The following is a 57,671-nucleotide window of genomic DNA, read 5'->3' on the forward strand; positions in this document are numbered from 1 at the left end:
CCAGACGGCTGTGCTCTAACTCTATAATTTCTCCTTGTCAAGTACAATTTATACCAAATTAGATGAGCTTACCCTGTCAGATAGAGTTGCCCAAGAAATGCGAAATCGGGCCTTAATTGCGGAACAACAACTCAATCAAGGCCCAAATAGGTCTCGTCAATAAATTATTTGTTTGGTGAAAAAATTAAAAAACAATGGAAGAATCCAAAATATTCTGAAGTAAATAGAATCGCGAACAAATTAAAATAGCAGCTAAAATTTGCCAACATCAAGCTAACGCTTGCTCAAGGCGAAGTAGACAAGAAAAAACATGAAAATTTTTGAGTGCCAGAGCAAAGCTCATAAAGAATTTACCTCGTTCTTTAGCTATGTGAGCGTATTCAACCAGACCCGTTGCATCGCAAACCATTACTATGCGGCGAAAGTCTTTAAATCGCCGAATGGAACCGCAATATTCCCCGAAGACTGGAAAGAATCAAGGAAATGGGCTGAAGCAGGAATCCGACAAATAGGCTGGAAAATAGGCGATTTTATTCTGCCGCTCAGGATAAACAACAAGGGATATAAAATCGATGATTTTGGGGTGCAGTGGTATATCCTATTGTGGTACAAGCATCTGCGAGAAAATCCTAAAAAACTAGAATACCTTCAGCAGTTTGACAAATTTAATGACCAATACAAAAACAAAAGTTTTCCGTTCGGGCAATCGGACATCATGCTAAAAGTTAAGCAAGATGGCCTGAATAGTTTACGGTCAATGGCTAGTGAACTGTGGAACTTGCTGAGTTATAAGTCACTAACCATTGACTATAATTTGCTGAATATTCGATATGGATTCATTTGCCACGAGGTTAGTCCCAATGGAGTGATAACTGAACTATCTCAGCAAATATGTGAACGTTATCCTATCGTGTGCGAGTCCTATCAAGATAGTTTACTATCGTGCTGCTTAGGAGATATTCGTGTTATTCCTATCTCCAATAGCCTATCGGTAGTCAAATTATTCACTCAGGTTGATGACCAAACGGACGTAACAGCTTTGAGGCAATCTGTAGTCAAACTGGCTGATTTGCAAGAAACCTCTTGTCCTGCGCCGATTTATTTGCCTCAAACTATCTTGGACGGAATTTCGGATAATGAGGCTTCTCAAGTGTTGTCTTTGATTGAGAACCATTTAATACCCGTAGCAATTTGTAGTTAACAGTTAGTGGGGATGATGCTGAATTTTAGTATCTTCCTCGTTTTTTTACCCATTCAACGATCCAAACTCGTTAAACGCCATATCCGCGCGGTTTTGTCCCAGGAAGCACTGACGATGTTCTCTCCATCTGGGCTGAAACTAGCGGTAAAAACCATACCTTTATGGCCAGTGAGTTCTGCCACAAGCTGACCACTGCGGTCCCATACCCGGGCGGTGTTGTCATCTGCAGCTGTGACAAGGTGGTCCCCATCCGGGCTGAAATTAGCGGTGTAGACCCGACCCTGATGGCCGGTGAGTTCACTAACAACCTGCCCACGAAGGTCCCAGACCCGGGCAGTGCTATCCGATGAGGCGGTAGCGATGTAGTTCCCATCCGGGCTAAAACTGGCGCTGATTATCGTACCCTGATGGCCGGTAAGGTTGGCAATGATCTGACCACGGCGGTCCCATACCCGAACAGTCTTGTCCATCGAGGCCGTGAGGATATGCTCCCCGTCCGGGCTGAAACTAGCACTGATGACCCAACCTTCATGGCCTTTGAGTCCGACAATAAGTTGACCCTGGCGGTCCCAAACTCTTGCAGTTTTGTCGAAGGAGGCGGTGAGGATGCTTTCCCCATCTGGGCTGAAACTGGCGCTGATGACGGAACCCTTGTGCCCAGTGAGTTCGGCAATCTGATTGCCACGGCGGTCCCATACCCGGGCGGTGTCATCACCGGCAGCGGTGAGGATGTTTTCCCCGTCCGGGCTGAAACTGGCACTAAGGACTGTACCTTGGTGGCCAGTGAGTTCAGCGAGCAACTGACCCTGGCGGTCCCAGACCCGGGCGATGTCACCGGCGGCGGTGAGGAAGCTCTCCCCGTCCGGGCTGAAACTGGCGCTGATAACGTTATCTTGATGGCCGGTGAGTTCGGTGAGCAATTCACCACGGCGGTCCCAGACCCGGGCGATTTCCCCAGAGGCGGTGAGGATTTGTTCCCCATCTGGGCTGAAACTGGCGATGATGACCGGATCTGGATGCTGAAGTTTATAGGATTCGGAGACCGGGATGGCGTTTTGAGTGAGATAATTCGCTAGAAGATTCTTGTCTTTGTCCAACGTTGTTAAGGGATTTCTAATCGGCAGAGCGAATACTCCGGTAACTGTGGAGGCGATTAAGGAGGCTATAAAAATCCCTGTCCCCAAGTAAAATCGCTGTTTTGTCACGAATTTAATACCACCTAATAAACAATATAAAGTGTGTGTGAGCTTTTCATCTAATCCGCCTTGACTCTTCATTACATTTTTTGACATGACTTGTAATTTTCCTGACATTTTTGAATTGGTGTGCTACCTGAGTTGCAGTTGATTGGCAAACTAAGCCTGGGCAGTTTCGGGGACAAAACAGACGTTCTCGTCAACTGCACAAGAATCGGCCAACTTTCCAAATCCGAGAACACTACCTCCATTTAGCCCATAATTTCTGGGAAGCGATCGCCTACTTATCTAGTCCACAGTCCGATTGCTCGTGAATCGGTCCGACTAAAGCTGTCTCAGAGCAAGAGTTGGCAAGGGTATGGTTTCAAATCGTACCCTTTGGAAGCGATCGTCAAGTAGCCCAAACCAATCGCATACCACCGCCATCCATGACATATTGTCTGGGTGGGTCTTGCATCCGTGGTGATTGCACCAGCCGACCGCAGAATTAGCAGCAGATGCATGGCGATCGCATCTCCACCCCTCAACCCCATTACCTACGGCATAGCTGATGCTTACCGCTGCCATCCCATCAACTGCGAACCCTAAAGAAAAGACCTTGGCTAGTTTAGCGGATATCAGTCATCTTTTATTTTTGTAGCAAATTACTTAAATTAATTGGGCGCGGATGCGCCATTGTTATGAACACAATTAAATAAAGAGTTGACCTTATGAATAGCGCTCATATTGTCGGACGAGTCGGCCAAAACCCCGAAATTCGCTATTTCGAGTCCGGGCGAGTTCTTGCCAAATTTTCGATAGCTGTCAACCGAAACTCTCGTTCAGACCAACCGAATTGGTTTGCCGTCGAACTCTGGGGCAAAACTGCCGAAGTAGCTGCTAACTATTTGCGTAAAGGCTCGACAGTCGGCATTTCTGGCTCTCTCAATCTGGATGAATGGACCGACCCGAATACGGGAGAAATCCGCTCTAAATCTATCATCAAAGGCCGCCGTTTAGAACTCTTCGGCAACAAACCTGTTGATTCGCTCTCGAACACCTCCGCTGCCAATTCTAACGATTTTTAAATTGGCTTTGCATCTTGATTAGCGCGGTCGGGCCTGTTGGCGCGGTCGCGCTTTTTTTATGAACAATTGAATTTGGAAGTTTTTGACATGAATATCTTTTCTTTAAAATTGCGACTCGATTCCATCCAAGTTGGTCATACATCTGATGGCAACATTCAGGTGATGGGATTTAGTTCATTTCAATTCTTTGACGGCAAACAAACACAAGTCAGTCCGCTGGCATTCACCGCTTATGGTCCAACCGCACAAACCATTGCCCAAGCAGGCATTAACGGAGTTGTTGTCGCCCTCGGAGAAATTAATTTATTTTCCGTAGAGCGCCAAAACCGCAAAGATAAAGTCGCGAACTTCTACGTCGAAGAAGCCCAAACCATCCGCCCAGGAAACCCCGTAGAAGTTCCTCTGGGTCCCAATCAAACTACTACTCAATCTCCTAATCAACCGACCACTCAACCTCCTGTTACCCCTGGCCCAATAGCTTCTCCTGAAAAGCGAGAACCTGTAGGTGTGGGAACTGCTTCATCTAATGGTCATTGCCCCGTTGATATCGATGAAGAAATTCCATTCTAAACCCTGCTCACTCTAAAATAAAGTACACTGAACTACTACTTTAGTTCAGTGTACTTTATTTTTTTAATATTTTTTCAATACCCCCAATAAATTAAAGTTTTTTTTAAGGCTTAAAGATTTTCCTGGAAATATAAAATTAGCAGTGTTGAAATCAAACCAAAAATCTCCAACAACTCAACGGTAATCACTTTTAAATATGAGGAGCAAGTCCGGCGATCGGTTCAGTCACGATTAACCGATCGCCACCAACGAAAAAACCAATTTTTTCCATCGCAAATCGCAACACTGGATTTTTGGCCCTAACCTACACCCGATTCCATCGGCTCACCCCAAAAGGTCGTTAAGGCTGGGGCAAAGCAACTGTTATCCTCAATGGAGGCGGGTTCAGCGATACCCCGAACGCTATTTTCCATTGCCAAGATGCGATCGCAATCCCGGACATACAAAGGAGTCAGTTGACGGCGTTGGGCCAGCAAATCTTCGAGTTGCAACTCAATAGGTGCATCGGAGTCCGACTCAACCAAAGCAGCCGCACGGGCGATCGCAGCTTGTTGGACGATATGAGTAATTTCAGCGCCCGTACAGTTCAGGGTCTCATCAACCCATCGCTGTTTTTCTTCCATTGTCAACGGGTCATGTTCCCCGACATAGCGCGAGTCGAACCGGGCGGCATGGAGTTTACAGATGTGCCAACGTTCCATCGCGGTGGGAAAGCCGACATAAAAGATGCGGTCAAATCGACCAGCCCGGGTCAACTCTGGGGGCAATACTCGTAAACGATTGAGGGTGGCAATGGTGAAAACATCGGATTGCTTATCCTGCAACCAGGTCAACAGAACGCCCAAAATCTCAGCATTTTCTAAGCTGCTCCCCGGCTGAGACCCGGCAAATAGCTTGTCAAATTCATCAAAATAGAGGACGACTGAACCACAGGCATCCACCCGCCGCAGCAGGCGTTGCAAATAAGAAACCCCAGCGGCGACCAACGAGCCGGTATCCACCAACGCCAACTCAAACCCAAGACGATGGGCACAAACTGCCGCTGCATGAGTTTTGCCGGTCCCCGGGGGACCCACCAACAACCACCCCTTGGGTTTGGCTAATCCATATCGTTGTGCTGCACTAGAAAAACCGAATTTGACTTGCTCGGTGGCTCGTTTAAGGTTGTCGAGTCCGCCAAAATCGTTCAAATGCCGAGGTGGTTGCAACACAATCCCAGATTCGCTCAACTTCTGACGGCGATACTGTTGCATCGCTTCACCTAACGTAAAATTGCCGAAAACCCGTCCTTGCCACAACCGTAAACCTTCCTTGATTTCTTCCAAACTCAAGGACCGGCTATTTTGAGCGATCGCCTCTACATCAATCCGGCCCAACTCTACCTCGGATAACTGGGTTGGCAAAAATTCATGGAGAAATTGACCAATTTTAGTTAGGTCCGGCAGAGTAAATTGCAGTTGGGGGATAGCCCGGGCCAAATCCGTCGGCAATTTTTTTTCGAGGGAAGATAATAAAATGAGGTAACGTTTTCCGGGTAGTGCGGCAAAGCGATCGCGCACTGTCAATATCCGAGAAATTAATGCCCAGGTGCGTTCGCGGCTATGCCAATCCGCTGCTGCATCTAGGATAAGCGATTGAAAATTATCTATCACATAAATTCCATCGGGAGCATCAAACAAAAAATCGAACACCCGTAAAGGACAATCAAACGTCCCCGAATTTACGTTTACGTTTGCTCCCCAACTACCATCGGGATTTACCAGCCGAAATTGCATTCCTTCTAAACTGTAGGTGGGCAACGATTTATGTTGACCGGAACGGGCGATCGCACCCAAGGCAGTATTCCGTTCGCTTAAGGGGACTAGCAACCCGAGCACTGCTGTCCCCGCCTCCAACCATTTTTGTAGCTGTTGTTGTAGTTCCATTTTTTATCGCTCTAGATTAGCGCCAGATTTGCGGGTAGCTGTTGCAGCACTTTTTTGAGTTAATGCAGGCACCATCTGCTCGAAATAGCGCAAATCTGCCTCATTCAACCGAGATTGAAGACGCCCTTGGGACTTAACCAGCAAAGTACCGTCACCATTGGCCCGATCAATTCGCACTTGCCCTTGGGCGGATGCCATCCATCGGTAGTGAAACCGCCCGGCAATTTCAACCTTCCCGCCATTGGCCTGAGCATAACGAACCAAGGTTTGGACCACCCGGTCCACCCGGGCTAAATAGCGGGCATCGGAGGACCCATCGGGAGCAAAATCACCGCTAGGGGTTTTGCCTTCGAGCAGTTGCGATCGCATTTTTTCAATAGCCTGATGAACGGACTCCGAGAGTTGGGACTGACCCACCTGGATACCGAGGGGAGTTTCTTGCCACCTAGCTAAAAGCTGGTCTTGGGAGTCAGTTAAGCTATAAAATGTACCCTGCTTAGAAATTTGATACTGACTGCCACGGTACATTTCCCCATCAGAGTAACGATGGAACAATTCATGTAAACTGCGGGCAGATTGCTGAGACTGAGAGTAAAATTGCCAGCGTTCCCGAATCTCCTGTACCACTTGATAACTGCGCTGCCACCACCCGAGGTCCTGGGGAGATTGAGTGCGTTCCTCAATCCACAAAGAAAAATCATCGGATGTTTGTTTTTGATTGAGTTGCTGTACTTGTTCAGAAAGTGTAGTAATTTGGCGACTTTGGAGTAGCAGCATTTTTTTTAGAGCACCAAATTCATCCGGGAGTTGATTGATTTGTTGATGAATTTGCGCTACACCGATTTCTTCCGTCGGACTTTCCATCGGCTCCAACGGTTCCAAAATAGTTGCGAAGCCATCATCCGGGGGAGGCCCTTCGGCTATGGCTTTCTCTAGCCCTTCCGGGTTACCCAACACCTCATTTCGGTCTTCTAAGGTATAATGTGTCGGATTTGGATGTGAGGCAACCGATTCTAAATCCAGATAATCCCAGGAGTCCTCAAACTCTGGCGGTCCAGCTTCTACCGCTCTTAAAAAGTTTTCATCCTCATAAAACACAACTGCTGGCTCAAATTCATCAAAATCAGTCAATTCAGGCTCTTTGGCGGGGATTGAATTGCTACTGCGATCGGCTTGAGATACCCCAGGAGTTTCGGCAACCACCTCGGACTGTGGCGATTCTACCGCTTCTAAAAAGTTTTCATCCTCATCATCAAACGCAACTTCTGGCTCAAATCCATCAAAATCAGTCAATTCAGGCTCTTTGGCGGGGATTGAATTGCTCCGGCGATCGGCTTGAGATACCCCAGAAGTTTCGGCAACCACCTCCGACTGATGGGCTTCTTCCAAATTTGGATTCCAATGGTTCATCAAAACTCGCCCCGTCTCGTCAGATTTAAGCACGACTTGTTCATTCAAAACAACCAAAATGTTGGGAGATTCTGGTACAACTTCGCCCACGGGGGTGGCTCTGAGTTGGCGTAGACGGTCTACTCGCTCCGGATCCAGTATCCGCCCGACTAAACCGGACAGTTCATCGCGAAATACTCCCTCCTCATCCCGACCATAAATTAAATGAGAATTTTCATAGATTTTCAGATTGTCATTCGGTCGTGATGGAGCAGACTTTAAAATTCTTTGCCCAATCAGTTCGGTCATCAACTTAAGCATTTCTTGATAATTATTCTGGAAAGCTAAAGCTTCACTGGAAGAAATGGGAATTTGATTCATAATTTTAGGTTTGGGTATTTAAGTTGTGCGGCGGTGGGTGAACTAAGCGACCCTTATAAATTTTAAAATGGGTCGCCCAATTACAAATTCAAAATTAATTCAATTGGGTCAGAATAGCAGATTGAGAATGTGCAATTTATTAATTTTTCTTACCTTAACAAACTGGTCGAACAGATTGAAGATTTTTGTCAGCAAAAGATGTTAACATTTGCTGACCCCGAACTCGATTTACTAAAATTTGTCCATTGCTGATAAAAACCACCAGTTCTCCATCAACCACCCAAGCTACAAAATCGGCAATTTGGTGAGGCATTCGGCTTTGTTGATAAGGGACACCAAAAATTGAACCCGCGAATAATCCATGTTGGTCAAATATTTCAACTACTTGAGCCGAATAATCCAAAGGCAAAGGAGGAGATTGACGCGCTTGACGAATTCTTTCTTGCCATTCCGGATAATTTTTTAAGGGGTTTAAATTCACGATTTTATCCTCCTAAAATTCAACTTTAATTTCTTCATCACTTTTTGGTTCCGGTAGCGGAAACAATTCTTCTACTAAAGCGCGTCGTTCTTCAAATTGGCTACGACGGTCTGAGGCTGACACCGCACAAGCATTGGTCGCTAACCGTTGAGCCAACCAAGGCCATTTTGATTCAGCCCAGCTCATTTCAGCAATATCTGCTGCCGGAACTTTTATTTTTTCTCGCCAAGGGATATAGGCTTCACCGCGCCCTTGAGAGGCGGGAGAAATGACGATTGCTTCCCCAGTCTGCAATTTTAAAAATTGGGCGGGTTCAAACAGATAGCGTTTTTGAAAATTTTGGTTCCAACTCCGGGAATTTCCTCCTTTAGAACGGCTGCGAGATTTGGAGGTGATTTCAATCTCTTCTTCCCCCAAGTAATCCGCAAAAAACTTGGCTGATTCTCCATCTTGAGGGTTGAAAATAAACTTTGTTCCAGTTGCTCCTATGATAGCACGAGATAATTCTCGCCCATAACTTTTTTGGAGTTGCGCTAAATTTTGAAATCCTAACAACCCAACAAATCCATCTTCCCGGTTTTCATTCAACCAGTTGACAATATTGGGCAAATACAAAGTGGGCAATTCATCCAAGGCAACCACTAAAGGGTCAATCCGAGGGGTCGTGCGAGCCACATTGCGCGATACAATTAAATGTAACATAGCCGCAAGTAAAGGACCGACAATATCTCGGTTGTTACGGTCTAACCCAAACACAACTAACTGTTTGCCTTCCAAATCCAAGGGTAACGAAGTTTTTCCACAAAACGCGCCAATAAAATCTCGCTTCAGAAACCGTTGAAACATCCGTTGGGCGGTCCCTACAATTCCAGCGACCGTTTTTTCCGAATCCTTCACACTAATAACTTGAGATAAAGGTCGAGAAGTCCAGACTTTTAATTTGGATTGAGAGGCCAGTTCCAAACGAGCAGGCAGGTTGCTCAAACTCAAGAGGGCTTGAGCGGTCATCAAATCACAATATTCAGCTTTACCCGTCAACTCTCCCACGGCTTTTGTAACTAACAAAATCCCTTCGACTAAAGAATCTCCGGCTTCTTCAAAAAATTTATCAGAACTAGCTTGACCCCCACTCCGGTCGAAATTGCGACTGACGACTTGGGCAAATTGACCCGCTACCACCGCGTCCTCAGAATCCGATAAAAAATCTAACGGATTGCAGGTTTCTGATTCAGGGAAACCCGGGGCAAACACCCGCAGGTTATATCCCCGTTTAATCGCATAAGCAGCCGCCCGAGAAGTCTGTGCCGGATATTTAAAGTCGTACAAAACTACAGGAAACCCTTGGTCTAAGGCCGAACGAATAACCGGGTCGATCGCACTGAAGGTTTTGCCGCTCCCTGGGGCACCACTAATGGCAACCCCACGCTGAACATCGGGAAGATACAGAGTTTTGTTAGCAGAACCCCTCAACCCCGATTTTTTAGGGGTTTTTTCAGCAATTCCTTGAGAGTGCCAAATTTTCTGCCATTGCGATCGCATCGCCGGAGGCGTTCCAATATATAAAGCCGCTTGGTTGCGCCGGGGGGATTTAATTTGGGTTTGGGCTTTTTTACGAGCGCTTGCTCTCTCGCGAGCGCCACCCCAATACCCGCTGGCAATTCGACCCGCCTTTTTGCCGTTGCTCATCCATTGGACCAAGACAATCGCCGCTGCACAACCGAGCAGCACTAACCCGGTGGTCCCTTGAAAGTTTTGTGTTAGTGCCTGAACAGTGTGAGAAATCGGACTGACAGAACTACCTTGACTGGTTGAAGTTGACATCATTTCACCTCATTTATTCAGAATGGTTGCGGGCCATCAAAGAATGGTTGATGCGAACTAACCGCGCCCCTTGATAGCAATACAAATTACTGATCTGTACCCTCTGGTTTTGGGGCTGATTGATCCTTAAACAGGGAAACCCTTCCTGGGAATAGCGCCGGACCCGCTCAAATGCGGATTTCTCAGATAAAGGCGCATCTAGCAATCCACTGAAAACTCTCTGTTGCTTAGGGGTGTAAATCGCATACAAACATCCGATTTCCCCGCATAACCCATCGGTGCGAAAATCGAAAACGTACAATGGATGGAGCCGATCGCGCCCGGGAATGACCCGCACCCACAAAGAATTTTCGTCAAGGGCCAATTCTCCTTCCCCCGGTTGATAATTGGCATGAATCACTGCGGAAATAAATTGCCGGTCCAGCACAGTTGTTGCTCGTTGCCAACTTGCATTTACCGATGGATGACCAAATTGAAAGAAGAAGGCAAGGGCAATCGCCAACAGGACAGCAATACCCGCCAGTAATTTCCAAGAGTGTTTAAATTGGGTAAAATATTTCACAACAGTTGTCCTCAACCACGACAATTCATTTGCTGATAGGCCGAGCGATATTTAGCAGCGACCCGGGTACTATGATCCGCAACGGTGTTGCCAAAACTGTCAACCGCCAAGGAATCGATAGGAATGGCCGAACCGGCAAAGTAGAGTTGAGCGACCCTTTCTACGAGCCGATCGCCAGTGAAGGGTTTTCCGGTCAACGGGTCAATTTGAGCAGCACTTCGCTCAATCAACCCCATCGCTATTTCGCCATAAGCGGCATCAAAAACAGCCGTAGACAACCAACCGTCCGGATTACGAGAATCTGATCCACCGGCCTGAGAAGCGATCGCCGGCTTTAAGGAAGGATGGTTAGCAGGCATCCGGTAGGGTCCCACCCGTTCAACGCATTCCCCCGACCGGCAAGAGTGGGATTCGAGCGCAGCAGAAGTTTGTGTGAGTTGGCTGAATGCAGTCCCCAAGGCATCCAGTACCACCCCTTGATAAGTGCGATCGCAACGGTTGGCGGGAGTGGGGAGCCAAGATTGAACCGATGGATCTGCCAAAATCTCGTTCATGGGCGCAGAGAACTCCCCCGGCGTCCCGAGGGAACCCGAACCCCCACCTGAACTTACTGAACCGGCAGGCAACAGTTGACCAAGCAAGACTGAATCGCGTTCATTGACCGTCATTAGGGGGACCGGACCCATAAAATAAGGGGTGCAACCGAGTTCGGCCATACAAGCCCGGAAAAATAAACTCATTTCAGCCGTCCCGTCCTTCTCCGAAACATCCCAAACCACCACCTTAAAGGGCCATTCGCCGGTTTCTCCAAACAAAAACCGTCCCGTGGGTTCCATTCCCCCATTCACCACAGCCAAGGGGCCATGCCCTCCCCGCACCTGCTGATATTTTCCACTGATCCACTGTTTGCCATGAATAGATGGATTGCCCGCCAACTCGATATGGGCGCATTCCTTCTCACAAGGTACATTAAACCCTTCCACATCAGAGCCACTAATCGTATTGGTGCGGTTTTGCTCTTGAGGACCCAAAGCGATATCTACGGTAGCAATCATTGTTCCAGTTGCTTGAATCCCATTCGGACTCAATTCATTGAGAGGGATAGAGGATAACCCAGGCACCTCGGCGATCGTCATTGCTTCCCAGTTATTTAAGTCGCCCAAAGTCGTCAAGGCTAAATTAGGAACATCTTGAATGCTATAGTTTTCTAAGGGCAAATTGCTCAGGGATAAAGATTCTAAATGGGGAGATTCAGATAAAAAATCCCCCAAGGTTTGCTCAGGGTCAAACCCTATCTGCCAATTAACCAAAGTCGGAGTATAACTTACCATTTTCCCCCGATACCTTGAATTTGGATGAATGTTAATATTGGCCTCACCTCCGCTTAGTTCGGAAACCAGTAAGTCATATACCGGAGGAATTTGAACCAAAGGAAATTCAGCCAATCCTGGCACTGCACGGAGTAAACTGCCTAATGTTTGAAAACGGATAACACCAAATTGAGCCAGAGAAATTTCTTTTAAACTGAGGTTAGTCCTTTCAGCAATTTCTGCTAAATTTTTTTCTTGAAATCGGAAAGATTGGCGAAAATCACCCAAAGTTAACACCTGCGCGATTGGGGTTCCTGCTTGCCATCGGCGAAAGGGTTGAGTTTTATAGTGCTTTAACCCTTCGGAATTTACGGTAACCTCTCCAGCTTGACCTATCGGCGGTAAAGAATCAAACGTAATCTCTTCCCAGTTAGGAATTTTTGTTTGATTCCAAAGTAGGGTAGGAACGTTGTTAGTTTTTGCATTAACTGGAGGCAAAAGCATTCCACTGAGGAATAAGAACAAAGCCAGTCCTGTTAGAACCCAGTAACTGAATCGCAGGGGTTTATTTATCTTGTTCATGGCAATCCTAGAAATCGTCAATTCAAAAATTGTTGTTCAATAATTTGCTCCCAAGATTGAACTATTATTGTGATTCAATCTTGGGAGATTAAATCAGTCAAAATTTTTATCTCAAGATTAGAGAATAGATTGAGCTTTAACTAGAGCAGACTCTTCCCATTCAATCACCGGGCTGTTAAAAGCACCAAACTGTAAGATTCGATTGATTAAAGCATCAGAAAGTCCCACAGCCCGTGCGGCATTGGACGGTATTTGACCCATCTCAACTCGGTTGATAAAATCATTTAACCTTTGGGCTAAAGCTCCCTGTGGGTCTAACAATTGTTGATTTAAAGCCCGGTTTACGCCTAACTGAAACTGTGACAAATCAAAATGTTCAAAAGAAGAAGTTAATTGAAGACGGGAAGAGGGTGACCCATCCAAAGCCCCGTCAGTGATGGGTAAATCTTCTATAGATTCGGGAGATTCTGGGGAAGATGAATCTAACTCAATCTTCACAACTGGGTGAGAATGAGTCTGACTCGGATACAACCGGAACACATATACATTGGCACTCCCCTCTGGTGTTTGAGTGACTAAAGTCAGCAGAGAATCCTGGGCTGGAGGCAACCCCGGAAAATCAATCGGCTCAATTTGTCTTAAATGGACGACTCGCGCACCGGGCCGATCGCAACTTTGATTATTCAATCCCTCCAAACAGCCATCCACATCAACCGTTGCGAAGGAGGGATTGTCGAGCCAGACTCTTTTGATAACCTCCCCGGTGGGAATGACACTGATATTTACCCCTTGGCCTGGGATTAAGCCAATTGAAACTGGCGCATCCATTTCGCCTCGGGCGGATGAAGCTGGCACGCGCAAAATCCCTGATGCAATCGCTTCACCGGAGAGTCCAACCAGCAACCCAGCAAATAAAACATTTCCTACAATTTGATGCCAATGCTTTTTCATGATTTAAATTCAAAAGTACCGTGGACAAAAAGAGTAACGGGGGTACCCGCTTCAACCACCCATAGGGGGGATTGCTCCTCCAATTGTTGTAATGCCAAGCGTTCCCGTTCCTCCAAGCGTTGGGAAAGAGCCCCGAACCCACCGGATAAAGCAGCGCCGGTGATAGATTGCCATCCTCCCCGCCCCTGGGAACGAGAATACTGAGTAGAGGAAAAACTGCCCGAGGACGAAAACTGCTCAATGATGTCCGGTTGGCTCAGGACATCCCCCACTCGGGCTAAAGCACCCACTGCAAAGGCTCGGGCATCCCGATTGGCCATCCCTTCTGAGGAAGCTGACCGTTGTCTAGCAATCAAGGGTTGTCCATCCTTCCCTTGAATAGATAATATGGATGGAGGTAGCCGATATTCTTGATGCCCATCCACCAAGGCGACTGCTGTGGCCTCCACTACCCCATTGGAGGCGATCGCCATTGTTTCAAAGATGACCCGAGTCCCGACTGGGAATAACACTTTTCCATCTGTCGAAGTCAAGGGTTCAGTCAGTTTGACGACAAACAAATCTGATGACCCCTCAGAAGGATTCGCCCATAAAGAGGTCAGCAACTCTCCCCCAAGCGATCGGCCAATCTGTAACTGATTCTGAGCAAGCGTCCCATTCAGCGATTGAGTGGCCAGTCTACTCGCAGAAGATGACTTTACTCCGGCCTGGGTTTGGAGTGGGTTGGCCTCGAATGTTGTTCCCATGTCATCGGGAACGTTAGCAAGCTGAACAGTATTTTGTATTACTGGTTTTGCTGCTAAAATATTTTGTTCTTCGGGTAAGGGTTGTACTCTGGGATCTGCTGCTAAAATATTTTGTTCTTCGGGTAAGGGTTGTACTCCCTCAGACGAGGGTTGTACCAACTCAGCCACAGGGATAGTATCCACAGAAGCCACTTCAAACGGCTGTTCTAAGTGAGATATTTCCGGAACCGGCATTTGACCATAAGAACCCAACTCCCCAAGCAAAGCATACTGCTGCATTGGATCGATCTCTTCTGGAACCGGACCCGTTTCCAGTTCCCCGATGGGTTCAGGTTCCCGGATAGGTTCAGGTTCCCGGATAGGTTCAGGTTCCCGGATGGGTTCAGGTTCCCGGATGGGTTCAGGTTCTCGGATGGGTTCAGGTTCTCGGATGGGTTCAGGTTCCCGAATAGGTTCGAGCCGAGAAGTTTGGGGCCGAATAGGTTGAACGGGTCTAGGTGCCGGTGGTGGAGAGGGTCGAGGCGGTGAAGATGGCGCAGGCGGTGTTGATGTCATCTCCGGTTCAGGCAAATCTGGCTGTTCAAGAGCGTCCTCTTCCTCACCTGGTAAAGTTTCTGGAGATTCTACACCCGTCGGAACTGTCTGGCGACGACGCTGGGACCAATCCTCAAGTTGCTGGGATTGTCGCCCAAGCGCCAACTGAGTTTTCAATTCCCCAATTTCATTTTCGGAAGTATCAGAATTAGACTGGCTGGCGATCGGTTCATCCGTTGACTCTTCTGTAGAAGAGGGCGCTCGCCCAATGGGAGTATTCATCACCCCATTTAAAAAAATTGCCCCGATTGTAAACAAGACAGCCATCATCAATCCAACCGCACCAAATTTAGCAAAAGGATTCCTTGAAAAAGTGGGTTGGGTTTGATTTTCATGAGGATTATCTTCACTTTCTATTAAGTCTTGCGCCGTAATCTTTAACTCTCCTGATTCTTCTTCATCCGTTACATTAACGGAGGGCGAAGATCGGTCAACCACATCTTCATTTTTGATTTGAGGCTCCGTCTTAGGGGTCTCATCAGGATTAAGCTCAAAGAGTTTGGCAATTTCTTCTTCACTCCATAAGGGTCCAGCCCGGTCAAACATTTCCTCTATCGGCTCAGACTGATTGTTAAAAGTCATCTTGGAATTCCTCCTTACATATCTCGGATTGCATAAATTTCTAAACCCCTCTTGCGGATAGTTGAAATAACCGCTTCCATGCCAGTGGCGGATAAAGGGGTTGTGGGTGGTTCAACTGCCCTGACGAAAATTTCCTTATTAAAAGGGGTATATTCTCCTAAAGCATTATTGTTGTCAAAAAAGGCTAAATTAGCCACCAATGTCAATTTCCACTGACCGTCTTGAATTTGTTGAGGCGCACTCAACTCCAAAATTTCCAAAACTACAGAAGAACGGTTGCGCCAAACCCCTGGGGGAGTCAAATCAGCAATTTGAGTTAATAATTCATTCCGAAAATCATGGGATAAGGCGAAAGAAGCGTGCCAAGCTGGGGTAGCTACCAATCGACGCGGACCGCCACTGCTCGTAATATTTATACCCGCATCAGGTTGGGAAGAGTCGGCATTTTCACCGGGCAACCGAGGGAGTTCTCCCGTCCAGGTAAACAACAAACTCATCGTTTCCCGGACAAAGGATTGGATCACTTCTGGGGTTCGTTCCCTTGAATCGATCGCCGCGACTTGAATCGCTTCCCCGGTTTGCAATTGCACCAAAGACGGAGGGGGGCGATCGGCTAAACGAGAGTAGGCTCCATATAACACCGCTAAAATTCCTAAAGTAACGACTTGAAAACCCAAGGTGATCAGGCATAAAATTCCTAAAGCGTCTTTTTGTGAAATTGAGTCACGGTCTCGGGATAAAAATCTTAAAGGAGATTGAGATGCTTTATTTTCCATTGTTAGGGTCGTTTATGATTTTTTAAGGGGCAAGAAGTATTCCAATCCAAACTTAGCCAATGAAGATAAGCTATTGAAAACAGCTAACCCGGCTCCCGATGCTAGAACCACAGCTAAAATTGGAGAAAGTAGCCCGACCGCAAAAGCAAAAATTAACGGGTCATTTTGCTCGGCTTTAACAATTAAGGTGGCCACCAATCCACTGATGATATTAAAACTTAACTTGACCATTGCCACCGAAAAGAAACCCGCAAGCCATGCCCAAATTGCTTTTTGTCCCACCGGGAGCAAAGAGCCTCCTACAGCCAGAGGACCCAGAAGTGCCGTCAATAACCACGAAATTTCTACAATCCATTGAAAGGCGATCGATAAACTAATCAGTAGCCCTTTCACGGAAATCTGAAAAATGTTGGTGTTCATAAACGCTACAGCATCCGATCCAAAGGTGCTATCAATTATTCGGTCTAAGAGTCCCGTGGGTTGTTCAACTTGGGACGCAACTTCTTCGGCTTGTTCAACTTTTTGTTGAAAGCATTGTTGTTGCTGTTGAGGGTCAGCTAATCCAGAACATTGACTCAAGATTGCTCGAACGGCATCTTCAGCAGCAGATTCTTCCATGACTTGCTGGTAGGCTTCGGACAGGCGAATTGAAGCAAATGTTTGCTCTAACAAGGATTGATTAACTCCATTGAGAATTGAGCGCAATTGCAAGGTACTTGTGGCTAAAACTGCCGCTTGATTGGACAGTAAAATCACAATAACAATCGGCCAAATAATTTGGTCAAACCCTCGCCAATCCTCTTGATAGAGCAATGCCCCAAAGGTCTGCACCACCCAAATTATTAAAGTACCAACCGCAAATAAAATTCCTAGGTTGGCAATGCTAACATAGAGTCCACCGCCAATGACGTCCACCCAAAGCTGATCCATCGCTGCTGAAATGAATTCTGCACCTTGGGCGCTTTGTTCAACAATGGAAGCAGAGGATTCACCCAGATTAGCAATCCAGTAGAAGTTAGCAGTCAAGCTAAACATGGTTTTCAAAGACTCATAGACCGATAAAATTGGCTTTAAAACAATCGTCCGAAACCCGCCGTTCGCATCACCTGAAAGCTGGCTCCCAGGGTTTGAGCAGTTTGGGTACGATTTTGAGTATCTAAGGTGCGAGAAATGTTAGAAAGTTGCAAATTTTGTAAATCTCCAGAACGATGAATTCGCTCTTGATCCGCATACATACTGCCGAGTAAAGCACCGAGTTCAGTATTTTGTGCGGCAATCCGTTTCATGACATCTTGTGTGGCCCGGTCTTGTTGCGCTTCCGTACCCAGTTGTTGAGTTTGTTCCACAGAGACTTGAATTCTTTCCAATCGTTCTTCCTGCAAAATCTGCCCTTGTTTAGAAAAAGTTTCTGCCGCTTGTGCTCGGGCTAATTGGCGTTCCACTTCCGTGGCTGCCCACTCCACATCGTAGGTCGGATTTTCGTTAGCGACTAACTCTTCTAATCGTAACCGAATTTCCCCGGGATCTGGAATCCCTAACCGTCCTTTTGCATCCTCGACCAGGGTGAAGATATCAGTTTGCACCTGTTCGGATAAAGAATTAAGCCTCTCTCCTAAGATATCATCTACATAAAATTCTAAGGAGGATAACCTTTGCTTAAATTCTTGAACTATTTGTTGCAAGGGAGATTTAAGTAAACTTTGGGGAATTTGAGGTAGACTCAAGGCATAGGCCGGAGAAGTTTCTACTAAAATAGCGGCCAAAATGATGCTTGTAGTTGCGATTGAATTCGATATGTATTTCATACAATCCTCTACTTTTTTAAAAAATTAAGAAGCAATTTGTTGAGAAAACTTTGTTAGACCCACCAAAGAGTTACCGGACCGTTCTAAAATTTCTCGACGGGCTTTTTGTTCTTCGGGGTTATTCGCTAAAGCTGCCAAAAGTTGCCAACTAGGATAGTAACGGCAAGGCGTATAAGTTCCTTGAGATTCTAAAAGCCATTGAGAATAACCCTCTGTTGGGTTTGGAAAGAAGTTGGGCGAAGCATTTTTTTCGATAAGAGAAGTGGGATAACGAAAAATTTTCACAAAACTTTCCACCGCTGAAGGCTGAATTCTTCCCACCAACCGGGTCGTTAAATTCTGGAGAATTTTAGCTCCGGCTGAAGAAGAAGCAATCGTATCGGGGTCTTGGGCCGATAATAAGACCCGAATTCCACTTTTGGCCCCATTTGCACAGAGTTTTCCCAGCAAGTTGGCGATACTGTCAAACTGGAACAAAATTGGTGCTTCATCTACAAAGAAAATTGAAGCAGAAGCGGCTAAAGCTCGACGGAGTGCAGCAGAGTAGGCCGCTAAACTGATAATGGCTGCATCTTCATCATTAGATAGATTCCGTAAGGCAAATACTAACAGTTGGGAATCACTCCGGAAGGTTGAAGGAGAAGAAATCGCCTGCCCGACACGAGAGGTTAACCAAAATCGCAACCGGAGTTTAATCCGCTCAATTGCCGTTTGAGTATCCCCCGGAATTAATTCTAATTGTAACCGTTCTCCGGAACAATAGGAGATAAAATCAACTAAAGTTGGCATATTCTGCCAAGCTGTAGACCCAATCCCTTCTACATAAGCCCTTGCATAACGATTGCGAATTTGATTGTCTGTGAAAAAGGCAGTTAATGCTAAACCCAACACCGACCGAATCGTATCGGTCAAAACGGGATCGGCAACCGCCCCCAGTTTTGACCCGACGACCATTGCCATTAGGGCCGATAACAAAAAGTCTTGATAGTCTTGAAACCTTTCGGTTTGCAATTTTCCTTCCAGTCCTTTGAGGTCAGGGATTTCAAAGAGATTACTAGATTCTGAGCCAATATCAAAATAGGCTCCTATATCTTTCAAAAACCGGGTTAAGTCATCAAATGTACTACTACCATCTGGTTTTGGATAATCCATAATGACCACGGGCATCTGATGAGCTAACGCCTGAATAATAACTCCTCCCACCAAAGTTGATTTACCTCCTCGACTTGTACTGAAAAACCCTATATTTTGATGTTGGTTGTATAAGTCAAGGTAAACCGGATTACCTCCTTCTTGGGAAATCAACTCTAATCCCATTTTGTCTGTCGGTTTAGTGCGGACTAAAGGCATTAATCCCGGCACTTCTGAGGATAAATAAAGTTGCCGACGATTAAACGGCGTACTCAATAATTTATCCCACACCAACGGCAAACACTGCAACCAGATTTTCCAAGGGTATTCCGTTTCCCGCAATACCCATGCTGGAGGCAAAAATAATGATTCCAAATATCGACAGGCTTCATCTAACTCTTGGCGCGTTTTTCGATAGACTAAAAAAACTACCCCAACATGAACAGGAATTGAACCTTCAAAAATTTCTTCTTGGGCCGCTATCGATTTTTTGAGGTTAAGTTGCGCGTTCACGTCAACCGAATTGGATTGCAACGATCGCTCTTGAGCCGTCATCGATTGTTTAACCAATCGCTGCATATTGGTTTTGACCAGGGTATCGCTACCTCGGGTCAGTTGGCAGACTATCTCCGTATCCTGGATGCGATCGCGGGAAATGACCGACCACAGATAACATAGCTGCCGTCGCGCATCCGGCCATCCTCCCGGTTTTTCTACAAATGTTAGAGGAGCAATATAGCGCTGATTGAGATAAATCCAGCGGCGGTCAGGAATCGGCACCGAACTCTCCGACTGCATCAAGATGGTCACGGGATGATACTTAGAATAAATTTCTTCTCTGACTCCTGTTTCATCAAGCACCAACAACTGAGGAATCGACACCGGAGGCGTCTGGTTAAACCGCTTCCATAAGTGACTCCATAATTCTGGGTCGCTTAAAGGTCGAACAGACAATCCCATCCCATTGGTTAAAAGTTGATGCCAAATTTGATATCCATCGTGGTAAGCTGATAGCAACACTTGTTCTACTCGTCGGTATTGGCGTTCTTCTAGCTGTCCGGTAAATGAATGCCACCACCGTTCCCCTCGGGATAATAGCTTCTCAATCCAGTCCGTTTTTTGATGAGCAAATGCCTCAACGGTATAAGTAACATACAACCGTAAAAATACCGGCTTCCGTTGGCCCCGTTCCGTGAGTTCTCGCAACCGGATCCGCTCCGCATAAAGTAAATATCGCAATTCCGTATTAGAACAACCTTCAAATAAATCTTGAAGTTCTTGTTCACGCTGAATGCTATCTGCGAAAGAGCCTAAATTTACGGTCAATGTCTCACCAGACGGTAAATCTTTCAATCCTGCTTCAATTGCTTGAAGGGTAGGTTCTACTTCTTCATCAATGAGGGTAGAATGAATTCCTTGACAATCAAATCCAAAAATTAGTTTGAATTGGTGTTCTCCTTTTCTTAGTAAATACGCTCCAATAGGAGAAGATGCTAAATCAACCCGAACTAAAGATGCTAAATTGACAACATCTTCTAACGGAGTAAACCGTTGTTTTCCCCAACCCCTATCAATAAATTTTTTTCCAACTTTAGTCATGGACTTCTCCTTTTTTTCTGAGGTAAACTGGGCGAACTGACTAAAAGGGGAGTAAATTTGGCAAAGCCTCGCGACCACTTGGGAACCGGAATAAACTTCCTTAAGTACCACCACCCTCCTTTAGCGGTGAGAATCCACCAGGTGGAGATTCCCCAGAGAGCCACCGACCCCGTCACCACCCAATTCTGACCTAACCCCACTTTAATTAAGTAATAAGATGCTCCAGCAATGGCCACCCAGGGCAACAACTGATCCGCAGGAAAAGGGCCAATATTGGGTTGTTTTCCTAAAGCTTGGTTGACTTTTTTGAATGACGGAGTTGATGGCATAATCATCCTCTTTGATGAAATTGAGTTAATGCGTGCGGGTAGCGATTAAGCGCCACCACCCCCTCCTACAATTAAATTAGTCAGCACATCGCCTAATGTTACGGCAATCAAAATAATTAGAGGTTGGCGGGCTAAAGTTTGCCAATCCTCATCCTGCCGAACTGCATTAATAACTCGCACCAAAGCAATGGCTAAATAAATCAAGAAAATTCCACGCAGAACATTGAACACTAAAGGAACAACTTCTCCCGCTTCAGGGAATTGCTGAGACATCCAGTCCTCTCCTCCTTGGAAAAACTGAGCCATTGCTGCTCCAGAAAAAATGTCTAACCACCACACCAAAAAAACTGCAATAAAGATTAAAATTTGACTGGGGATAACTGGAGACTTCCATCTGAACCTTGGTTTTTGAGCCTTTTTCCGGTTTATTTCACCTTCTAACGTCAAAGCTGCCGAGAATACCAACAAAATTTTTAGGAAAACAAACAAACTCAAGTGGGTAATTGCCGACATCACTAAAAGAAAAGAAGCTATCCAAGATAACTGCTTGACCGATGGACTACGGTCGATCCGATCCAATCTTTTTTTGTGAGAAGTAATAGAGAGTTTCATTCGTTGTATCTAATCAACTCGATTACTTTTAGTCTTAGCAGTCCTAAGTAGCTTGGGTACTCTGTCTCAGGAAATAGGATAAACCTAGCAAAAATTTATAGTTTTTATCAGGTATAGCTCCAAGGAGGGATTTTAGGGTGACGATCGGGTCCAATTTGAGGCGTTTCTCTATCTCTACTCTAACTTTTTAGTTAGGCTTGTATAAATGGCTGACTCCTGTAACCCTTAATATTTCAAGGATGCGTGATTTCTGCTCATCTCCCTCTCCCTCTCCAGATAGAGAGGGAATAAAAAATCATGACGTGAGACAACGGAGTAGCACGGGTCGCTTAAAATAAAATAAATTTCACCAGATGCCTGCACTGCAATGTTTTTTTTCATCCAAAAAACATTGCAGTGGCTCCGTTAGCAACTCCTCTGAGTCACCCCCGTCTTCAACTGTTCCGTCAACAACCCTCCGTTAACCCTGTCAACTTTAAGGGGAGTCCCCTTGCCGTATTTGAGATGGAAAGGGGTCCAGACTAATCAGCTTATTTACCTAAAAGCGATTAGAATCATCTTCCCAAGTAGCAGTAGCAAACGCCTCTGGATAAAGCCGGGAGACCTCAATTTCTTCTACCGGAGTTACCCGTGAACCAGCTTTGACGTCATAGTATTGGTCTGATTCGATTGCGTAGGGAAGCTCACTTAAGCCTTCCCCTTCTTTAATCGCCTGCCGATTGACGGCCCATTTTACCTGTTCGGGGGGGTCATCTACCCCTAAATCCTCGACAGGATAAGGGTATTCATAATTACGCTCGTAGGCTTCCCTACGGGTCGTCAATGCCTGTAATTCTTGATATGTTTCTGACTCAAAGTCATTAATTTGTTGGGCGCTGTATCCCAAGGCTAAATACTGTCTCTTAAATTCTTCTTTCATCGAGCCGTCCACATTGTAGTGGGCCTGGATATCCCTCGGGGCGATCGCATATCCCGCCTTCTGGGGTTCTCTAGCTTCAAGGCTTTTTTGAGTGTTTGAGGCATCCCGGGCTTGATTATATAAAGCTCTAAAATTTGTTAGATCCATCGCTTAACTCTTTTGTGCTTTTCTAATGAATTTTATTAAATTATACGTTTTTTTGTGAGGCTCACCCACTGGAGCAAGTCATGATAAACTTTCAACACTTCGATAACAAGCTCAACGACTGGATTTATATCAATGCCGAGGGAGAATCTCCTGAAATTTTGACGGAATCTCTGGAGAACACCATGCTAGAGGCTATTTTCCCGGAGGCTCCTGAAGGTACATTCAGTATCGGGGAAATCCAAAACTCGACCACTCCGGAGGATTTAGAGAAGCACCCTAACAAACATAAACTGCTCCTCGCCTCCGGAAAACGGCTGATTTATGGTCCCCAAGATTATAAGCAAGCACTCGATCGCATCTTGCCCGACGAAAAAGATAAAGCGGCTTATGCGTCACTATTCATCGGCAGTTGCTTGGACACTTTAAACAGCCGACAGGTCCGAATCTTAATCGTCGAAGATGATAGGGAATCTCCACAGGCCGGGGAAAATGGCGGAATTTTACCCAACTCGGTGGCTTTAGCCCAAGTCGGTGACTCCCACGGCAAGATTTCTCCGGCCCTCGCTCGTTCGTGGGAGGCCCTCGACGCTAAACTTCAAAACGGCCCCCGAATTGATGGACAGCCGGATGAAATTATCCGCCATGTCGTGCAACATCGAGCCTTTTTTCCTGACTTTCCCGGGGAAGCCAAAATTGCCAAAGGAACGCTCGCGCCCAAATCTTTAGATGAGCTCGACCCCAGTCAACAGCAACCTCTAGACTTAATTTTGCCACGTTCCAGTTTCAAAGGAGGAACCACAAAACCAGCCGTGGGACTCTACGAAGTTTCGATGTGGATGGGAGTCAAAGCCATTTCGGAGTGGACTCTAACTTCGACAGCGGAAGCAGGGCTGGAACGAGATACCCTACGAACCCTAGAAAAAAAGGCCGCTTTTCTGAGTGTCGAATCGAGCGATCCCCGGAAGGTGGCACAGCTTTACTGCGAAACTTACGAAAAAGCCCAAGCAGCCCGTTTAGTAAATGCCATCACCGAGGACAAGCAAAATATCTCTTCACAAGATTCTGAACCCGCCTCAACAGAACAGACTTTTTACAAAATTCTGAAAGCTGAGTTAGCCGGGGGCCATTCCCAACTCCTCGAATCCAAGTATGTGCGGGATAAGCTTGATGAGTTCCTCCGGTCTTCCCGCCTGGAGATAGCCACCGGCGGAGCAATTAAGTGGGATAGGGCCAGCATCATCATCCCCTCCAAACAGTTGAATGATGACCAAGTTTGCGTTCCCAAATTTGATTATGGGAATGAAATCCTGGGATTCCGTTCTCCACTGCTCTATGAAGATGCGATCGCCATCCAAACCAATACCTTTACGACGGACCTCCTCGACCCAGAGGGGCGTCCGCTCATAGGAGTCGCCGTGGTCAGTGACGAGTCCTATCCTGAATATTTAGCTCGTAAAATTGAAGAAATAACGAGTTGCTCGGTCATTTCTTCTGAAACTTTACGCGATCGCCCCACTATTGCCCCAGACGAAAATATTCGGGATTATGCGCTGCGGCTTTTCGCCGAAGAATTTATCAAAATTGAAGCCCAAACTCAATTTCAAAAAGACCCAGCAGCTTTGCAGGCGTCGGAGCTTACCCGCCTGGAAACTCAGTTGCAGCAACATTTGCATAAGCTGGAAAACACCCTAAAACATCAAACCTACTCTCAGGCAGCGGGGGAAGATTACGACGGCGACTCTAAATCCTTTGCCCTTGCCGCTTCCTATCTAAAAACGACCGCCTACCTAAAACAACAACAACATCCACAGCAGGCTCACCCACCGACCCCCAAACTCAAAAAGGCTTCCTTTGTTGAATCCGATGGATCCCCCTCCCCGCTTACCAAAATAGCACTGCATATGGCTAACCATTGGGTCGGGATTGCTAATAATCAAGTTAAAGCAGCCCGCTGTGTGGAAGAAGAAGTCGAAGTTTTAAGGGACTATGGATCCATTTTAGAGCAGCAAGGCTACCTACGTCAAATTAGCTCCCATTACCAAAATCTGCTGCAAGTCGATCGCCAGGCTGTGCAGGCAAGCGAGCGGCTCCCGGATGACGTTCGATCTGACGTGGAATCTTTCGCGGCCCTACCGCTGATTGTCCCACCTGAGCAAGTTAAGGAAGAGTTAGAGGGATATCGGCAATTTATTCGGTTTAAAGTCGTACCCCCGCTACTCATTCAAAACCAGATTGCCGTGGATAGTAAAAAAAGTGCGACCCCGATGGACGAGAATATTGTCCGCCAATATGGCAACCTCATCCATCGCATTCCCAGTTATCTGCGGGAAAAAAAACATCCAGACATTTACAAAAATGGTCGAGTCATCAAGACCAATGGCTACTCGCTAAAAGAACTCAACATTCAAAATGTCAACAGCCATTTTCAAAGAACCGAGCTAGAAGCTCGTCCAATTGAGCAGTTCCGAGATTTATTCCCCAGTAAAACCCCCACGGGCGAACCTACATTTTCACCCAGCCAAAAGTTGCGGGCATTGCAGGCGAAGACCGAATTCGATCGCCTGTTCAACTACGCCAAAGAACAGGATATGAAACGCCGAAGTGAGTTGGGGCCAGTGTTGCGCTGTCAAACCGGCGGAGGAAAAGAACTGGACATTACCAATATTATTGAGGCTAATCATCCCTTAGCATTTCAAGCTAATGAATTTGAGGTTCTTTTCGTTACCAATAAGCAGCGGCATACTTATCCGCACCATCAAGTTTTGGCCCTTGCGAAAACTGGCGAAACTTTGGCGGATGGAAAACCTAAATGGGCCGTATTGGGGACCCTCAGTGAAAGTGACCGGAAGGCTTACCAGATGGGGCCTGAAACGGTAGAAGCCAGACTAAAAGTTTTAGAAAGAAAACCGGGAATCAGCGAACGTCAATGCCAACTCTTATTTGAACGAGCCACCACAATGGCGTCAGCCTGGAGGGAGCAAGCCCAAGAACGGGGTGAACTGTTCGCAATGGCGGCGGCTACCTGGCATTTATGTACAACTCCAGATAATCGTTCGGCATCCGAGAAAGAGCCTGATGAGTACAAAATCCAACATTTTGTGTTTGCTGCATTTCCCGACGAAATTGCCGAGCAATGCAAATCCTTCCAATTTCGCCAACTGATGGTGACGGGAATCCAAGGGGTCGAAGCCATTCCCACCGGCGAGCTTTCTCTGAAGATTGATTGCGATCGCCAATTACCCCCGGATGACCCCTATTCAGGGCAACGAATTCTTTTCGCAGCAAATGAAACCGGCCACTATGAACGAGTGGGAGCTTTGAATGTCAAAGAGGCCCAACTCCCGGTCGGAACTGAAGCCCGAGGAGTCTGCACCCCAGGAGGCTGCTACAGCGCCACCCTACACATTCAAGGGTTAGCCGAACCTATTTCCCTTGGGAAAATCAACGAAAATGATTTTGCCCATGTCCCCTTGACCGGGCAAACGCTCCCCCTTCAACTGCAATCTCGCCCCTCCAGCTCCTATCTCGTTAAAACCGAACAAGGACAACTCATTGGAGAACTCGACCACGATTCTGTCGCCTGCCTAAATGAAGCAGGAGTTTTGAGTCGGCGGTTTGCGTTCTCGGCATCCTTGCAGACCCTCGGCAAACAACAAGGCACTTACAGTTTAGCTACAACCACGAAGGGTAATACCATTGCCATCCGGAAGCAAAATACGATACGTGGAGGAGCATTCAAAAATCATCGTTTCTCCGGCCAAACCTTACGGTTGGTCATCGAAGAACAGCGGACTCAACAAATCGCGGCGGTTGTCCCTGATGCTAACGGGTCAAGGGTTTTGGGAATTTTCACCCCCAACACTAAAACTTCTAAAATTGCTCTGCAGAAAGCGTTTGGTGTAAATCCCCCAGGAGCCTCGGATGCCCAACTCAAACAAGCTTTTGAACGCGGAGCTTTAGAAAACTTAACATTTGAAGCTGAAGTTTGGGGTAAAATCTCAACCCTTTGCGTCACGATTGACCCCACCTCCATCCGCTATCCAGATATTTGGATGAGTCCGCAAACGCCAGAATCAAAAAACTCAACTCACCCACGCGATCGCCTAGAAGAGAATTTGCTAAATACTCTAACGACTCCGGTCATTCCTCACTATCTCGAATCCGACTCTTCCCCAAATCAACAACTTTATGGCCTGACTGTCGATGCTCACAAAATTGAACAAGTCCGGAATTTTTTAGACCAACAGCAGATTCCTTATTATCAAGTTGACCCCTCTTCGCCTGAAATCTTTTTAGAAACAGAGCGGGGATATGCAGTCTTACGCGCTTTCGAGGGTGATGTTCCTGAATCTATTAAACAAAAAATCTCCCAAAAGTATGGAGACCCTTTAAATGCCAATTTGACTGATTTAGCTACGATCAGCCCTTATCATCAGTATCTGGAATCTACTTCCCCATTAGAATCCAAAGAAGGTTTGCAGGTCCGCTCCATCCTGGAAAAATCGGCTACATCCCAGCCTTCTCGGGCGGCTGAATTTCCCCATCATGAGGCGATCGCCTCCGGCATAGCTCCGCTTACCGCAGCTAACTCAAACCCAACTCCGCAAACTGGCCTTTCTCCCCAACAGGCGATCGCCTCCGACATAGCTCCGCTTACCGCAACTAACCCCAACCCAGAGCCTCAAAAAAGTAACCCTTCTCCACAGGAGGCAACAGTAGAAGAAGTCCGTAATTGGTATCGAGCCGCCCACCAACTGGGCAAACCGGAACCCTACCTCAAACGGATTGCTGAAATCGGTCAATCGGTGAAACAGGGCCATCCCCTTTCCGAAGCGGCAGCCACGGCGATGCACCAGGACATCCACAAATTTGTGGAACAATCCTGGCGCTCATCAAGCTCTAGAGAATCAACCCGGTGATTCTTCTTCCACTAAGGCTTGTAAATCCTTGAGCAACTTACGGAGTTTCTTTTGTTTCGTCGGGTCCTTCCAAACTTCCGATTTTTTAACCTGAGAATAAGCCTCATCGAATTCTTGTTTTAAGGAGCGTGTTTTGACGGATTGATTCTCCAACCGATAGGCGGCAATTTTTTCTTTGATTTGGGACAAGGACAATCCCTGAGAAATGGCTTCCTCTAATAATTCAGTCCGAACATCTGGCTGCTTCACCGTGGCGATCGCACGAGCTTTGGTGTACTCCAACTGCCCCTGCCTTAAACTCGCCTTAACATCCTCGGGCATATTGAGTAAAGGTAAGCGGTTGGTTCGGAAACTTTCTGGGGTAAATTTACCCAAGGTCTCAAAAATGCCTACAAGTTGTTGCCACTTCTCCCCGTGGATAACATTATCCGCAGACTCCCGTTCGGGATGGGCTGACTGGTTAAACCATTTCAAAATAGTGGATTGTGGCTCAGTTAAGCGCAACTCCAGCAGTCGTAAAATTCCTTCGGTTTCTTCAATTGGATTGAGGTCTTCTCGTTGTAAATTTTCCAGAAGCGCTACTTCCAAAACTTCTACATCGGAAAGGGAGCGCACCAACACCGGAATTTGCTTCAACCCAGCAGCTTTTGCCGCACGATATCGGCGTTCGCCAGCTACCAATTCATAACGGCCCTCACCTTGAGGACGTACCAGAATGGGTTGCAAGATGCCGTATTGCTTAACGGATTGAATTAAATCTTGCTCTTTCTCGGGTGCAAAATAACGCCTGGGCTGTTCGGATACTTGGATCCGAACTAGCTCGACTTGCACAGGTTCAGTTTGACTAGCATCACCATTAGCTGATTCCGCTGATCCTCCAAACAGAGCATCAACACCTTTAAGTTGATAAGTTGAACGTTTGTTCATTATTTTTTATCTAGGAGTTTAGCGATTTCTTTCAAAACTTGAATGGCTCCATGAGTCCGCTGATACAGGGCTAGAGGAAGTTGTTGGGAAGAAGCATCCACAAATGCCACTGCACGGGGGACCGTTGGAAAAATAGGAGCAATTTTCGAGAGAGATTGACGGATTGATTCAACACAAGCTGACGCCTGTGCCGTTCGCGCATCGTACATTGTCGGGACAAACCCGGCAATTTGCAGTTGGCGGTTGGCTCGGCTTTTAACCCGGGAAATCGTCTGCAAAAGCAATTCAGTCCCTTTGAGGGCCTTGAATTCGGTTTGGATCGGTACCAAAACATGAGAAGCCGCTACCAGACTGATGTAACTGAGGATGCCTAAAGAGGGTGGACAGTCAATCAAAATAAAATCGTAGTTTTCTCGGACCGATTCGAGCGCATCGACCAACCGCAATTCTCGCATATCCGCCACCACTAATTCGAGTTCGGCTCCACTTAAATTGATGTTGGCGGGAACTAAATCTAAGGTCTGTTGATACAGTCCGCTATGAATAGGCAATGGCTCGGCTGCCATCAAGGATTGATAAATTGTCTCCTCCAAATCCGATGGCTCCAGCCCCAAAAATACCGTCAACGATGCTTGTGGGTCCATGTCCACTAACAAAACTTTTCGTTTCCTCAATGCCAGGTGGTATCCCAGATTATGGGTGAGAGAGGTTTTGCCCACTCCCCCGGATTGGTTAAAAATGGCAATAATCTTGGCTTGTCCCATTTATATTTTTTAGGGGTGATGGCTTATTCGAGAAAAAAGGTTACAAGAAACTAGACCGGGCAAGGGCGCGAGTGCGCTACTGCGATGATGTCTATCCAATTTTAATTACCATGAATGCTGTCATTTTAAACCCACACATCGTCAAACTAGATTCGTTTGACCCTAACTTACTGACCGCCCTTGCCCAAAAGGTTCGCTATCTGGGTGGAACATTTCGCACCAGTCTCTTACCTAAGAAACGGGTGGCTACCTTGATTTTTTATCAATTACCCTCTGTGGAATTGCCAGAGATTTTGAACGAAGTGGTAAACGCTGAAGCAAATTCTACACGAACCAACATCTCTGAGCAATCACTCCCGAGCAACAGTTCTTCTAAATCTGCGGAGGCGATGGCATCTGCATCCCTCAACCCAATCTCCACCACCCAATTAACCACTACCCCGGCTCCCTCGAATCAGGCGATCGCCTACGACATAGCTCCGCTTACCTCCGCAACCCAATCAACCACTACTCAGGCTCCCTCGAATCAGGCGATTGCACCCGAACCCGAAACGCTTGACCCGATTGATAAAGCTAAACCATCTACAGCAAACCCTGAAGAAAATACCTGGGCTAGTTTAGTGGACCTTTTGAGCCAGCGAAAAACCAAACTCAAGAAACTAGCCCAACACCACAAAATCCCAGGGCGCTCCTCAATGACCCACGAACAAAAAGCGGAAGCGTTGGTAGGATTCGTCTTAGCCAGTGACCTTTAATTTGTTAAGAATTACGAAAATTTGAACTTAAAGCTAAATGTAGCGACATTCTGTACGAATGCCTCTACATTTATTTTTTTTGGTTAACGATGGCGGAAGTCGTCCTTTATCTTTCGTCGCAAATTCCATTACTTGGTTGGGGCGCATCCGCGCCATTGCCTTGAACACAATTAAATCAGGAATTAACCTTATGAATAGCGCCAATATTGTCGGACGAGTCGGCCAAAACCCCGAACTTCGCTATTTTGAGTCCGGACGAGTTCTTGCCAAATTTTCTGTTGCCGTAAATCGAAACTCTCGCTCAGACCAACCCAATTGGTTTGCTGTCGAACTTTGGGGTAAAACAGCGGAAGTAGCTGCCAACTATGTACAAAAAGGTTCTACAGTCGGTGTTTCTGGCTCTTTTAAGTTAGATGAATGGATCGACCCCAACACCGGAGAAATTCGTTCTCGACCTGTCATAAAAGGCCGTCGCTTAGAACTTCTTGGAAGCAAACCTGCTGATTCAGATTCCGACACTTCTTCTACTTCCAGCCCTAACGATTTCTAAATTTACGTTGCATCTTGATGAGCGCGGTCGGGCCTATGGGTTCGGTCGCGCTTTTTTTGTGAACAATTGAATTAAAACTTTTTTGACATGAATATTTTTTCCTTCAAACTGCGACTTGATTCCATCTCAGTTGCTCATACATCTGATGGAAATATCCAAGTGATGGGATTTAATTCTCAGGCGATAAATCTCGGTGGCACTTGAATGATTGCCCCGAACACCAGGGGCAGTTTTTCAGAAAATTCAGAGCTTCAATTTTCCTCGCTATAACCGAAATTTTTCGAGGGGCGACTGTCCTTTTCCAGTTACATTCCCCCTTAAAAATATTTGGCGATTTTTTTAATTTCCTCCGCTTGGAATTGGGCCAGCAATGCCAAAAGTGCAGTGAATGGGCAAGGAGTATTTGCAAAAGTTAACCCGGGACCCCATTTATCGATGCGCGACTCTAAAATAGGTTGGCCCGTGAACTTAGTCAAAACAGCCGACAGAAACCGGAGACAACGGGAACGACGGCCAGAGCGAGCGTTGAGTTTGTCACTGGGATGACGCAACGGCAAAAATCGGTCACAAAATTCTTCCGGGCTCATCGTTATTATGGCTTGGGTTGCCTGCTGAGTAGATTGATTGCTCGGGTTGGATACTGCGTACATAAAAAAATCTCCTGATTTGATGAGAATAATTAGCGGATATTTTTTGGGTAGCTTAGGATTGATGAACACTTCCATCCCTTACCCGCAAACCTTTTGTATGGCTTGGGTGTAAGGCAATTATTATCTGAGTTTTATCTCAGCTAATAAAATGTCGAAAGTCAAAGCTGTTTTTACGAGCGTTGCATTTGACCCAACGGTGACAATTCCCAACCCATTTTTTCTTTGAGTTCTTGATTTTCTTGCTGAAGTTGCGTTAGCTGTTTTTTCGTGTCATAAAGCTTGGTGTTGAGTTCGGTGACCTGCTCCTGCCACTGCAACACCTGCGGATTTTTTTGCGGGTCTTTATAGCGGGCAATTGTCTCGGTGGCTTGCGCCAACCAAGATTGCAACTCCTCAATCTGCAACTGTTTTTCTTCAGCGACCGAACGGACTTGCTGTTGGGCTTCTTCTACGGGGACAAAAGTATCCGCCGGTGGCAAAAAGACTTCCACTCGCTCCATCTGTTCGCCGTAACAAATAATTCTCGTTTTTTCACCCGAAAGCTGCACCTGGAAGCGGTTTAAGGTATCGCTTTCCTCTGGCAATTGGACGACTTGACCCAGGCGATCGCAATATTTACGGTTGTCATGCTTGACAATCCGAACGTAAGAACCCACAGTGAGGGGTTGAGGGGCAGGTTTCTGTTGTACAAGAGCACGATGGGCCTCAGCCAACTGAATCTCCAGGGCCATGACTTTGGCAGTCAACTGCGAATTATCGGCATATTTCATGCTGGATTCTTTGACAGCCATTTCTGAAACTAATGCTTCATAGCGCTGTTGCATTTCCTCCAGTTGAATCAATAACTGCTGATTCTGCTCTTTCAACTGTTCCAAGACCTCATCCGACCGGGTGGTTTCGAGGTGTTCAATCTGTTGTTGGAGCAAATGAATCTCTAAATCTTTCTGCGCGTTCTCCTGGATGAACCCTTGCAGTTGTTGGTTTTCTCGTTCGAGGCGATCGCGCTGGGCTTGGAGGGCGTGAATCAGGGCCGCTGCCTTATCTGCCTCCTTGAGTTGGGCGCTCAGGTCCTTGACTTGCCGTTCCAGTTCGACAAGGCGATCGGACTGCTGAGGTTGAGGAACCACCGGCGCGAGTTTTTGCAGTTGTAGGGCCTGCTGGACATGGCGATGCCGAGGAGTAATGTCGCCACTTTCCCCAGCTTCTTGCCGCGCTAGGTTACGAACACAGGAGCGAAATTGGTCCGAGCCTGCTTCGTCTAGCCCCAACCCACGTTCTATCCAGTTGAGTTGAGCCTCCTCGATGACTTCATCCGGTTCCCCAGCGTTGGCGATGAACGAAGCGATGGCAGGAGTAGCCTTGTTAGTCCTGGAGGCAGATTGCATCAACTTGGCAATGTCCCACTCAGTTAAAGTCTGGATGGCTTCAATCAGATGGTCCGTCAATACCGGTGAGTTGGTGACCTGGGCCAACCGCTGGGCTTCAGCTTGCAAGGTGGCGACTGCATCCTCATCGGCTTGGAATTTGTCCGCCACCAGTTCCCAATCGGCTTCACTGACGGGTTGCCCTAACGTGATGCTGCTGTGACGAGCTTTGCGGATGCTGGTGACCGTCTGCTTGCCCGCTTTGAGCAGTTTGACGAGTAGATGCTCATCGCTGACTTTCGTGAGTTCCTTCAGGGCGCTGATGCTCCAGGACTGGACCGACTTAAGAATGAGCCGTTGGATGCGTTTACGTTGGCTGTCGAACCATTCCGAAACTTGAATCAGGGCGCGGGCCATCCAAGTTGAACCGCCAAAGTCGGACGAACTCAGCCAGTCTTCAAACCGTTGCTCTCCCTGGCTGAGTCCATGTTCGAGGCAGAGTTCATGCAACAGACGCCGGAAACTGCGACCGATTTTTAGGCCGCTAACAAAGGTGTGTTGGACGAATCCGAAGAACTGGGACAGGGTTGCTTTGGCTTGACGCTGCAAGGCTTCGGAACCGAGGGTGCTGTAATCATACTCGAACGGCAGGTCAAGGGGCAGTTGGCTAAAAGGACTAGCCGTGGCAAGTTGTTGGGCGCTCATGATAAGTTGAAGGTAGTTTTTTATTTGTTCGAGCGGGGTGGTACCCGCTTTTTTTGTTTGTGGGCTGGTGACCCGAGACAAGCACTGACTAGGAGCCATCGCCGCGCTTCCTGAGTCGGACTGATGCCCGAGGGTTGCGAAATGATGCTGGCTCCCTTGCAGTTGATACAGTTAATATTAACTGTATCAACTAACAAATCCAAGTGTCAAGCAAGTTAAGGAGTTGATGAAAGTTAAGATTTAACTGGCGCGTTTGTGCAGGTAGTCCGTTGTCGCAAGTCAATCCCCAACGAATCAAAATTTTGGTCTTCCAGATGAGGCAGTTATTGCCAGAGCAGTCTAATGTGGCTCTAGCTCGGGTTTTGGGCTTGACTCCTGCTGCTATCAGCAAATGGACTAAGGGCAAAACCAACACGCTCAAGGAAGAAACGAAAGCCCGAATTGTCTCGTTGCTCGGATGTCCGCGAGAGTCGTTGGACGAGTTTTTGAGCGGGGCGCTATCCTGGGATGAGTTTAAAGCGACCTGCTCTGAAGAATCCATCCACGAACTCGGTCAAGAGGAAGCGCCAGCCTCGAAGGAGAGCTTTTTTAAACGGATTGACCAACTCACTTGGCTAGAAGCCGTCGAAGCCTTGCAAGCCATTCTTAAACGGTTAACCACACTCCAAACCGAAATGAGTCGGCATGGACCTTGGGATATCGTGGAGGTGGTCGAGGCCCTCGCGTCATTGCTAGACCTAGACTCAGTGATGCAAGTGGCTGAACGGGTGAAAATCTTGCTAGGCGATCGCATCACGACTTTGGAACACCGAATGCAGGAGTTGGGGTTGCTCGAATCGCGTCCGTTCCAGCATAATCCGCTGTTTCGTAAGCTCGAAGAATACCGGCTAGATGCGGGATTGTCCCGGGAGCAACTGAGCGAACAACTCTACCTCAAGTCCGGTGGGCGATTCGACAAACAGACGGCTGCTGCGATCGCCTCGGGGAAGCTGCTACCCGATAACGGCGAGGTCTTGTGGGTGGGTTGTTTGCTCAGAAATGCTCAAGGCGAGTTTTATAGTCATGATGAGTTGTTGGCCCTAAGAGCGGGCAATGTGGATTTCTTCAGTGCCAGTCGCCCACAGGAGGAACCAGACGAGCCAATCGAAGATGTGGGGGCGAAGGGGGGCAATGGAATCAAGTCGCTGGATTGAGGCTTTACGGACAACGGCTAGTCAAACTTGGCTGCTGACTTGGGCATTCCGCAGCCGGTTAGTGGAGCTAGTTTTTTGCGAGTTGCTGGTGCGCTTGGGGTTGCTGGACCAAGCGGCAGACGTTTCCATTCGCTCTGGGTTTGGGTTGTCCATCGACTGTGCTTCGGTCGCCGTTGCGGATAACTTGCTTGTCAATGTAGAGCGGCTGTGTGTTTGTGTGGTGATGCTGTCGGATTGCTTATCCCTGCGTCCGGTCCCCCACGTTGGCATCTGCCATAACCTGCAACCCGTCGCCCCGATTTTCGACCCCCTCAAATTGCTGACATTTAATCGTTGTTTTTCCCCGAACGAGTTTGAACCCGTTGCGACCCATTTGCTCGACATTTTGAAAACTCAAGGATGGTATTTTATGCAAAACGATAATCAAAATAACTCAGCCCTAGCTGATGCCAACTACTTGCGCGTTATCGACTTCATGCGGACCAAACGTGCCGATGGTTATGCGGTGATGGCAGCCAGCATGGTCGATGACCGGGTAATCTACACCAACGATTTGTATTCGAGCGCTAGGGTGATTGTCCCAGCCCACCAGATGACCGACCCGCGCTCGTTCGACAATCGCGCTCTGTGGCGAGATTCGTGGGACTATCACGAGCAACTTTATAGCTTACTCCACCGGGACAAGTTCATCGGCGAGTTCTACCACAAAATCCGGCGCGTGAACGGTTCTTTTATTGGTGTGTGGGCTGACTTTTATTTCGTCGAAGACCACCTGGGAATTCCCATGCGAATTGTCGTGTCTCGCCCCGATAACTGGGAACTGCTGCCCGAACCTAACCCGACTCGCTCTGCTGCATAACTAATGATAAATCTTGCCCACAAAACGGCCATCATCACCGGCGCTTCCTCGGGCATCGGACGGGCCACCGCACTGCTACTGGCTGAGGCGGGCGTCCAAGTCACGCTGGTCTCAAGGAATGGCGATCGCCTCCAACAACTTGCCGACCAGATTCTCAGCAGCAGCGGCACAACAGTCGCCATTCCCGCGAATATTACCGATTGCCAACAAGTTCAACAAATGGTGCAAACGGTCCTGGACAAGTTTGGACGAATCGATATCCTGGTCAACTCTGCCGGACTGATTGATGTGGCTCCGACCGTTGAGGCGAGTGTGGAGTGCTGGCAGCAGTTGATTCAGGTGAATTTGCTTGGGACGATGTACTGTTGCCATGCCGTGGCCCCGGTTATGCAAGAACAGCAGTGCGGACATATCGTCAATGTTTCCTCGGTGGCGGGTCGGACGGCTTCGGCTGGGGTGAGTGCCTACAATGCCAGCAAGTGGGGTGTGGGGGCGTTCTCGGAAGCGTTGCGGCAGGAACTCTGCAAGAGCGGGGTGCGCTTGACCGTGGTCGAACCGGGTTGGGTCGAGACGCCACTCTATGACGCGATTGCAAGTGGGGCCATGCAGGAGCGGATTGCGCGTTGGCAAGAGGGCATCGGGGAGCCACTGATGCCGGAGGATGTGGCGGGGGCGATCGGGTTTGCGCTATCTCAGCCGCAGCGGGTGAACGTGAACGAGATTTTGCTCAGACCGACTGGGCAGGTGAATTAGTGGGGCGTGGGGGTGATCACAAGTCAGCTTATTTATAAGAGATGACTTTGACAGATGACTTGTGATCACCCTGGAAAAGTCTAATTCTGCTACGGTTTCAGCGATTTCCTTGGGGTTGGCAGCAGTGTGGGGAATCAGGGCTAGTTCGAGACAAGTGGTAAGGACTGGTGTGTGTGATTTAGCTGGTGGAGCCTAGATGATTAGGTTGGCGATCGCATCCTGGGAAATCGTGGCTAGTTCGACGCGGTTCGGATAGGTCTAATTAAGGCTTTGGACAAAGGACTCTTGCTCTTGATTTAACTGGTGGAGCCTAGATAACTGGGAAAAGCGATCGTCTATGCCCAGGCTGGGCTTACCGCATTCTGTCGAATCCGGCATGGGCTTTCTCTGCTGCCATCGCGATGCGTCGCGTCCATTTCGTCACCTGTTGGCGATCGCATCTACCGACTTGCTTCTGGGCAAATTCAAATGGCATCCCGCCAGTTGGCGATCGCACTGAACAAAGCCATAATTGACAAATCCTAGTCTCCTCATAATGTTTGGTTCCTGACCAGTTGACGAGAGCCTACTGCATAGCTGGGCTGTGCGGCATCCATCGAATCCGCCACCAACAAAGATCCGGTTTTTCCATTGGGATAGGGTGAACACAAGTCAGCTTATTTATAAGAAATCGATTTTAGAGGGAACTTGTGTTCACTCCCAAAAAAACATTGCCCTATCTTGATTGTAACGATTTTGATGAGGTGGTTAGCTTACTCTCAAGGAAACTGCCGAACGATGCAACATCGGCGAAATTGGCCGTCGTTGGTAGGCGATCAGTCTGCTGGCTGATTGAGCGGTAAGCGGAGCTATGTCGTAGGCGATCGCACCCAAGGAAAAAGCCATCTTTTCCAGCGAAAATAGGACCACTCTGTTTTAGGTGGGGGCCAATTGTGCCAGAACGATGTAAGTCTTAGACGAAAGTGTCAAGCATTTCAGGTTGAGGACTCTGGTGCTGGTCTGGTATGGTGCAATCGTCAGCAGCCGGATGGGAGCCGTCTGGTTATTTTAAGTCAGCGTGAGCATAAGTCGCTTCCATTTGGGTAGGGCAGATATCCTAGTTTTTTGGGAACTTCTAGCGTTTCCGTCTGTTTTTCTCGCGCTACTTTTGTTCACTCGAATGTAAGTTTTGTTCGCTCCATCTCTTGACGACTTGGGCAGGTTAGAGCAGGTAGTTTTTTAGCGTTATCTCAGATGAAATAAGGGCTATTACTCTTAAAAATGATGTGAGGGTTAATGGACCAAAGTTAGCACTTTGGGGTCACATTGCAACTTATGGTATTAACGCTTTTATAGAACCAGTTTAGGGGTTTGAATAGCAACCAGGCAGAAACTTATGCTAAGGCTAAAAGCCTTACATACAAGGGTTTTCACCCCATGTTTCTGGGAAATCATTGAGGTCACGTAAGGGACGCATCCCTCCATCAAGCAACTCCGAAGGCAAATTAAAGTGATAGCGACCCAGCATATTGATATGAGAATAGGCCAGAGGAGATAGCCGAGCGATATCTTCTGCCTTGAGCGGTGTTCCTTGAAGGCGGAGATGATTCAAGGCGGTATTCATGTAATAGGTATTCCATAAAACCAGCACATTAACTACCAAACCTAAAGCTGATAGCTGCTGAGTAAGACTACAGTTAATGACATTGTGAAGCGACATAGGCAAAAAACCGCTCCATCTTTGACTAGCATAAGCACAGAAGATTCTGAAAGCTAAAAGTATTACCCAGTAAGGATTTCAGCCTTAGCGTAAGTTTCTGTACGATTGCTACTCAAACGCCGTTTACCCATGCTGTTTCCCCCTTACCGCCAGTGTACTTATCTGCCTTGGTTCTAATTACGGCTTGATGCCAGCTTCATTCTTAAAATTCCGAGCCTATCGATGTGTGGACAAGTTACGAGTCATGGTGTCCCTTACAGGACCAAAGTTTTACTTGTATCAAAGGGTTACTTAGGAAGCTAACTTTACGGGCTAGTTTTAATTAGTTTTTCCCGTTGGTTATGAATTAGACATCGCATAAATCGCACACCTTTTTTCCTTCAAGTAGTATCCCGAACAAGTGAGACTTTGAACCAGTATAACCCCATACTGGCGGCGATACTACTGAAGTTTCAATCCATCTAATATCCTCAGCGAGTGAGGATAGTAAGTCTGTCGCACAAATTTAAGTTTTAAAAAAGTGTCTTTTGAGTTTTCCAAAAATTGAAAATGTAGAGCTTTTGTCGCTACGGAAGCCCTAAGTTTTTAAGTTTTTATTTGCGAATTGGAGGGGAGTCGAAGCCTTATTTCGATTTCCGCATTCGTATAAGACTTCAACTTAAAGACTTTGTTTTAACGACCTAGTCTCGGTCACCATAGAAAATTTTGCCCTAACCCTTGGGCTGGGGGGATAACTTTACTGCTAGAGCGTCAGGCTGGGGACATTACTCTATGCGGTAGAGGTGTCTCCAAAAACTATATTACTCGAAATCTACTCTTGTGTCAACAGTCGCATCTCCCATTCGTATAAGACTTCAATTAAAGACTTTGTTTTAACGTTTCCAATCAATTGGTTTCCCCAGCGAGTGGGGATAGCAAAAATTATAACCCTTACCCAACGAGGTATCCCGGGCTGGTTTGCGTGGCAAAGGGGTTGTTGTTCTTGATCTATGTGGTGGACTGTAGATGGCTCGGTTAGCGATGGCCTGCGACATAGCTAGTGCTAACGCGCAGGCTCCACCAACGACGTGCGGCATCTTATCAAACTCCAGCTAAATTTCTTAGGATACGATCGCCACCTTAACGAAATTAGCACAATAGATGGCGCTCAGGTAGATAGCTTTATCTTTTGCAACTGCTGCATGATGAAGAAAAAGAAACCGCTTTTAGAAGGAACGGAGAAACATTCCAGATCCAAGCACACTAAGACACCATATAACGAAAGCCAATTTCCATTCCATTGCATAACATACTATGGCAAATATAATACCCGCTATCATTACAAGGCAAGCTCTTTTTTTGCCTTCATAATGATAATAATCAATCAAGGGAGTTTGAACTGAAAAACTCACCCAAGCAACTGCTTCAGGATATAACTCTAATATAAGGAGTGCTATGGTTAGTCCTAACAAAAACAGGTATTTGAGAGTTGTGTATTTCATTGAATGATACCTTTCTACGAGTACAAATGGGGTGTTGATTGGCTACTTATACAATAGGTAAAAGCAGCCACAGCAAGCTGATTCCATGAATTAAAGTAATCGCTGAAATTTCCAATCAATTAATTTTCCCATCTAGTAGGAAATTGCTAGTTACCTGTTATCTAATTCATCAGCTAAACGTTCTAAATCACTGCCTTTGCCAATAGTGGCAGTTTCGTAAATGTTCCAGACTACCCCTGCAAGTAGCAGGAGTAAAATTCCAACTAACACCTTTTTTTTCCAAGCCATGAGGTTATTCCCGCTAATATTTCTCTATCACACTGCATCCTAAGTCAATCAACTAATTTCCCTAGCGAGTAGGGAGGCTAAGGAAGAGGCTGCCTTGCTGAAAGAAGGTATTTTGTTTCCAATCAACTAATTTCCCTAGCGAGTAGGGAGTAGGGGCGGCGATCGCAACCACTGCACTCTGCTAGTTTCCAATCAACTAATTTCCCTAGCGAGTAGGGAGTGTAGCTCGTTGCGGGGGATTGGAAGGATACGAGTGGTTTCCAATCAACTAATTTCCCTAGCGAGTAGGGAGGTTAAAGAGCGTCAAAAAATTGTTGCAATCTCTTGTGAAAGTTTCCAATCAACTAATTTCCCTAGCGAGTAGGGAGATGAAGCCTCAACTGATAACAAACAGTTCGGTTTCAGTAGTTTCCAATCAACTAATTTCCCTAGCGAGTAGGGAGTCAAATCCGCTTAGGTGAGTATGTTCGTACAGGAGATGATATGTTTCCAATCAACTAATTTCCCTAGCGAGTAGGGAGATAACAAACAGTTCGGATTCAGTGAGGCGTTGAACTTGAGTTTCCAATCAACTAATTTCCCTAGCGAGTAGGGAGGGACCAGTTCATTCCCCGTAAGTTGGGAACGTTACAGGTAGTTTCCAATCAACTAATTTCCCTAGCGAGTAGGGAGTGAACTAATGTTTCCAAATCTTGATAGAAGTTACATTGTTTCCAATCAACTAATTTCCCTAGCGAGTAGGGAGATAAAAGTTTAGTTAAAGGAAACTCTCTAACAATTGAAGTTTCCAATCAACTAATTTCCCTAGCGAGTAGGGAGGTCCGTGAAGTTCAAAGTTGACGAAAAGACTTCTCGTTTCCAATCAACTAATTTCCCTAGCGAGTAGGGAGATGATGAACCGTAAGAAAGCATAAGCTCTATTCATCAATTGTTTCCAATCAACTAATTTCCCTAGCGAGTAGGGAGAAGAAGAAGTTATTCATCGAGCCTGGTTCCATGATTGAAGCGTTTCCAATCAACTAATTTCCCTAGCGAGTAGGGAGTAACCATAAGTTCCAGGGGGATAAAATACTTGCTTCTAGCCTCAAGTTAAGTTTCCAATCAACTAATTTCCCTAGCGAGTAGGGAGTTCCGTCTCTACCTCCGTTGTCCGCCGCAATATGCCTTCTGGCAAGTTTCCAATCAACTAATTTCCCTAGCGAGTAGGGAGTAGAGGAAATTCAAATGTCTAACTCAACTTTGTTAGTCAAGTTTCCAATCAACTAATTTCCCTAGCGAGTAGGGAGCTTACAAATTATCCAACAGTTTGAGGCCAACGCTTCTAAGTTTCCAATCAACTAATTTCCCTAGCGAGTAGGGAGAGCTCTAAAGAGTTACCGGATTACGCAAAACGGTATCAAGCGTGTTTCCAATCAACTAATTTCCCTAGCGAGTAGGGAGTGTTTCTATCCGGACTACGAAGACGACCTTCCAGGTTTCCAATCAACTAATTTCCCTAGCGAGTAGGGAGACCTGAAAGACATATAAACGCCAGGTAGCTTAACAGCACCTGTTTCCAATCAACTAATTTCCCTAGCGAGTAGGGAGTGCTGTAAGCGCCCCAGCATTACCTAAGTTAAACGAAGTTGTTTCCAATCAACTAATTTCCCTAGCGAGTAGGGAGCTTAAAACCTTACGGTAACCTCGTTGAGATTGTGTTTCCAATCAACTAATTTCCCTAGCGAGTAGGGAGGGGTGGCTAACTGGAATGTCGAATTCGGAGTAGTGTTTCCAATCAACTAATTTCCCTAGCGAGTAGGGAGTGGTTGGGCTCATGCTGACATCAAGCGCCCTAGTCACTGTGTTTCCAATCAACTAATTTCCCTAGCGAGTAGGGAGAGATTGTGGGAATCTCTAAGGCAATTGAATTACCTGAAGTTGTTTCCAATCAACTAATTTCCCTAGCGAGTAGGGAGTAGGAGTAACTAACTTTCTAGTTATACGAGGCAGCTTACATGGTTTCCAATCAACTAATTTCCCTAGCGAGTAGGGAGACATTTTCTTGCTTGGAAGGGGAATAAAGCAAAAATGGGTTTCCAATCAACTAATTTCCCTAGCGAGTAGGGAGAAACTTACAAATTGAAAGTTGAAGTTAAGAATTTAGTTTTACATTTCTTCAAACAAGATTGTTTCCAATCAACTAATTTCCCTAGCGAGTAGGGAGTATTTGAACTAAGTCAGCGACGCTTATCCCCATAGTTTCCAATCAACTAATTTCCCTAGCGAGTAGGGAGTCTGTATAAAGTAATAAGCCTAGAAGAAATGAATCTTCTAGGTTTCCAATCAACTAATTTCCCTAGCGAGTAGGGAGTTACGTGGTGACGGTATCAAAGCCACTACCTGTCCTATCCAGTTTCCAATCAACTAATTTCCCTAGCGAGTAGGGAGATTAAATATTCTAGACCTGAAGTCTAAGATTCTGTATTGCAGTTTCCAATCAACTAATTTCCCTAGCGAGTAGGGAGCGAATCCTCTAACTCAACAAGTGCAAACATACCCTCGACTTCAGGTTTCCAATCAACTAATTTCCCTAGCGAGTAGGGAGCCAACCTCGGGCTATAGACAAGGAGCAACGATTGATTATGGTTTCCAATCAACTAATTTCCCTAGCGAGTAGGGAGAGAGTTTGAAGAATTCTCTGTTTGGCTCATGAACCAATAATTGTTTCCAATCAACTAATTTCCCTAGCGAGTAGGGAGAATATGAGTTCTATGCGTTAGGGCAGCAAGCCTTAGCTCTAGAGCTAGTTTCCAATCAACTAATTTCCCTAGCGAGTAGGGAGCAAAAGTACTACAATACTGTAGCTCTAAAGACCCAAAAAGGTTTCCAATCAACTAATTTCCCTAGCGAGTAGGGAGATACCCCGATTGTAACCCTTACTGGGTGGGAAGTCCAGAGGCGTTTTGCGAAGCTCAGGAAAATTGTTGCTACATTGGTCATAAAAGCACCTCTATCTAACACCTAGAACCCTTACCCAGCAAGGCTGCGAGGCTCCCAACAGGTTTTGGTCGTTTCAGCGATTTTGACTGAGCCTCGCAAAGACTCCCAGAACGGAAGGGACTCAATTCCTGAAGGACTGGGGCCAATGAACTAACTCGGTCCATTAAACAATGACCGAACTCGGGTATTCAGCAATCGCTGGACCCACGCCCCAAGTTTCAACTCGGGCGGAGGTATGGCGGGAAAGGGGATAAAACCGGATGCTGTCTTCCTCTAGGTTGAGCCGATCGCCCAGTCGTTTCTTGAGTTCATCAAACTTAGAACGAGTTAGGACGCATTCAAAGGTAGAATACTGCACCCATTTTCCATAGCCTTCTAGCAAATCATGAACTTTCTTGCGCCGTTTGTTGTCAGGAATATCGTAAACCACCACATAAAACAGCATCAGCGATTGTATGTCAGTTCAGAATTTGTGGGTGGAAATATTAGACTCATCATTTTTTATTGGCTCTATTTTCATTGTAAGATAAAAGAAAACCAAAATTTATAATTTTGGCAAAAGTTTAGCGAATCTGATACGGGGAGTATCCGTTGATAGGTTCATAGACAAATTGCTTGTATTCCTTAACTTGTTGATGAAGCAAATCCCATTTTGGTTGAGCTTCTCCAAAATCATCAGTAACCGTCTCTTCCATGCGTTGCAGGAATGCTTTCAAAAACTTAGGTCGTCCAGACTCATTCAAGTAACAACCGCCATTTTTGTAAACAAAATCATCCCGCACATCCATGATATTGCGATTTACTAGATATAAAACTAGCGAATCAACCAAGGGTGCGCGAAATTCTTCGATTAAATCTGAAGCTAGGGCCGCATGACGATAGCTGCCCTCATGCAAACAACCGGAGTAGGGGTCAAGTCCTTGCAGTTCAATCAGCGTCAGCAGATGATTCCACAGCACTTGATATCCAAAGGACAACATGGCATTGACCGCATTCCCTGGAGGACGGCGGGACCGACCGGCAAACACAAAATCGCGAGAGTTAAGACAGTATCCAAAAGCCGAGAAATATTGGGCCGCGCCAGTCCCTTCATACCCCATCAATTGGTCGATTCGTTCTGCTTTTCCAGCTTTGGTCGTCAGATAATCCAAACTCTGAATGGCAAAAGCAACCACGTCAGAATTTTGTCGCCGTTGTTGGCGCATCAAAATCACCCGAGAGTTTTTTAGTTTAGCTTGGACGATGCGCCGTGCTACAATTAAGCGGTCTACCAAGCTCAATTCTTGTTGATACCGAGACAGTTGCCGATACCCGCGTTCAATGGGCAGAATCCGGCCATAACAGTATCCCATCCGCGATAAATAAGCAATGGAAATATTCCGCCAAAGGCAACTTCTAATCGCTTGGGTGGTTATTTGAGATTTGCCAAACACCAGAATCATTTCTAACAGGGGCAATTGAATTTCATTTAAAATGGTATTGCGCCGTTTAACGAGCAAGAGTTCGCCATCTAAACAAACATAGCAACCTTGCTGAGAAACATATAAAGTCTGCATAATAAATTGCCATGAAAATAATAAAAATTGGCTTAACTCCCGTTTGTCGAGCATTTTGCTCAAAAACCAACTCAATTTTAGGACAAAGCTCACACACAAATTAATAGTTTTGATACAGATATCTTTGACGCCCAAATCTTGTCTGTAGGGGCAATTTAATCGAATGCCCCTACAAATGGAAACATTAGGGACGACGGTCTAGTTCATCATAATTGCGATTGGGGATTACTGAAGCAGCTTTTTGAGCTTGAGCATTTCGCAGCATTTCCGTTTCACCAGGATTTAAAAAACGCACCACCCCATCGACAAAAGCTGAAGTTACTAATGTGGACAAAACCACCATTATAGTATTGGTGATAACAGCGGTTAATCCTAAAGGCGCAATCAGCAGAATAATTAAGGTGATTATGCCATTAATACAAGCGACGGCAATATGACGAATGAGAATTCCACGCATTGATAGATACATGAGTTTGACTCCTGATTGATGAAAGATAGATAAATTCTGGCCGCTTTTTCGGAATTTTGGGGCAGCGCTAGGTGGATGGGGCGTGAACGTTGAGGGGAATCAACCGGGGGGCGATCATACTTGTCGCAGAGATGAACAGAGTCCTCCGAAAAGTTGGGGTTTCGTGAAACCTTAGAGGGAACCTACCTCAGAGCGTAAAATCTCTAGTGCCCAAGCATATAATGAGCGCGATAGCGGTTGTTGAGGAATTTGCAAATGGCGATCGCAGACCTTTCGGAGACTTTCAACGATTAATTTCATCAAAAATTCTGGACTCTCAGAAACCTTCGGAAATCCATTGTTTGACCAGAGCAATTGCATCTCCTGTAAGGTTACTGGAGTTGCTTTATGAATCAAATCATTGCGCTTAAACCGAATCCCATGTAGCAGTTTGTACCACTTATCTGACTCACGGATATTTTCCAGCTTGCACCACCCATTAATTAAGCCATAAAAACCCGGTTGATAGGGTTTCCCATAAGGGTCAAAATTAGGGGGGAGGCTGATAATATTTTTTCCTAACCAATTTTCTTGCTCACTCCGAAGATAAAGCAATCGCTCGACAGTTTGAGAAAATTGCATAAAGGTGGTGGTATAGTTTTGGCGCTTTAATTGCAATTCAATTAAAAACACCGTTTCCCAGGTTTGCAAACCTGGATTGGTTCGCAACTCCAACAGCTGATCGCGCCATTGCTGCACCTGTTCGGCCCCGGCCAGTTGTTCCACCAGGCGCGATCGCAGCCACCCATTCTCAATTTGTTTGTTCTGAGCAAACCGGACAATTTCCCAATTGGTCGAAAGTGCTAAGTATCCGGCAAGCTGATATAACGGCTTATGGCGGCTTTGATGGGCTGATAACCAGACTTGAGCTTCCTGAAAATCCCCTCGTTCCCAGGCTGAAATTATACGAGAGCGCTCTAGCGGCCAAAAATATTCGCTCAAGGGAACCATTTCATAAGTTTGGGAAAGGACTGCCGACAACATCCCGTTTTCACTTGCGGGATAGGAATTAGGCGGCTCAATTGGTGAGGCATTAATCACCTGAAACTCGCGCACTAAGGCCGCCGCACAGATTTCCAGGCTTTCTGCAATTGCCGGAATAGACCCTTTATTTTCAATCATCAAGACAAATTCATTCAGGGGAGACTTTTCCCGCTGCTCTAGGGCAAAAGGCCAGATAAAATTCTCAAACTCCTCCCGAATTGCATGACGATCATTAGCATTTACCTTCAACTCCAAGACATCCACCTTGACTCCAGGCCACGTCATGTTAATCTTGCCTTTCATCAACTGCGCCAACCAGCAGGTATCAGCCCGCCGGTAATTCCAAGGCACTGTTTCTGGCTGATTCGTTGCCCAAAGGATGATATGGTTCAGCCCTTTAGTCACACTATCGGAAATAATTTTATGGTCCAGTAACAGTTCAACCGAACTAAAATCACCCCCCAACCATTCTTGACAATATTCATAGTAACGAGACCCCAAATCTCGGACACTCCAAGACATAGAGGTTATGCTCGGTTCATAAAAACCCCGCTCAATCCCCAGTTCTTGATACAACTGGTTAATATGGGGAGGATGACCGCGATCACCATCCGCCCCAAAACAGCGAACTACCCCATCTTTACTCCGCCAACCGACTTGGCGAGTTCCAACAGTAATGATTAATGTATCAACGCGCTCAATTTCGATCTGTGCAGTTGTTTTCATCATGATTTTTCCATCCATCCTAAAGTTTAAGTGCCTTCTCAATAAAAGCCCCTCAGAAATTGCTATTCATTCCAGTAAAAAACCTGAATGAGAAAGCCAGTTGGACAAATCAAGAGTAGTCATATTTGTCCAAAATGGCTTTTAAAATTAGAGTTTATTCACCCAAATGATGAGAAAATTTGCCAATCACCAACAAAAATTAAACCTAGGTCATCGGCCAAATTTGAGCGGGTTGTCTTAACAAATTAAGGTAGTTTTTACGCGGATCTGCGGTTGCACCAAACACGGTCACGACTTGATAAGCATCTAAATCAGCTATCCAAATAGGAGACGGAACTGCTCCGCGTTGAACCCCACCACACAAACTTTTAGCCTGATCAAAGTTCTTATTGTTTTCCAGGTTATGGAATTCTTGGTGAAGAAGATTTAAGGCATAAGGCTTATCTTGGTTTTGGCCCGAAACAACAACTATTCGACAATTGCGATCAACCGCTTCACTCCAACGATTGCTGGTGACTTGTCCCACTTGTAACGGTGAACGGGGATTTACAGCAAGCTGAGTCACCTGGTTTAAAGCTTGGTAAAATTCCTGCAACCGCTGTTGAAAACGTTGCTTAAATTCCTGGATAGTATCCGGTAGGTTCCAGAAGGAATCTTTGGTTTCGGGGTATAACGTAGACCCTCGATACCAGGGCGCTCGTTCGCGGTTCTGGCGGGAATAACAAGGACGCCGCGCCCCTTGTCCGATTCCTCCTAAATGAAACATCATCCAAGTGAGAGTTTTGAACAAAGAAGAGATCGCCTGTTGCCGGTTACCAGGTGCTTCGGGGGAATAGCGCAGGACGAGGATTCCCACCTGTTCACCACAATCGTCATTTTTTCCTTGGTGGTTAGGACTGGGTTCTCTTTGAGTGACTTTCCCCTCTAAAATCTCAACTCGTAGCCATCCCCATTGCTTGGGGTTAATGCCACCAAAGAATTGAGCTTCCCAGCGCTGAACTTCCTCTGGGGGTAAGACACCCAAAGTAAAGCTGCGGAACCAATAGCGCAACATCGATTTAAAGGCGATCGGGCGAACTTCTGAATCCGGTTGTCCGCGCATCTGCCATTCTTGACGTCTATCGTTCCAATTCCATTGGGTAAACTTTTGGCGTCCGTGAATCAGTTGACCTTGCAGGGTAAATTCTAGGCGGAAAAATTCATCCTTGGGTTGACCAGCACCGGCTCGGATGAGTTCTCCATAGCCACTATTAACTTGAGAGCCAATTCCCCCTTGCAACCCGGTCACCAACCATGCTTTAACTTGGTCTAAAATTTTGGCATCGCTGCAATTGTTAACCAAGCGTAACCCAATTAAAAATGTAGGTTCTTCCAGGGAGAAAAACGGATTAGGGTTAGGGTCATAAATAGGCAAGGACTCCCCCTCCCATTTCCAGATATTGTTCGCCATATCCACCTTTAACCCAGCTTTGTTGGGCAAGGGATAAGCATCAAGAAAGACCACTTTTCCGCAGCGATCGCTACCTTTGGCATCCAAAGAACCAAACCAACGGGCAGTCTGCTTTTCGGCTTCCTTCCAGCCCACCCGCTCTGCTGCCATCCGTTCCCGAATCGCCTGGGTTCTAGCAACCCCACGCAACGTTGCCGAAGGAATGTAGGGCATCCCCAAAGCGTCAAAAGCAGGCAACAGAATACTTTCGGGCCCCCGATGTCCGCCAACCCGAATCCGCCAGGGACATTTGACTTGGAAGGTATTATCTTTGCCTGCAATCGCTTGGGTACGATCGCACAGTTGTTGGAGTCGTTGCTGATACTGAGCTTTTTCCTCTGCTATTTGCAGAATCTGCACCTTCGTCCCATCTTTTTGTGGAGAATCTGGCGATCGCATCCAGCGCAGATACTCTACAAAACTAGCAGTGCGATCGGGCTGCGGTTCGCGATCGGCACATAACCAGGGAGATGGAGGCGAATTTGAATTCCCGCCACCGCCACCACCTTGATTGCCAGCACCAACGGGAGGAATAACCAGGGGAGGTTTGGGTTTAGCGGTGTTTTTGACAGGAGTTGGGCCAGCTAGGGGAGTCGCTGGGGGCTGGAGTTTTTTCGGGGGTTCGGGTTTTTTCGGGGGTTGGACTGCATTTGGTGCCATGATTTAGTCATCTCCAGAAACATTGTGATAAACAGCAGTCGCCCAAAAACTAAACTCTCGGGCCAAAGCCAATCCCAATCCGGTCAACCCCAAATATTCGTCGGTGTCTAAGTTTTTGAGGGTAGTTAAGCCCTGATTGCCTGCTAAGTTGCCATCTTGCAAATTGGCAAGAGCCTGTAAACACTCAAAATATTTACGAACAACCTGCTTTTTCCCTTCTTGCCCGAGGGCTTGTTCTTCCGCTTTCAGACGCATCATGCCCCAAGTAGAAAGATAGGTATAGAGTTCAACAGCTTGACTTTTCTGCTCTTTAAGGCGAGTGTTATCTTGAGTTTGCGATCGCAACTCCGACAGCGCTTCATAAACGGGAGTCGCTATAGTCCGGGGGTCAAAAGTCATCATGGTTACTCCTAAAGTGAATCAATAAACTGAAGTTGAGGAATAGCCCGCCTGGACGAGCCTTGCACTGAAGTTGAGGAATAGCCCGCCTGGACGAGCCTTGCTCCGATTTCTGAATTGTTTAGAGGGACACAGCCTTTTCATCAGCCGAGACTGTTCCAACGAGTTCTAAAAAGGTCAGGTTGACCACTGCTGAACAAACCCTCGTCCTAAACTTTCTTGACCCCCAATCTGGATAATTTCTTGGCGACTCAACAAATTTTCAAATGCAGTCTGAGAACTTTCGCGAGTACCATTCGCTTGCGACGTAACACCCCAGGGGAAATACATCACGCTATCGGGTGGAATCGCTTCCTCGTAGCGAAATCCTCCCTCTACCGATTTATGCTCATCTAACTTGACCTTCACCTGCCGCCAGAGACTCATTTGGATTAGCGTCACACAATGATGGTCAGGCAAGACCAAGACGCGATCAATACCTTGACTAGCTGGATGCTGCGGTATAAATGCTTGCCAGTCCTTCCAGTCTTTCAACTCATTGGAGTTGATAATTGCATCCTTGAGATAAATCCCCGACTGATTTTTTTTGGCATTGGTCAAATAAGACTCCGCAGGAATTTCAGGCAGCGACGGATTAAAGCGCTTCCAGCGGCGGAGTAACATCGGGCAGCTAATCCAAATCACGCCATGACTCAAGGAAGGTACAGGCAGCCATAGTAAAGAGCCGTCTCCAATCCAGACATCCCCTTGTTCAAGTTGGGTGATTGTCTTACCTGTTTGGGATTGGTATTCTGCCAAAAACTCTTGATTGTCCAAATCTTTCAAGTCTGGGCCAAACAGTTGAGTGCGAAGTACGCGATTGTCCACACTAGCTCGTTGGCGTCCCCGAATCGTACTTGATGGAATATAAGGTAAATCCGTATGAGATTCACGGGCAATTCCCAACAGGTTCCCTTCTTGAGTTGTGCCGCCGGTATGTAATGGGGCTAAGAGATATAGATAAACTAAATTGGTCATTAATTTGCTCCTTCGTAAGAAATCCACAACAATTCTGAATACCCCAACTGTCGCCAACGTTGAACATGGTGGGGTGCGGTAAGACTATCCTGGAACAAAGGTTCCGGCTGATTGAGGTAGTACAAACTTCCTGGGGGCGCGGCAAAGACCTGGGGGGCCGGAATACTACGTTGAGCTTGCCCTTGTTGAGTTTCTTTCTCTCGAACACGGCAGCTAATCGCTACGGCTTTGTCCGTGGCTACACTGACTAAACTGCCCAGTTTTTGATTGCCATTGGCCGCATGAGCTAATTTCCATTCCCAGGGCCAAGCGCGGCATAAAGCTTGGCCTTGATCCTGTTTGCGCTCAAAAACCCCAGGGGTGGCAAGATAGGCGATCGCCTTGCCGGATGTTTTGAAGTTGCGATCGCTCAAGGTGGCGATTGCTTGCCATTGCTCCTCCAATGGTGGACAGCGCTCTAAAATCGCCCGATGCCCTTCCCCGCCAAGTTGAATCACCGTCCTGTCTAGCTCTTTATCAACAGCGATCGCTAAACTCCAGCCCGGTGCCATCCGGATGGCATTCTCGACAAAATAGCCATCAGCATCTTTGACCTGGCGGGTCCCTTCTTCCAAGGTATTGTGAGAGCGGGTTTCTACGGTCCAGGGTTTGACAGCCTTGGGGTCTTGAGTCAGCCAATTGGGTTTGGCAATTTGTCCTGTTTCTAAATAAGTGGCGATCGCCTGACTCGATAAAAACTGGCGATAAAAGTAGCCTTTGGGTAGTTTGTCATCTTCCCGCTCGTTATCTCTTTCCAGACGGGGTTTTACTAAGGGACAAGGCTGGAGTCGATCCCAAAATCCTTGGGACAAAGGAGAGTTTGGCATCCAGTCCAGGGGAAGCAAGGGATTAGGTCCCACAAAACCCAAAGGCCGGGGAAAATAGAGCGTCTCCTCATGAGCGAGAAACACGCCCTTAAGGTGAAACTTAACCGGGTCTCCTGCAATCCCTCGCAATGCCCCGGCGATGGTATGACCGTTGGGTGGAAAAATGCTCCCGGCCCAGGCGCGTTCCCCGGGGGTGAAGGGCTTGGCATCCCGGAACATCAGCACGTCCAGAGGCGTGATTGTGTACCAATACATTTAATGTTCACCTCCTACTTTGATTTGGCGACTACGCAGCACGAAGGCAGCCAGTTTCAACCAGTTTTTGACCTCGGCTTCTTGATGTTGGGTTTCGGTGGTCTGGTATAACCCGGTGAGAAATTCGCTCAAGGTTCCCTGAAATTTAGCTTTCAAGGCATCATCGCCTTTGAACACCTCACGACGGCTACAAAAGGCGATGCTCCAAGGCACAATGGCGTCAGCACAAGGAACCGGATGCTGACTCCACACTTGGGCAGCCTGCTCAAATAAGGCAGAATCTAGGGCAGGGAAATCTAAGTTAACGCCATCTAACTTAGGGAAATCCAACAGCGATCGCCACTTATCAAACACCTCAAACTTGGCCGTTGCCTTGAGAATATTGCCATTGCCATAGAGGACCCGCACCTGCACCGCATCTTTAACTTCTCCTTGGGGGCTACGATGGTCCTTGGCTCCCTCTTCCGCTGCCCAGAGGTTTTCTAAGGCAATGGCGAGAGGAACAGAGTGATGGGCCAAAACGATGCCAAAACTAATACTGGCTCTCGAACCCATCGTAAACAAGGGCCTACTCGAAAGATTTTTGGGCAATTTTTCCCTTTGCCACCGCCAATAATCTCCGTCATGGGCAAATTCCTTTTTCGGGTCGCTGCCGCCCTTGAAACATTGGCGAATATCCCACAGCCAGCTATCCCATTCCCATAAGTTGGTGTAGGCCAAAACGTCATCGCCACCACCATAAATTAATCGTCCGGCATGGCGCACCTCGGTCAGATAAGGGACTAACTGATTGGAAAAATCCAACAAGGCGCGACTCAGGGCGTTATGACTCGCTGGACCCATACGTTTTTGGCACTCTAGGAACTTCTCTAGGGACTCGCGAACGGCTAAGTCCGGGATTTGGTCTTGCAAGGCTTTGGGAATATACTCCTTATAGGCTTGCAAGGGTTCGCCTTTGAGCCAGTTGCTCATCCCATCGCCATCGCCAGCGGCGAGGACATACCAATCCGTGGGATTAGCGCCAGAGGGGAACCATTGGCTGATAGCCTCACGCAGTTTCCGAAGTTCTTCTTGTTTCTGCTGTTTTTGCTCGGTTTTAGTCAGGACCGCCCCGGCTGTCTGCGCTTGTGGTTCAAACTCTTCAATGTACCATCCGGCATTCAAGATCCGGGGATGAGGCCATTCGGGATGTTGGTCCGCGATCCAAGGAATTCCCCAAGATTGGGGTTCCCCCTTAAAATTGTTTTTAATCCAAGGAAGATCGCTTAAACTTTGGCAAGCCTTCTGATAATAAGCAAGGGCTTCTTGTTGTTGGGGATGATGTCGCAACCATCCGGCGACCCCCGAAGTCAAGTCGGGATAATAAAGTTGCAACCGGGTTTGAGGTTGCTGCAATAAATCGGGCAGAATCCGGTGCAACCCCCGTTTAAGCACTTCGGTGGCATTCAGTTCTTCAATCCCATCAAATAATCCGACCGACCGCTGCCAATCTTTGGCGGTCTCTCCTTCGGTGACCCAATCGGGACCGTTATGGACTACCGGACCTATCCCGGAAATAGTAGACCGGGGTCCAAAGGCAGAGGGAATATTCCAAGTCCGCGAATTTTTCACCGCCGTCAACGCAAACCGGGTTTGGTCGAAAATGCTGGCCCACCAAGAACCCACATTCAAATTCGGCTGTCTGGCTTTATAAGATTGCGACCGTTGGCGGCGATCGCGCCAATCTTCGAGAACGCTACTCTGATAAGTTTCGGCCACAAATTGCGCTTCGGCTTCCAGCAGTAGATTCTCCGTAGGACGAGCAAACTGATTTTGGACCTTTTGCCAAGTTTGATAACTTTGAGGTTGACGTGGGGACTGGTGCAGTTCCAAAAGGCGATCGCCCAGGGGTAGGGCAGTCCAATAGGTTTGCCATTGTGCTTTGAGCCAGTCAGACCAAGTATGAGGATTGAGCTTGGGCATCCATTTTTGAGTGTTTTGCAGATCCGCCAACACTTGGTTTCCCAAACTGAGCCATTCTTCCTGGAGGGTTTGTTCAGCCTGTTGCATTGCGGCGCACACCGGATTTTTTACTTGCCCCTTGCCGGTGCTACCCGCCCCGTTATCCGGGAGAATCATTACCAGCACATTGGGAAAACCAGCGGTGAGCAGTTGCCGTTCGCTAGGGGATTCAATCCACTCGGAAAAGCCAGGATATTTTGACAACAGCCAACAATCAATGAGCGGTTGGGCATAGAGGCAGGGATAAACTAGCGTATCCGGGCCATATTTCCAAGCAAGCGCCCAAGCGACCTTAGCAGACAAATAATGGAGTAACCAAGAACCCGCCCAAAAGTCGCGCATCTTACGGCTGGCTTTGATGAGTTCCTGTACCGGCGTAAAGCTAAAAATGCCCACATAAGGACGGGATTGGTGATAATCTTTGCCTTGGATGGCCCGCTTCCGGGGATAATTATCTGGGTCACAATGATAACCTGCTAAAGCCCCAGCCAAAGCTGAAGTCATGGTGGTATGACTCCATACCGACGCATCAGGAATCCGAGTATCTGCCGGGAGTAAGGGCAACGTGGATTCTTCTGAGAGGTTCGCCGTCTGGTCCAGGGCGCGGGAGAGGGCCACAGGATAGCAGCGCCATAACCACCAGTAAACTTGCCGTGCATCAGGACAGGTGCGGATACTGTCGGGAATCAAAATAGTTTCAACTTCCGCTAACCATTTGCTTCGGTTGCTCTTCTCATTGAGCAAGAAATCGTGCCACTCCCCTAGTTTGAGGGTTTGTGTGGCTCCCGAAAGCAGATGTTTGATTTCTAACCCGTTCTTGTCATAATCTACTGCCTTATGACCGGGCAGACGACCCAGGGCAGCGCGATCGCTCGCTGAGGCAATCAAATCGCACAAGCTAATCTGTTTCAACCAGTTGCTATTATAGACAGACTCCTTATGAGACTTAGCTTTCGGGGATATCCAGCCCTCCATGCAAGCCAGCGATCGCCATGCTCCCTCGCTACCACGTCCTGCATTCGTATGTAATGCCTTGAGCGCTGGATCATGGAGCAATCCCCAGATCTTCGCTTGCCAATAGGGTATATTTGTCATGGTTTGTTGATTTTTCTTGAAATGAATGGACCGGCGGGGAATTAACACAAGCCGTCGCCTTCTGTTTACCTATCGGGATATTTGGGAAAAATTACGCAATTTTTTGGTCATTCTTAGAAATTCTTGCCGTTCCCAGCCTCCATCTAGGAATGCCATAAGGATTCTGCTTCATTCTCTAGGAAAGCAATTGCTCCAATATGCAAGGTTTGCCGGTGACATTATGTAATTAGAGTAGGACTCTCGCGATGTACGAACCCAACGCGGCGCACAAAAACCCGATTAATCCTTAATTTATCAGCTTTTCCTAGGGTTGTCTGATATTTGAAGATATGTATCTAAATTATTGCAAAACGATACAAACCCTTACAAATCAACACATTTCGCCATTGTTAATAAACTGTGTCAATATTGCCATTACCTTGACATTCTCCAAAAAAAAGGGTAAACCGTATGGCTAAGAAACCAACCCCCCACCCTTACTCCGACCGCAGCAGTTTTGAGAGGCTGATGTTGCTGATTGCAACCCTGGTTCACTATCCTGGAGTCGGACATATCCCGGAAGAAGAACGGGAAAGTCACTCCGGCGATGCGCTGCAAGCCTTACAGGAAAAAGTGTGCGAGTTGGCGGCGAGTTTAGAAATCGAATTGCCTCCAGGCTACCCGGCAACCGCCACCCTTCGCAAAGATTTACAATGCTTGCGAGACTACGGCATCCTTGATCGCCGGATTTATCGCTGGGGATATTACCTGGGAACTGGGGTAATGAGCGTAGAACAGTTGCAGATCATGATGTGCGCCTTAGAATCTCAAGGCAAGTACCAAAGCAATCCTCAAGCACGTCAACTTTATGACCTGTTATCTCGGCGGTTGCGCGGGCTGGAATTGGCAACCCCTGGGCAATTTTTATATCCGGTGCGCCAACATCTGAATCGAGCGATTATGGAGACCGACCCTCTGGAAATGATAAAACGGGGAAACAATCAAAATACCTTATTTCATCAGCAAGCAACCGTGGAACAGGCAATCGCCTCCGCTCAGGCGATCGAACTGTCTCGTAAGCGTGACCCCTATGGTCGCAGGTTGGTCGGTCCTTTGCGAGTCTGGCCCCTGCAACTGGTGTACCATGATATCGCTTGGTATTTGATTTACGAATATTGTGAGACCGGACATCTGGCGATTGGTCGATTTGACCGTTTTGGAGACTACTGTCAGTTGCTCACTCAGCAGCGCACCCTCGAACATCAATCCCAAAGTTTGAAAAATGCCCATCAACTCTTGCAAAATGGCTGGGGATTGTATTTGGGTGACCCGGAAGAACAAGCAGCAGAATTAGCCGGGACTGTAAAGTTGAAACCTGTCAAGGTGAGATTTTTTAGCCCGGTGATGGAGTTTATCCGGGAAGGGGACTGTCGCCATCCCCAACAAAAAATTAAACTCGGCCCCAAAAATGAGACCGGCCAAATTGAATATATCGATTACATTGTGCCATTACCCCGGCGCTCATTTAAGGAGTTTTTGCTGTGGGTCTATCGCTACATGAACAATGCAATTGTGACATCTCCCCCTGAATTGGTTCAACAACACCGGCAAGCCGCCCAGGATTTAGTCGCCCGCTGGGAGTAGAGTGGGGGAGTGTGCAATCAAATTTGGTGGGGGCATTTCTGGGCGATCGGCTTAGCGATGACCCATTGTTTGGACAAATTTTCCCGGGTTACAGGTTGTTTCTTATTTCCTTAAAACTTTTTGCAACAAAGGATTTTACCGATTTTTCAAAAAGTCCAAGGTTTTGATATTCCTCACCATAACCAAAGTTTTTTAAGTGGGTAGTTTTTCAGTCACATTTCCTCTTAAAAATATTTGGCAATTTTTTTAATTTCCTCCGCCTGGAATTGAGCCAACAATGCCAACAGTGCAGTAAACGGGCAAGGAGTGTTTGCAAAGGTCAAGCCACTCCCCCATTTATCAATGCGCGACTCTGAGATGGTTTGGCCCGTGAACTTAGTCAAGACTGCCGACAAAAACCGGAGACAACGTGAACGACGGCCAGACCGGGCATTCAGCTTGTCACCGGCATGACGCAACGGCAAAAATCGGTCACAAAATTCTTCCGGACTCATGCTTATTATTATGGATTGGCTCGGCTGTTGAGTAGATTGATTGCTCCGGTTGGATGCTGCATACATAGAAAAATCTCCTGATTTGATTGAAAGGATTAAGGGTTTTTTTGTAGGGTAGAATTGATGGACACTTCCATCCCTCACCGGCAAACCTTTTATATGGCTTGGGCGTAAGGTAATTATTATCTGAGTTTTATCTCAGCTAAGAAAATGTCGAGAGTCAGAACTGTTTCAAGAGCGTTGCATTTGACCCAACGGTGACAACTCCCAACCCATTTTTGCTTTGAGTTCTTGATTTTCCTGTTGGAGTTGGGTTAACTGCTTTTTCGTGTCATACAACCGAGTGTTGAGTTCGGTGACTTGCTCCTGCCATTGCAAAAACTTCGGATTTTTTTGCGGGTCTTTATAGTGGGCAATTGTCTCCGTCGCTTGCGCCAACGAAGATTGCAACTCCTCAATCTGCAATTGTTTTTCTTCCGTGACAGAACGGATTTGCTGTTGGGCTTCTTCTACAGGAACAAAAGTGTCCATCGGCGGTAGGAAGACTTGAACTGGCTCCATCTGTTCGCCGTAGCAAATAATTCTCGTTTTTTCGCCAGAAAGCTGCACCTGGAAACGGTGTAGGGTGTCGCTTTCCTCTGGTAATTGGACGACTTGACCGAGGCGATCGCAATATTTCCGATTGTCATGATTCACAATCCGAACGTAGGAACCGACCGTGAGGGGCTTAGGTGTGGGTGTCTTTTGTTCGAGAGAGCGATGGGCCTCAGCCAATTGGATTTCCAGAGCCATCACCTTGGCGCTCAACTGAGAATTATCCGCATATTTCATACTGGATTCTTTGGCAGCCTTCTCTGAAACTAATGCTTCATAGCATTGCTGCATTTCCTCAAGCTGACTCAGCAGTTGTTGGTTCTGCTCTTTCAACTGCTCTAAAAGTTCATCCGACTGGGTGGATTCGAGGTGTTCAATTTGTTGTTGGAGCAGGTGCATATCCAAATCTTTTTGGGCGTTTTCTTGGATGAGTTTTTGGAGTTCTTGGTTTTCTCGTTCGAGGCGATCGCGCTGCGCTTGCAATCCATGAATCAGGGCAGTAGCCTTGTCTGCCTCCTTGAGTTGGGCGCTCAAATCCCGGACTTGCCTTTCCAGTTCTGCCATTCGGTCCAACTGAGGCGGAGGAACCACCGGCGCGAGTTTTTGCATACTCAACGCTTGTTGGAGATGGCGGTGACGAGGAACAACTGGACCCTCTTCACCAGCTTCTTGCCGCGCCAGGGTACGAACACAAGAGCGAAATTCTTCAGAAGCCTTGGTATCCAACCGCAGGCCACGTTCTATCCACTTCAATTGGGTTTCGATGATAGGATCATTGGGCTCCCCACAGTTGGCAATAAACGAGGCGATCGCTGGAGCAGCCTTGTTAGTCCTGGGGGCAG

The 57,671-nt window shown here is 46.9% G+C and carries 46 protein-coding genes and 1 CRISPR repeat array (1 of these 47 running past the window's edge); of the genes, 11 read left to right on the forward strand and 35 right to left on the reverse strand.

What is annotated here, in order from left to right; genetic code table 11:
* Positions 1-310: 310 nt before the first annotated feature.
* Complete coding sequence (locus NG792_RS22240; RefSeq protein ID WP_261236817.1) at positions 311-1,201, forward strand: hypothetical protein; 891 nt, start codon at positions 311-313, stop codon at positions 1,199-1,201.
* A 53-nt stretch (positions 1,202-1,254) separates the two neighbouring features.
* Here the strand turns inward: NG792_RS22240 and NG792_RS22245 are convergent, their stop codons facing one another.
* Both NG792_RS22245 and NG792_RS22250 read right to left on the reverse strand, forming a co-directional pair.
* Positions 1,255-2,406, reverse strand: a complete 1,152-nt coding sequence (locus NG792_RS22245) for a WD40 repeat domain-containing protein (RefSeq protein WP_261236818.1) — start codon at positions 2,404-2,406, stop codon at positions 1,255-1,257.
* 315 nt (positions 2,407-2,721) lie between these two features.
* A complete protein-coding gene (locus tag NG792_RS22250) occupies positions 2,722-2,964 on the reverse strand; it encodes a hypothetical protein (protein ID WP_261236819.1) in 243 nt (80 codons plus the stop codon).
* A 143-nt stretch (positions 2,965-3,107) separates the two neighbouring features.
* Here NG792_RS22250 and ssb (NG792_RS22255) point away from each other — a divergent pair, with 143 nt between their 5' ends.
* Both ssb (NG792_RS22255) and NG792_RS22260 read left to right on the forward strand, forming a co-directional pair.
* Complete coding sequence (gene ssb / locus NG792_RS22255; protein WP_261236820.1) at positions 3,108-3,464, forward strand: single-stranded DNA-binding protein; 357 nt, start codon at positions 3,108-3,110, stop codon at positions 3,462-3,464.
* Positions 3,465-3,551: 87 nt separating this feature from the next.
* On the forward strand, positions 3,552-4,034 hold the full coding sequence (locus NG792_RS22260) for a hypothetical protein (protein ID WP_261236821.1): 483 nt from the start codon (positions 3,552-3,554) through the stop codon (positions 4,032-4,034).
* Positions 4,035-4,333: 299 nt separating this feature from the next.
* Here the strand turns inward: NG792_RS22260 and NG792_RS22265 are convergent, their stop codons facing one another.
* From NG792_RS22265 to NG792_RS22335, 15 genes are all read right to left on the reverse strand, one after another.
* Positions 4,334-5,959 (reverse strand): ATP-binding protein, encoded by a 1,626-nt coding sequence (locus NG792_RS22265; protein ID WP_261236822.1) that lies wholly within the window; start codon positions 5,957-5,959, stop codon positions 4,334-4,336.
* A 3-nt stretch (positions 5,960-5,962) separates the two neighbouring features.
* Positions 5,963-7,729, reverse strand: coding sequence for a hypothetical protein (locus NG792_RS22270; protein ID WP_261236823.1), 1,767 nt, complete (start codon positions 7,727-7,729; stop codon positions 5,963-5,965).
* A gap of 154 nt (positions 7,730-7,883) precedes the next feature.
* Positions 7,884-8,210: a hypothetical protein gene (locus tag NG792_RS22275; protein ID WP_261236824.1), complete on the reverse strand. Its 327-nt coding sequence runs from the start codon at positions 8,208-8,210 to the stop codon at positions 7,884-7,886.
* Positions 8,211-8,222: 12 nt separating this feature from the next.
* Positions 8,223-10,034 carry a type IV secretory system conjugative DNA transfer family protein gene (locus NG792_RS22280; protein ID WP_261236825.1) on the reverse strand — a complete coding sequence of 604 codons (1,812 nt, stop codon included), beginning with the start codon at positions 10,032-10,034 and terminating at the stop codon, positions 8,223-8,225.
* A gap of 10 nt (positions 10,035-10,044) precedes the next feature.
* Positions 10,045-10,593 carry a hypothetical protein gene (locus NG792_RS22285; protein WP_261236826.1) on the reverse strand — a complete coding sequence of 183 codons (549 nt, stop codon included), beginning with the start codon at positions 10,591-10,593 and terminating at the stop codon, positions 10,045-10,047.
* A gap of 11 nt (positions 10,594-10,604) precedes the next feature.
* Complete coding sequence (locus tag NG792_RS22290) at positions 10,605-12,485, reverse strand: hypothetical protein (RefSeq protein WP_261236827.1); 1,881 nt, start codon at positions 12,483-12,485, stop codon at positions 10,605-10,607.
* 117 nt (positions 12,486-12,602) lie between these two features.
* A complete protein-coding gene (locus tag NG792_RS22295) occupies positions 12,603-13,436 on the reverse strand; it encodes a hypothetical protein (protein ID WP_261236828.1) in 834 nt (277 codons plus the stop codon).
* Positions 13,433-15,358, reverse strand: a complete 1,926-nt coding sequence (locus tag NG792_RS22300; RefSeq protein WP_261236829.1) for a hypothetical protein — start codon at positions 15,356-15,358, stop codon at positions 13,433-13,435. Before NG792_RS22300 ends, NG792_RS22295 begins: the two co-directional genes overlap by 4 nt.
* Before the next feature lie 14 nt (positions 15,359-15,372).
* On the reverse strand, positions 15,373-16,134 hold the full coding sequence (locus NG792_RS22305; RefSeq protein WP_261236830.1) for a hypothetical protein: 762 nt from the start codon (positions 16,132-16,134) through the stop codon (positions 15,373-15,375).
* Between the two features lie 12 nt (positions 16,135-16,146).
* A complete protein-coding gene (locus NG792_RS22310) occupies positions 16,147-17,169 on the reverse strand; it encodes a hypothetical protein (RefSeq protein WP_261236831.1) in 1,023 nt (340 codons plus the stop codon).
* Between the two features lie 35 nt (positions 17,170-17,204).
* Positions 17,205-17,939: a hypothetical protein gene (locus tag NG792_RS22315; RefSeq protein WP_261236832.1), complete on the reverse strand. Its 735-nt coding sequence runs from the start codon at positions 17,937-17,939 to the stop codon at positions 17,205-17,207.
* Between the two features lie 24 nt (positions 17,940-17,963).
* On the reverse strand, positions 17,964-20,669 hold the full coding sequence (locus NG792_RS22320) for a putative type IV secretion/conjugal transfer ATPase (RefSeq protein ID WP_261236834.1): 2,706 nt from the start codon (positions 20,667-20,669) through the stop codon (positions 17,964-17,966).
* Positions 20,666-20,998 (reverse strand): hypothetical protein, encoded by a 333-nt coding sequence (locus tag NG792_RS22325; RefSeq protein ID WP_261236835.1) that lies wholly within the window; start codon positions 20,996-20,998, stop codon positions 20,666-20,668. Before NG792_RS22325 ends, NG792_RS22320 begins: the two co-directional genes overlap by 4 nt.
* Positions 20,999-21,043: 45 nt before the next feature.
* Positions 21,044-21,610, reverse strand: a complete 567-nt coding sequence (locus NG792_RS22330) for a hypothetical protein (protein WP_261236836.1) — start codon at positions 21,608-21,610, stop codon at positions 21,044-21,046.
* A 538-nt stretch (positions 21,611-22,148) separates the two neighbouring features.
* Positions 22,149-22,676 carry a hypothetical protein gene (locus tag NG792_RS22335; RefSeq protein ID WP_261236837.1) on the reverse strand — a complete coding sequence of 176 codons (528 nt, stop codon included), beginning with the start codon at positions 22,674-22,676 and terminating at the stop codon, positions 22,149-22,151.
* A gap of 80 nt (positions 22,677-22,756) precedes the next feature.
* On the opposite strand from NG792_RS22335, the gene NG792_RS22340 reads away from it, so the two are divergent.
* Positions 22,757-27,595: a hypothetical protein gene (locus NG792_RS22340; protein WP_261236838.1), complete on the forward strand. Its 4,839-nt coding sequence runs from the start codon at positions 22,757-22,759 to the stop codon at positions 27,593-27,595.
* Here NG792_RS22340 and NG792_RS22345 read toward each other — a convergent pair.
* Both NG792_RS22345 and NG792_RS22350 read right to left on the reverse strand, forming a co-directional pair.
* On the reverse strand, positions 27,584-28,522 hold the full coding sequence (locus NG792_RS22345) for a ParB/RepB/Spo0J family partition protein (RefSeq protein ID WP_261236839.1): 939 nt from the start codon (positions 28,520-28,522) through the stop codon (positions 27,584-27,586). The two genes, NG792_RS22340 and NG792_RS22345, sit on opposite strands and share 12 nt — an antisense overlap.
* Positions 28,522-29,286 carry a ParA family protein gene (locus tag NG792_RS22350; RefSeq protein WP_261236840.1) on the reverse strand — a complete coding sequence of 255 codons (765 nt, stop codon included), beginning with the start codon at positions 29,284-29,286 and terminating at the stop codon, positions 28,522-28,524. Before NG792_RS22350 ends, NG792_RS22345 begins: the two co-directional genes overlap by 1 nt.
* Positions 29,287-29,396: 110 nt before the next feature.
* Between NG792_RS22350 and NG792_RS22355 the strand changes: the two genes are divergently transcribed.
* Positions 29,397-30,041, forward strand: coding sequence for a hypothetical protein (locus NG792_RS22355; RefSeq protein WP_261236841.1), 645 nt, complete (start codon positions 29,397-29,399; stop codon positions 30,039-30,041).
* A 58-nt stretch (positions 30,042-30,099) separates the two neighbouring features.
* Complete coding sequence (ssb, locus tag NG792_RS22360) at positions 30,100-30,591, forward strand: single-stranded DNA-binding protein (protein ID WP_317619522.1); 492 nt, start codon at positions 30,100-30,102, stop codon at positions 30,589-30,591.
* A 317-nt stretch (positions 30,592-30,908) separates the two neighbouring features.
* Here ssb (NG792_RS22360) and NG792_RS22365 read toward each other — a convergent pair whose 3' ends face one another.
* Positions 30,909-31,241 (reverse strand): hypothetical protein, encoded by a 333-nt coding sequence (locus NG792_RS22365; protein WP_261236842.1) that lies wholly within the window; start codon positions 31,239-31,241, stop codon positions 30,909-30,911.
* Between the two features lie 170 nt (positions 31,242-31,411).
* Positions 31,412-33,310, reverse strand: a complete 1,899-nt coding sequence (locus NG792_RS22370; RefSeq protein ID WP_261236843.1) for a coiled-coil domain-containing protein — start codon at positions 33,308-33,310, stop codon at positions 31,412-31,414.
* 314 nt (positions 33,311-33,624) lie between these two features.
* On the opposite strand from NG792_RS22370, the gene NG792_RS22375 reads away from it, so the two are divergent.
* The 4 genes from NG792_RS22375 (at position 33,625) to NG792_RS22390 (ending at position 36,614) form a co-directional block, all read left to right on the forward strand.
* On the forward strand, positions 33,625-34,503 hold the full coding sequence (locus tag NG792_RS22375; protein ID WP_261236844.1) for a hypothetical protein: 879 nt from the start codon (positions 33,625-33,627) through the stop codon (positions 34,501-34,503).
* Positions 34,481-35,362, forward strand: a complete 882-nt coding sequence (locus NG792_RS22380; RefSeq protein ID WP_261236845.1) for a hypothetical protein — start codon at positions 34,481-34,483, stop codon at positions 35,360-35,362. The genes NG792_RS22375 and NG792_RS22380 overlap by 23 nt, the downstream gene beginning before the upstream one ends.
* Positions 35,363-35,365: 3 nt before the next feature.
* A complete protein-coding gene (locus tag NG792_RS22385) occupies positions 35,366-36,115 on the forward strand; it encodes an SDR family oxidoreductase (protein ID WP_261208081.1) in 750 nt (249 codons plus the stop codon).
* A 337-nt stretch (positions 36,116-36,452) separates the two neighbouring features.
* Positions 36,453-36,614: a hypothetical protein gene (locus NG792_RS22390; RefSeq protein ID WP_261208082.1), complete on the forward strand. Its 162-nt coding sequence runs from the start codon at positions 36,453-36,455 to the stop codon at positions 36,612-36,614.
* A gap of 248 nt (positions 36,615-36,862) precedes the next feature.
* Here the strand turns inward: NG792_RS22390 and NG792_RS22395 are convergent, their stop codons facing one another.
* The 12 genes from NG792_RS22395 to NG792_RS22450 form a co-directional block, all read right to left on the reverse strand.
* A complete protein-coding gene (locus NG792_RS22395; RefSeq protein ID WP_261236846.1) occupies positions 36,863-37,000 on the reverse strand; it encodes a hypothetical protein in 138 nt (45 codons plus the stop codon).
* 508 nt (positions 37,001-37,508) lie between these two features.
* Positions 37,509-37,814, reverse strand: coding sequence for a Tn3 family transposase (locus NG792_RS22400; protein WP_411268817.1), 306 nt, complete (start codon positions 37,812-37,814; stop codon positions 37,509-37,511).
* A gap of 1,631 nt (positions 37,815-39,445) precedes the next feature.
* Entirely contained in the window at positions 39,446-39,583 is a 138-nt protein-coding gene (locus NG792_RS22405; protein ID WP_261236847.1) for a hypothetical protein, read from the reverse strand.
* Positions 39,584-39,623: 40 nt separating this feature from the next.
* Positions 39,624-42,480: direct repeats of the CRISPR family, unit length 36 nt; unit sequence GTTTCCAATCAACTAATTTCCCTAGCGAGTAGGGAG.
* 245 nt (positions 42,481-42,725) lie between these two features.
* Positions 42,726-43,007 carry a CRISPR-associated endonuclease Cas2 gene (cas2, locus tag NG792_RS22410; RefSeq protein ID WP_261208084.1) on the reverse strand — a complete coding sequence of 94 codons (282 nt, stop codon included), beginning with the start codon at positions 43,005-43,007 and terminating at the stop codon, positions 42,726-42,728.
* A 118-nt stretch (positions 43,008-43,125) separates the two neighbouring features.
* Complete coding sequence (cas1, locus tag NG792_RS22415; RefSeq protein ID WP_261236848.1) at positions 43,126-44,211, reverse strand: CRISPR-associated endonuclease Cas1; 1,086 nt, start codon at positions 44,209-44,211, stop codon at positions 43,126-43,128.
* A 91-nt stretch (positions 44,212-44,302) separates the two neighbouring features.
* On the reverse strand, positions 44,303-44,587 hold the full coding sequence (gene csx18 / locus NG792_RS22420; protein WP_261236849.1) for a CRISPR-associated protein Csx18: 285 nt from the start codon (positions 44,585-44,587) through the stop codon (positions 44,303-44,305).
* Between the two features lie 171 nt (positions 44,588-44,758).
* Positions 44,759-46,339, reverse strand: coding sequence for a hypothetical protein (locus NG792_RS22425; protein WP_261236850.1), 1,581 nt, complete (start codon positions 46,337-46,339; stop codon positions 44,759-44,761).
* A gap of 202 nt (positions 46,340-46,541) precedes the next feature.
* A complete protein-coding gene (locus NG792_RS22430; protein WP_261236851.1) occupies positions 46,542-48,485 on the reverse strand; it encodes an RAMP superfamily CRISPR-associated protein in 1,944 nt (647 codons plus the stop codon).
* A gap of 3 nt (positions 48,486-48,488) precedes the next feature.
* A complete protein-coding gene (locus NG792_RS22435; protein ID WP_261236852.1) occupies positions 48,489-48,887 on the reverse strand; it encodes a hypothetical protein in 399 nt (132 codons plus the stop codon).
* Positions 48,888-49,061: 174 nt separating this feature from the next.
* Positions 49,062-49,901 carry a type III-B CRISPR module RAMP protein Cmr4 gene (gene cmr4, locus NG792_RS22440; RefSeq protein WP_261236853.1) on the reverse strand — a complete coding sequence of 280 codons (840 nt, stop codon included), beginning with the start codon at positions 49,899-49,901 and terminating at the stop codon, positions 49,062-49,064.
* Positions 49,901-51,022 (reverse strand): type III-B CRISPR module-associated Cmr3 family protein, encoded by a 1,122-nt coding sequence (locus NG792_RS22445; RefSeq protein ID WP_261236854.1) that lies wholly within the window; start codon positions 51,020-51,022, stop codon positions 49,901-49,903. Before NG792_RS22445 ends, cmr4 begins: the two co-directional genes overlap by 1 nt.
* Complete coding sequence (locus NG792_RS22450) at positions 51,023-54,118, reverse strand: type III-B CRISPR-associated protein Cas10/Cmr2 (protein ID WP_261236855.1); 3,096 nt, start codon at positions 54,116-54,118, stop codon at positions 51,023-51,025.
* 450 nt (positions 54,119-54,568) lie between these two features.
* Here NG792_RS22450 and NG792_RS22455 point away from each other — a divergent pair, with 450 nt between their 5' ends.
* Complete coding sequence (locus NG792_RS22455) at positions 54,569-55,741, forward strand: helix-turn-helix transcriptional regulator (RefSeq protein WP_261236856.1); 1,173 nt, start codon at positions 54,569-54,571, stop codon at positions 55,739-55,741.
* A gap of 224 nt (positions 55,742-55,965) precedes the next feature.
* On the opposite strand, the gene NG792_RS22460 is transcribed toward NG792_RS22455, so the two are convergent.
* Together NG792_RS22460 and NG792_RS22465 are read right to left on the reverse strand one after the other, a co-directional pair.
* A complete protein-coding gene (locus tag NG792_RS22460; RefSeq protein ID WP_261236857.1) occupies positions 55,966-56,301 on the reverse strand; it encodes a hypothetical protein in 336 nt (111 codons plus the stop codon).
* A 165-nt stretch (positions 56,302-56,466) separates the two neighbouring features.
* Positions 56,467-57,671: the 3' portion of an MICOS complex subunit MIC60 gene (locus NG792_RS22465; protein ID WP_261236858.1), read on the reverse strand. Its footprint extends 700 nt past the window's final position; only the last 1,205 of its 1,905 coding nucleotides appear in the window; its start codon lies beyond the right edge, outside the window — the gene reads right to left on this strand; the stop codon is at positions 56,467-56,469.

Source organism: Laspinema olomoucense D3b (genome assembly GCF_025370785.1).
In the GTDB taxonomy this organism is placed as follows: Bacteria; Cyanobacteriota; Cyanobacteriia; order Cyanobacteriales; family Laspinemataceae; genus Laspinema; species Laspinema olomoucense.

Bases quoted from the DNA above. Each gene is read 5' to 3' on its own strand.
- NG792_RS22240 (WP_261236817.1), top strand. From the start codon at position 311: ATGAAAATTTTTGAGTGCCAGAGCAAAGCTCATAAAGAATTTACCTCG.
- NG792_RS22250 (WP_261236819.1), bottom strand. From the start codon at position 2,964: ATGGCAGCGGTAAGCATCAGCTATGCCGTAGGTAATGGGGTTGAGGGG.
- ssb (WP_261236820.1), top strand. From the start codon at position 3,108: ATGAATAGCGCTCATATTGTCGGACGAGTCGGCCAAAACCCCGAAATT.
- NG792_RS22260 (WP_261236821.1), top strand. From the start codon at position 3,552: ATGAATATCTTTTCTTTAAAATTGCGACTCGATTCCATCCAAGTTGGT.
- NG792_RS22265 (WP_261236822.1), bottom strand. From the start codon at position 5,959: ATGGAACTACAACAACAGCTACAAAAATGGTTGGAGGCGGGGACAGCA.
- NG792_RS22270 (WP_261236823.1), bottom strand. From the start codon at position 7,729: ATGAATCAAATTCCCATTTCTTCCAGTGAAGCTTTAGCTTTCCAGAAT.
- NG792_RS22280 (WP_261236825.1), bottom strand. From the start codon at position 10,034: ATGATGTCAACTTCAACCAGTCAAGGTAGTTCTGTCAGTCCGATTTCT.
- NG792_RS22290 (WP_261236827.1), bottom strand. From the start codon at position 12,485: ATGAACAAGATAAATAAACCCCTGCGATTCAGTTACTGGGTTCTAACA.
- NG792_RS22295 (WP_261236828.1), bottom strand. From the start codon at position 13,436: ATGAAAAAGCATTGGCATCAAATTGTAGGAAATGTTTTATTTGCTGGG.
- NG792_RS22300 (WP_261236829.1), bottom strand. From the start codon at position 15,358: ATGACTTTTAACAATCAGTCTGAGCCGATAGAGGAAATGTTTGACCGG.
- NG792_RS22305 (WP_261236830.1), bottom strand. From the start codon at position 16,134: ATGGAAAATAAAGCATCTCAATCTCCTTTAAGATTTTTATCCCGAGAC.
- NG792_RS22310 (WP_261236831.1), bottom strand. From the start codon at position 17,169: ATGTTTAGCTTGACTGCTAACTTCTACTGGATTGCTAATCTGGGTGAA.
- NG792_RS22315 (WP_261236832.1), bottom strand. From the start codon at position 17,939: ATGAAATACATATCGAATTCAATCGCAACTACAAGCATCATTTTGGCC.
- NG792_RS22320 (WP_261236834.1), bottom strand. From the start codon at position 20,669: ATGACTAAAGTTGGAAAAAAATTTATTGATAGGGGTTGGGGAAAACAA.
- NG792_RS22325 (WP_261236835.1), bottom strand. From the start codon at position 20,998: ATGCCATCAACTCCGTCATTCAAAAAAGTCAACCAAGCTTTAGGAAAA.
- NG792_RS22330 (WP_261236836.1), bottom strand. From the start codon at position 21,610: ATGAAACTCTCTATTACTTCTCACAAAAAAAGATTGGATCGGATCGAC.
- NG792_RS22335 (WP_261236837.1), bottom strand. From the start codon at position 22,676: ATGGATCTAACAAATTTTAGAGCTTTATATAATCAAGCCCGGGATGCC.
- NG792_RS22340 (WP_261236838.1), top strand. From the start codon at position 22,757: ATGATAAACTTTCAACACTTCGATAACAAGCTCAACGACTGGATTTAT.
- NG792_RS22345 (WP_261236839.1), bottom strand. From the start codon at position 28,522: ATGAACAAACGTTCAACTTATCAACTTAAAGGTGTTGATGCTCTGTTT.
- NG792_RS22350 (WP_261236840.1), bottom strand. From the start codon at position 29,286: ATGGGACAAGCCAAGATTATTGCCATTTTTAACCAATCCGGGGGAGTG.
- NG792_RS22355 (WP_261236841.1), top strand. From the start codon at position 29,397: ATGAATGCTGTCATTTTAAACCCACACATCGTCAAACTAGATTCGTTT.
- ssb (WP_317619522.1), top strand. From the start codon at position 30,100: ATGCCTCTACATTTATTTTTTTTGGTTAACGATGGCGGAAGTCGTCCT.
- NG792_RS22365 (WP_261236842.1), bottom strand. From the start codon at position 31,241: ATGTACGCAGTATCCAACCCGAGCAATCAATCTACTCAGCAGGCAACC.
- NG792_RS22370 (WP_261236843.1), bottom strand. From the start codon at position 33,310: ATGAGCGCCCAACAACTTGCCACGGCTAGTCCTTTTAGCCAACTGCCC.
- NG792_RS22375 (WP_261236844.1), top strand. From the start codon at position 33,625: ATGAGGCAGTTATTGCCAGAGCAGTCTAATGTGGCTCTAGCTCGGGTT.
- NG792_RS22380 (WP_261236845.1), top strand. From the start codon at position 34,481: ATGGAATCAAGTCGCTGGATTGAGGCTTTACGGACAACGGCTAGTCAA.
- NG792_RS22385 (WP_261208081.1), top strand. From the start codon at position 35,366: ATGATAAATCTTGCCCACAAAACGGCCATCATCACCGGCGCTTCCTCG.
- NG792_RS22390 (WP_261208082.1), top strand. From the start codon at position 36,453: ATGCCCAGGCTGGGCTTACCGCATTCTGTCGAATCCGGCATGGGCTTT.
- NG792_RS22395 (WP_261236846.1), bottom strand. From the start codon at position 37,000: ATGGCTTTTTCCTTGGGTGCGATCGCCTACGACATAGCTCCGCTTACC.
- NG792_RS22400 (WP_411268817.1), bottom strand. From the start codon at position 37,814: ATGTCGCTTCACAATGTCATTAACTGTAGTCTTACTCAGCAGCTATCA.
- NG792_RS22405 (WP_261236847.1), bottom strand. From the start codon at position 39,583: ATGGCTTGGAAAAAAAAGGTGTTAGTTGGAATTTTACTCCTGCTACTT.
- cas2 (WP_261208084.1), bottom strand. From the start codon at position 43,007: ATGCTGTTTTATGTGGTGGTTTACGATATTCCTGACAACAAACGGCGC.
- csx18 (WP_261236849.1), bottom strand. From the start codon at position 44,587: ATGTATCTATCAATGCGTGGAATTCTCATTCGTCATATTGCCGTCGCT.
- NG792_RS22425 (WP_261236850.1), bottom strand. From the start codon at position 46,339: ATGATGAAAACAACTGCACAGATCGAAATTGAGCGCGTTGATACATTA.
- NG792_RS22430 (WP_261236851.1), bottom strand. From the start codon at position 48,485: ATGGCACCAAATGCAGTCCAACCCCCGAAAAAACCCGAACCCCCGAAA.
- NG792_RS22435 (WP_261236852.1), bottom strand. From the start codon at position 48,887: ATGATGACTTTTGACCCCCGGACTATAGCGACTCCCGTTTATGAAGCG.
- cmr4 (WP_261236853.1), bottom strand. From the start codon at position 49,901: ATGACCAATTTAGTTTATCTATATCTCTTAGCCCCATTACATACCGGC.
- NG792_RS22445 (WP_261236854.1), bottom strand. From the start codon at position 51,022: ATGTATTGGTACACAATCACGCCTCTGGACGTGCTGATGTTCCGGGAT.
- NG792_RS22450 (WP_261236855.1), bottom strand. From the start codon at position 54,118: ATGACAAATATACCCTATTGGCAAGCGAAGATCTGGGGATTGCTCCAT.
- NG792_RS22455 (WP_261236856.1), top strand. From the start codon at position 54,569: ATGGCTAAGAAACCAACCCCCCACCCTTACTCCGACCGCAGCAGTTTT.
- NG792_RS22460 (WP_261236857.1), bottom strand. From the start codon at position 56,301: ATGTATGCAGCATCCAACCGGAGCAATCAATCTACTCAACAGCCGAGC.